Annotated in this window: 43 protein-coding genes; 23 read left to right on the top strand and 20 right to left on the bottom strand. The window is 68.2% G+C overall.

Annotated elements, in window-relative coordinates:
* Together ENSA7_RS32245 and ENSA7_RS44430 are read right to left on the bottom strand one after the other, a co-directional pair.
* Nucleotides 1-1,244: serine/threonine-protein kinase (locus ENSA7_RS32245; protein WP_146158383.1), on the bottom strand; the 1,244-nt coding region annotated here is incomplete at its 3' end.
* A gap of 64 nt (nucleotides 1,245-1,308) precedes the next feature.
* On the bottom strand, nucleotides 1,309-1,446 hold the full coding sequence (locus tag ENSA7_RS44430) for a hypothetical protein (protein ID WP_181234314.1): 138 nt from the start codon (nucleotides 1,444-1,446) through the stop codon (nucleotides 1,309-1,311).
* Nucleotides 1,447-1,493: 47 nt separating this feature from the next.
* On the opposite strand from ENSA7_RS44430, the gene ENSA7_RS32235 reads away from it, so the two are divergent.
* From ENSA7_RS32235 to ENSA7_RS32225, 3 genes are all read left to right on the top strand, one after another.
* Complete coding sequence (locus ENSA7_RS32235; RefSeq protein WP_106093245.1) at nucleotides 1,494-3,590, top strand: hypothetical protein; 2,097 nt, start codon at nucleotides 1,494-1,496, stop codon at nucleotides 3,588-3,590.
* Between the two features lie 68 nt (nucleotides 3,591-3,658).
* Nucleotides 3,659-5,869, top strand: coding sequence for a chitobiase/beta-hexosaminidase C-terminal domain-containing protein (locus tag ENSA7_RS32230; RefSeq protein WP_106093244.1), 2,211 nt, complete (start codon nucleotides 3,659-3,661; stop codon nucleotides 5,867-5,869).
* 139 nt (nucleotides 5,870-6,008) lie between these two features.
* Nucleotides 6,009-6,527 carry a phage tail protein gene (locus ENSA7_RS32225; RefSeq protein WP_106093243.1) on the top strand — a complete coding sequence of 173 codons (519 nt, stop codon included), beginning with the start codon at nucleotides 6,009-6,011 and terminating at the stop codon, nucleotides 6,525-6,527.
* A 43-nt stretch (nucleotides 6,528-6,570) separates the two neighbouring features.
* On the opposite strand, the gene ENSA7_RS32220 is transcribed toward ENSA7_RS32225, so the two are convergent.
* Nucleotides 6,571-12,969, bottom strand: a complete 6,399-nt coding sequence (locus tag ENSA7_RS32220) for an Ig-like domain-containing alpha-2-macroglobulin family protein (RefSeq protein ID WP_106093242.1) — start codon at nucleotides 12,967-12,969, stop codon at nucleotides 6,571-6,573.
* 92 nt (nucleotides 12,970-13,061) lie between these two features.
* On the bottom strand, nucleotides 13,062-14,297 hold the full coding sequence (locus ENSA7_RS32215) for an alpha/beta hydrolase family protein (RefSeq protein WP_181234313.1): 1,236 nt from the start codon (nucleotides 14,295-14,297) through the stop codon (nucleotides 13,062-13,064).
* Nucleotides 14,298-14,363: 66 nt separating this feature from the next.
* Between ENSA7_RS32215 and ENSA7_RS44425 the strand changes: the two genes are divergently transcribed.
* Nucleotides 14,364-15,176, top strand: coding sequence for a M23 family metallopeptidase (locus ENSA7_RS44425; protein ID WP_181234312.1), 813 nt, complete (start codon nucleotides 14,364-14,366; stop codon nucleotides 15,174-15,176).
* 373 nt (nucleotides 15,177-15,549) lie between these two features.
* On the opposite strand, the gene ENSA7_RS32205 is transcribed toward ENSA7_RS44425, so the two are convergent.
* Nucleotides 15,550-16,536, bottom strand: coding sequence for a hypothetical protein (locus tag ENSA7_RS32205; RefSeq protein ID WP_146158382.1), 987 nt, complete (start codon nucleotides 16,534-16,536; stop codon nucleotides 15,550-15,552).
* A 524-nt stretch (nucleotides 16,537-17,060) separates the two neighbouring features.
* Between ENSA7_RS32205 and ENSA7_RS32200 the strand changes: the two genes are divergently transcribed.
* Nucleotides 17,061-17,555, top strand: a complete 495-nt coding sequence (locus ENSA7_RS32200; RefSeq protein WP_146158381.1) for a hypothetical protein — start codon at nucleotides 17,061-17,063, stop codon at nucleotides 17,553-17,555.
* On the opposite strand, the gene ENSA7_RS32195 is transcribed toward ENSA7_RS32200, so the two are convergent.
* A complete protein-coding gene (locus tag ENSA7_RS32195; RefSeq protein WP_106093237.1) occupies nucleotides 17,527-18,996 on the bottom strand; it encodes a serine/threonine-protein kinase in 1,470 nt (489 codons plus the stop codon). The two genes, ENSA7_RS32200 and ENSA7_RS32195, sit on opposite strands and share 29 nt — an antisense overlap.
* A 109-nt stretch (nucleotides 18,997-19,105) precedes the next feature.
* Here ENSA7_RS32195 and ENSA7_RS32190 point away from each other — a divergent pair, with 109 nt between their 5' ends.
* Entirely contained in the window at nucleotides 19,106-19,612 is a 507-nt protein-coding gene (locus tag ENSA7_RS32190) for an RNA polymerase sigma factor (RefSeq protein ID WP_106093236.1), read from the top strand.
* Nucleotides 19,613-19,695: 83 nt separating this feature from the next.
* A complete protein-coding gene (locus ENSA7_RS32185) occupies nucleotides 19,696-20,163 on the top strand; it encodes a hypothetical protein (protein WP_106093235.1) in 468 nt (155 codons plus the stop codon).
* Between the two features lie 15 nt (nucleotides 20,164-20,178).
* Here ENSA7_RS32185 and ENSA7_RS32180 read toward each other — a convergent pair whose 3' ends face one another.
* A complete protein-coding gene (locus ENSA7_RS32180) occupies nucleotides 20,179-20,832 on the bottom strand; it encodes a Fic family protein (RefSeq protein WP_219908096.1) in 654 nt (217 codons plus the stop codon).
* A 308-nt stretch (nucleotides 20,833-21,140) separates the two neighbouring features.
* Nucleotides 21,141-21,341, bottom strand: a complete 201-nt coding sequence (locus tag ENSA7_RS44420) for a hypothetical protein (protein WP_181234311.1) — start codon at nucleotides 21,339-21,341, stop codon at nucleotides 21,141-21,143.
* Between ENSA7_RS44420 and ENSA7_RS32175 the strand changes: the two genes are divergently transcribed.
* Both ENSA7_RS32175 and ENSA7_RS32170 read left to right on the top strand, forming a co-directional pair.
* Nucleotides 21,340-22,206: an SDR family oxidoreductase gene (locus tag ENSA7_RS32175; protein WP_106093234.1), complete on the top strand. Its 867-nt coding sequence runs from the start codon at nucleotides 21,340-21,342 to the stop codon at nucleotides 22,204-22,206. The two genes, ENSA7_RS44420 and ENSA7_RS32175, sit on opposite strands and share 2 nt — an antisense overlap.
* A gap of 49 nt (nucleotides 22,207-22,255) precedes the next feature.
* The gene (locus ENSA7_RS32170) at nucleotides 22,256-23,332 is read left to right on the top strand and encodes a metallophosphoesterase family protein (protein WP_181234310.1); all 1,077 of its coding nucleotides are present in this window, start codon (nucleotides 22,256-22,258) and stop codon (nucleotides 23,330-23,332) included.
* A 15-nt stretch (nucleotides 23,333-23,347) separates the two neighbouring features.
* On the opposite strand, the gene ENSA7_RS32165 is transcribed toward ENSA7_RS32170, so the two are convergent.
* Nucleotides 23,348-23,902, bottom strand: a complete 555-nt coding sequence (locus ENSA7_RS32165) for a hypothetical protein (RefSeq protein WP_106093232.1) — start codon at nucleotides 23,900-23,902, stop codon at nucleotides 23,348-23,350.
* A gap of 128 nt (nucleotides 23,903-24,030) precedes the next feature.
* On the opposite strand from ENSA7_RS32165, the gene ENSA7_RS32160 reads away from it, so the two are divergent.
* From ENSA7_RS32160 to ENSA7_RS32145, 4 genes are read left to right on the top strand one after another with little or no spacing between them, the layout of a single operon-like run.
* Nucleotides 24,031-24,609, top strand: coding sequence for a hypothetical protein (locus ENSA7_RS32160; RefSeq protein ID WP_106093231.1), 579 nt, complete (start codon nucleotides 24,031-24,033; stop codon nucleotides 24,607-24,609).
* Nucleotides 24,606-25,430 carry a hypothetical protein gene (locus tag ENSA7_RS32155; RefSeq protein ID WP_106093230.1) on the top strand — a complete coding sequence of 275 codons (825 nt, stop codon included), beginning with the start codon at nucleotides 24,606-24,608 and terminating at the stop codon, nucleotides 25,428-25,430. Before ENSA7_RS32160 ends, ENSA7_RS32155 begins: the two co-directional genes overlap by 4 nt.
* The gene (locus ENSA7_RS32150) at nucleotides 25,427-26,131 is read left to right on the top strand and encodes a hypothetical protein (protein ID WP_106093229.1); all 705 of its coding nucleotides are present in this window, start codon (nucleotides 25,427-25,429) and stop codon (nucleotides 26,129-26,131) included. Before ENSA7_RS32155 ends, ENSA7_RS32150 begins: the two co-directional genes overlap by 4 nt.
* Entirely contained in the window at nucleotides 26,128-26,973 is an 846-nt protein-coding gene (locus ENSA7_RS32145) for a response regulator transcription factor (protein WP_244923980.1), read from the top strand. The genes ENSA7_RS32150 and ENSA7_RS32145 overlap by 4 nt, the downstream gene beginning before the upstream one ends.
* A gap of 83 nt (nucleotides 26,974-27,056) precedes the next feature.
* Here the strand turns inward: ENSA7_RS32145 and ENSA7_RS32140 are convergent, their stop codons facing one another.
* Nucleotides 27,057-27,404, bottom strand: coding sequence for a BP74-related protein (locus ENSA7_RS32140; protein ID WP_106093228.1), 348 nt, complete (start codon nucleotides 27,402-27,404; stop codon nucleotides 27,057-27,059).
* Nucleotides 27,405-27,681: 277 nt separating this feature from the next.
* On the opposite strand from ENSA7_RS32140, the gene ENSA7_RS32135 reads away from it, so the two are divergent.
* Both ENSA7_RS32135 and ENSA7_RS32130 read left to right on the top strand, forming a co-directional pair.
* Nucleotides 27,682-29,178 (top strand): sensor histidine kinase, encoded by a 1,497-nt coding sequence (locus ENSA7_RS32135; protein WP_106093227.1) that lies wholly within the window; start codon nucleotides 27,682-27,684, stop codon nucleotides 29,176-29,178.
* A 55-nt stretch (nucleotides 29,179-29,233) separates the two neighbouring features.
* Nucleotides 29,234-29,695, top strand: a complete 462-nt coding sequence (locus ENSA7_RS32130) for a peroxiredoxin (RefSeq protein ID WP_106093226.1) — start codon at nucleotides 29,234-29,236, stop codon at nucleotides 29,693-29,695.
* A gap of 19 nt (nucleotides 29,696-29,714) precedes the next feature.
* Here the strand turns inward: ENSA7_RS32130 and ENSA7_RS32125 are convergent, their stop codons facing one another.
* The 3 genes from ENSA7_RS32125 to ENSA7_RS32110 form a co-directional block, all read right to left on the bottom strand.
* Entirely contained in the window at nucleotides 29,715-30,494 is a 780-nt protein-coding gene (locus ENSA7_RS32125; RefSeq protein WP_106093225.1) for a crotonase/enoyl-CoA hydratase family protein, read from the bottom strand.
* A gap of 17 nt (nucleotides 30,495-30,511) precedes the next feature.
* The gene (locus tag ENSA7_RS32120) at nucleotides 30,512-32,509 is read right to left on the bottom strand and encodes a hypothetical protein (RefSeq protein ID WP_181234309.1); all 1,998 of its coding nucleotides are present in this window, start codon (nucleotides 32,507-32,509) and stop codon (nucleotides 30,512-30,514) included.
* A 342-nt stretch (nucleotides 32,510-32,851) separates the two neighbouring features.
* The gene (locus ENSA7_RS32110; RefSeq protein WP_106093223.1) at nucleotides 32,852-34,312 is read right to left on the bottom strand and encodes a gamma-glutamyltransferase; all 1,461 of its coding nucleotides are present in this window, start codon (nucleotides 34,310-34,312) and stop codon (nucleotides 32,852-32,854) included.
* Nucleotides 34,313-34,464: 152 nt separating this feature from the next.
* Here ENSA7_RS32110 and ENSA7_RS32105 point away from each other — a divergent pair, with 152 nt between their 5' ends.
* From ENSA7_RS32105 to ENSA7_RS32095, 3 genes are all read left to right on the top strand, one after another.
* Nucleotides 34,465-35,133: a sterol desaturase family protein gene (locus tag ENSA7_RS32105; protein WP_106093222.1), complete on the top strand. Its 669-nt coding sequence runs from the start codon at nucleotides 34,465-34,467 to the stop codon at nucleotides 35,131-35,133.
* A gap of 72 nt (nucleotides 35,134-35,205) precedes the next feature.
* A complete protein-coding gene (locus ENSA7_RS32100; RefSeq protein ID WP_106093221.1) occupies nucleotides 35,206-35,655 on the top strand; it encodes a hypothetical protein in 450 nt (149 codons plus the stop codon).
* A gap of 37 nt (nucleotides 35,656-35,692) precedes the next feature.
* Nucleotides 35,693-36,238, top strand: coding sequence for an Ig-like domain-containing protein (locus ENSA7_RS32095; RefSeq protein ID WP_146158380.1), 546 nt, complete (start codon nucleotides 35,693-35,695; stop codon nucleotides 36,236-36,238).
* Nucleotides 36,239-36,242: 4 nt separating this feature from the next.
* Here ENSA7_RS32095 and ENSA7_RS32090 read toward each other — a convergent pair whose 3' ends face one another.
* From ENSA7_RS32090 to ENSA7_RS32075, 4 genes are read right to left on the bottom strand one after another with little or no spacing between them, the layout of a single operon-like run.
* Nucleotides 36,243-36,872: a peptidoglycan-binding domain-containing protein gene (locus ENSA7_RS32090; RefSeq protein WP_106093219.1), complete on the bottom strand. Its 630-nt coding sequence runs from the start codon at nucleotides 36,870-36,872 to the stop codon at nucleotides 36,243-36,245.
* A 3-nt stretch (nucleotides 36,873-36,875) separates the two neighbouring features.
* Nucleotides 36,876-38,258, bottom strand: a complete 1,383-nt coding sequence (locus ENSA7_RS32085; protein WP_106093218.1) for an esterase/lipase family protein — start codon at nucleotides 38,256-38,258, stop codon at nucleotides 36,876-36,878.
* The gene (locus ENSA7_RS32080; RefSeq protein ID WP_146158379.1) at nucleotides 38,255-39,145 is read right to left on the bottom strand and encodes a hypothetical protein; all 891 of its coding nucleotides are present in this window, start codon (nucleotides 39,143-39,145) and stop codon (nucleotides 38,255-38,257) included. Before ENSA7_RS32080 ends, ENSA7_RS32085 begins: the two co-directional genes overlap by 4 nt.
* A gap of 58 nt (nucleotides 39,146-39,203) precedes the next feature.
* On the bottom strand, nucleotides 39,204-40,727 hold the full coding sequence (locus ENSA7_RS32075) for a pyridoxal phosphate-dependent decarboxylase family protein (RefSeq protein ID WP_280524054.1): 1,524 nt from the start codon (nucleotides 40,725-40,727) through the stop codon (nucleotides 39,204-39,206).
* A gap of 111 nt (nucleotides 40,728-40,838) precedes the next feature.
* Between ENSA7_RS32075 and ENSA7_RS32070 the strand changes: the two genes are divergently transcribed.
* From ENSA7_RS32070 to ENSA7_RS32055, 4 genes are all read left to right on the top strand, one after another.
* Nucleotides 40,839-41,483 (top strand): RNA polymerase sigma factor, encoded by a 645-nt coding sequence (locus ENSA7_RS32070; RefSeq protein ID WP_106093216.1) that lies wholly within the window; start codon nucleotides 40,839-40,841, stop codon nucleotides 41,481-41,483.
* A gap of 244 nt (nucleotides 41,484-41,727) precedes the next feature.
* Nucleotides 41,728-42,969, top strand: coding sequence for a hypothetical protein (locus ENSA7_RS32065; RefSeq protein WP_106093215.1), 1,242 nt, complete (start codon nucleotides 41,728-41,730; stop codon nucleotides 42,967-42,969).
* 609 nt (nucleotides 42,970-43,578) lie between these two features.
* A complete protein-coding gene (locus tag ENSA7_RS32060) occupies nucleotides 43,579-44,205 on the top strand; it encodes an RNA polymerase sigma factor (RefSeq protein WP_106093214.1) in 627 nt (208 codons plus the stop codon).
* Between the two features lie 164 nt (nucleotides 44,206-44,369).
* A complete protein-coding gene (locus ENSA7_RS32055; protein WP_181234308.1) occupies nucleotides 44,370-45,221 on the top strand; it encodes a DUF3592 domain-containing protein in 852 nt (283 codons plus the stop codon).
* 175 nt (nucleotides 45,222-45,396) lie between these two features.
* Here ENSA7_RS32055 and ENSA7_RS32050 read toward each other — a convergent pair whose 3' ends face one another.
* The 3 genes from ENSA7_RS32050 to ENSA7_RS45900 all read right to left on the bottom strand — a co-directional run bounded on the left by ENSA7_RS32050 (nucleotide 45,397) and on the right by ENSA7_RS45900 (nucleotide 48,100).
* Nucleotides 45,397-45,942: a PDZ domain-containing protein gene (locus tag ENSA7_RS32050; RefSeq protein ID WP_106093212.1), complete on the bottom strand. Its 546-nt coding sequence runs from the start codon at nucleotides 45,940-45,942 to the stop codon at nucleotides 45,397-45,399.
* Nucleotides 45,943-46,245: 303 nt separating this feature from the next.
* Nucleotides 46,246-46,647 (bottom strand): hypothetical protein, encoded by a 402-nt coding sequence (locus ENSA7_RS32045; protein ID WP_106093211.1) that lies wholly within the window; start codon nucleotides 46,645-46,647, stop codon nucleotides 46,246-46,248.
* Between the two features lie 259 nt (nucleotides 46,648-46,906).
* A complete protein-coding gene (locus ENSA7_RS45900) occupies nucleotides 46,907-48,100 on the bottom strand; it encodes a hypothetical protein (RefSeq protein WP_181234307.1) in 1,194 nt (397 codons plus the stop codon).
* A 105-nt stretch (nucleotides 48,101-48,205) separates the two neighbouring features.
* Here ENSA7_RS45900 and gcvT point away from each other — a divergent pair, with 105 nt between their 5' ends.
* Nucleotides 48,206-49,324: a glycine cleavage system aminomethyltransferase GcvT gene (gcvT, locus tag ENSA7_RS32035; RefSeq protein ID WP_106093210.1), complete on the top strand. Its 1,119-nt coding sequence runs from the start codon at nucleotides 48,206-48,208 to the stop codon at nucleotides 49,322-49,324.
* The last annotated feature ends 37 nt before the right edge of the window (nucleotides 49,325-49,361 follow it).

Raw genomic sequence — 49,361 nt, 5'->3', positions numbered from 1 at the left:
ATCACGCTCGTGATCGAAGCCGCCGCGTGTCCGATCGCCGTGCCCCCGCGCCCCGAGCCGCCCCCGCCCTTTGGTTCGAGCGCGTGTGCACCGACGGCGACCGAGGGAGGCGCCGTCGGCCGCTCCGAGATCGAGCAGCCCGCCCCGACGTCGGGCAACGCGTCGGACAACACGTGGGTGTCGGCTCCGGCCCCGGCCACCTGCTCGCGGGGACCGGTGCGGACAGCGGCCAGCGCCTGCGACTGCGCGCCAACCATGGCCCGCAGCTCCAGCGCGAGCGCGGCCGCGCTGGGGCGACGCGCGGGTTCCTTGGTCAGCAAGCGCATGCACAGCGCCGCGATCGCGTCGGGGATCAGCCGATCCGGGGCCGCCTGGCGTGGATCCAGCGGCTCACTGTGAACGTGCAGCGCGAGGATGCCGACGAAGCTCTGGGCCGTGAACGGCACGTTGCCCGTCAGCAGCTCGTAGAGGATCACGCCGACGCTGTAGATGTCGGCCGCCGGGGTCAGCTGAGCTCCCATCACCCGCTCGGGCGCCAGGTAATAAGGCGTGCCGAGCAGCGAGCCTTGCTGGGTCTGAAACCCCTGGCCGCCCTCGGTGATCTTCGCGATCCCAAAGTCGAGGATCTTGAGCTGGGGGCCCGGCGCGCAGCAAAACACATTGGCCGGCTTGATGTCGCGGTGGATGACGCCTGCAGCATGCGCGGCGGCCAGCCCCTCGCACAGCTGGGCGAGCAGCTCGAGCGCGTGGTCGAGCCGGCCTTCGTGCTCGAGCCAGGCCTCGAGGCTCTCGCCCGCGAGCAGCTCCATGACCATGTACGTCTGCTGACCGGCCGGCCCGACGTGGCTGGCGAAGTCCACGATCTCGACGATCTCCGGGGTCTGGATCCGGCTGGCCGCGAGCGCCTCTTGTTGGAAGCGCGCCAGGTTCTCGGACGACTCCTGCGCCTCACGCCGCAGCAGCTTGAGCGCGACCCGGCGCCGCAGCACGGTGTGCTCGGCCTCGTAGACCCGGCCCATGCCGCCCTCGCCCAGCAGCCGCACGATCCGGTAGCGCTCGCCCACCACCGCGCCCGGCTGCAGCGCGGGATCGGGGTCGGCTCGCTCTTCGCTGCCAAACCGAAACGGTCGAGTCGGTCGCGCCGTCTCGGCGCGCGCTTCGGCTGGGATCGCAGCACCAGCGTGCGACGCGAGCGGCTCCGCCGATCGCGTGGGTAACCATGCCGCCGTTCCCGTGCCCGACACCGCGCCCACGGTAGCACTGCTACAGCGTCAGCACCGCCTCGGGCTGGCTGGACACGGCCTTTCGTCACCGCGCGAGCTTCCCCTCCCCGTCGAGCAGCTGCTGGCGCTCGGAACGAGCCACGCCACCCGCGTCGAGACCCCAGCGAACCGCCAGCCACTCGCCAAGTGGGTCGCCCTGGCCCTGCAGCCGATCGGCGATCAACGCTCAGGGTAGCCCAGGCGCGGCGCGGATCGGCTAACATCGCGGCGGTGTTGATCGCTCTCGAGCCCCCGCAGGTGATCATGATGTTGCTGGGCTTCGCCGGCATGCTGGGCTTCGCCGGGCTCGCGCTGTGGCTGGGCTTGCTGCATCGCAGGGAGACGAAGCGGACCAGCGCGGCCGCGTCGACGTCGAGAACGACGCCGCCGGCGACCCGCGAGACCTCGCCCACGCCCGCCGCCGCGCCGCACCAGCCCGAGTACCACGACCCAACGGAGTTCGTCGCGCTGCCCGGACAGCGGGAGCTCGACGCGCCGCTCGGATCGGGGATCGGGACCGAGATCATGATGGCGATCCCCGACGACCCGTACGCCGACACCAGGATCGCGCCGGGATCCGCGACGCCGGGAGCCGCGACGCCGGGAGACAGGACCGAGGTCGTCGCGGCGCGACTCGGCGCTGAGCCTGAGCCCGCGCTCGAGCCGTCCGACCGCACCGCGATGATCCCGAGCGCCGAATTGCTCGCGCGCCAGCGAGGCGCCTCGCCGGCGAGCACCGAGCTCGAGCCTGACGACAAGCCCGACGACAAGACCGCCTTCGTCGCGCCACCGCCCCCGGACGATCGCACCGCTTTCATCGCGCCTCCGCCCGCAGCCAGTCAGACCGCTTTCATCGCGCCTCCGCCCGCGGATGGTCGCACCGCCTTCGTCGCGCCTCCGCCCGCAGACGACCGGCCGTCCTTGGTCGCGCCGTCACCCGCCGCCAGCCAGACCGCCTTCGTCGCGCCTCCGCGCGAACCCAGTCAGACCGCCTTGATCACGCCTCCGCCCGCAGTCAGTCGGACCGCCTTCGTCGCGCCTCCGCCCGCGGCTCCGACCCTGGCCCGACCCGCCGCACCGCCAGCCGTCGCGGCCCCAACGACCACCGCCCCCTCACCGACCTTCACCGAGAAATCGGTCATCCCTACCCCGGCGCCGCCGAGCGTGAGCACGTCGGCGCCCTCGGTCGACCTCGCCGAGCATTTCTCCCTGGCCGCCACCGCGTACGAGCAGCTCCAGAACGCGACCACCAGCGCCTCGCTCGAAGCCTGGCGCGGTCACCTCGAGGTGCTCGCCTCGGTCCCCAGCGAGCAGCTCGAAGCGCACCTGCGTCCCGAGCTGAGCTCGCTGCCCAACCACCGCTCGGCGGCCGCGCTGTTGGCCCTGCTCCACAGCAAGTCGTGGCCAGCCAAGCGGGCGTTCCCTCAGCTGGTCGCCGAGCTCGAGCCAGATCTCCGCGCCGGCGCGCTGCGGGTGCTGCGGTCGTGGGACGATCCCCGCGCGCAGTCGATCGCGGCCGCCGGGCTCGCGACCGCCCAGACCGATCAACTGCGCGCGACCTGGCTCGAGTGCTTCGCCGATCACGGCTGGGATCCAGGCGCCGCAGCGATCGACGCCGCGCTCGCCCACGCCGATCCCCAGGTCGTCCGGGCCGGCCTGCGCGCGCTCCCCCACTGCGAGGCCGCGCCCAGGCTCGAGCCCAAGCTGGCCAACCACCTGTTCGCCGGCGACCCCGGGGTCCGGGCTCAGGCGATCGAGACCGCGCTGCTGTTCGCCAACAACAGCGCGTGGCTGGTCTGCCATCAGCTCGCCCGCAACCCCAGCTTCCCGAGCGCCGCGGAGCTCGTTGGGCTGCTCGGCACCGAGGCCGAGGTCACCAAGCTGTGCGCGACCCTCGACGGCAGCCCCACGCCCGGGCTCCTGCGGGGGCTCGGGCTCTCGGGTCGGCCCGCCGTGCTGGAGATCTGCGCGCTCCGCTTCGAGGACGAGAACACGGAGCTGCGCGCGGCCGCCCGGGCGTCCCTGCAGATCGCGGCCGGACGCAGCTTCGACGCTGGCCCCGAGGCGAAGACCTGGCTCGCGGCCCAGTCGAGCGCGCGCTTGCTGGGCGGCGCGGCGCGATCGAACGCGCAGGTGTTGGCGACCCTCGCGAGCGCGGACGTCCCTGTGCGCCGCGCTCTCGCCCGCGAGCTGGTGGTTCGTAGTCGCGGTCGGCTGCACCTCGACGTCGACACCTCGCCCGCAGCGTGGCGGCGTCAGCTCGAGCAGCTCGACGGCGCCACAGGCTTGCCAGCCCTCGACCTCGAGCGCGGCTTTCCCTGGTCCTGATACCCCTCCCGCGATGCTCACCCAGCGTCGCACTGAGGTCGGGTGCCAAACTCTGGTAGCGTGCGCGAATGCGCTTCGCTGCCCTGACGCTCCTGCTCGCGCTGCTGCCCCTCACGGCCCTGGCGGTCGAGCCGGTCGACGTCAGCGTCGAGCGGGGCTTGTTCATGGACGCGGTCGCGTTTCCGGTCGTGCTGAGCTGCGCGACGCCGGGCGCGACGATCACCTACACGCTCGACGGCAGCGATCCACGCACGTCGATGACCGCGCACAGCGGCCCCTCGGGCACCCAGGTCCTGATCGATCCCAATGCATCCGCGGCCCCGGGGGTGGTGCTGCGGGCCTACGCCTCGCTCGATCCAGATCCGCCCAGCAAGATCGCGGCGCACACCTATATTTTCTTGCCAGACGTGCTCACCCAGCCAGCTGATCTCCCGGGCTGGCAGACCTACGACTACAACGGCGGCGGCGGCCCAGCCCATCACGACTATGAGATGGATCCCGCGATCGTCGAGGACATTGCCTATACGCAAGAGATGATCCCCGCGCTGACGGCGATCCCCACCATGAGCCTGTCCGCCGAGCAGGGCGCGCTGTGGTCGGCCTATCGCGGCGACGCCGAGATCATGGTCTCGATCGAGGTCATCTACCCCGAGGGCGACAGCGAAGACACGACCGGCGGGCTCGAGCGCCACAGCCATGATCGGGTCAAGAACTCGATGCGGCTGTCGTTCAAGTCGCAGTACGAGGATCCCAAGTGGAGCACCGATCTGCTCTCGCGGGGGCCCCTCAACGGCGAGACCGCCACGGGCAACTTCGACCGCCTGGTCCTGCGCGGCGGCAACAACCGCAGCTGGGCGCGCAATTGGAACCCCGACCGAACCACCTACACGACTGATCAATGGATGCGCGACACCTCGATCGAGCTGTCGGGCGTTGGGTCGCACGGCACCTTCGTGCACCTGTACCTCAACGGGGTTTATTTTGGCCTGTACAACCCCGTCGAGCGCCTCGACGAGTGGTTCACCAGCGCGTACATGGGCGGGCTCGAGACCGATTGGTTTGCGATCAGCCACGCGGGCCCCAAGGGCGGCGACCCGGCGCGGTGGGAGTACTTGTCGGGGCCGCTGAAGGACGCCGACATGGCCGAGCTCGGCAATTATCAGGAGCTCCGCGAGTACCTGAATGTCGACGTGTTCTCCGACTATCTATTGTTGCACTGGTACGCGGGGGTGCGAGACTGGCCGGGCAACAATTGGTGGGGCGGCAATCAAAATGTGCCAGCAGCTCCATTCATGTTCTTCACCTGGGACGGCGAGTGGTCGTTTGGGGTCGGCATGGGCTCCCCCACTCAACCACAAGTGCACCCCGACTTCTTGGCGGGGGTTGGCAAGGGCGCGGGTCCAAGCACCGCGCGGATCTTCAACTCGGCCAAGCACAGCCCCGAATTCATGCTCGCGTTCGCGGATCGGGCCTATCGCGCGCTCTACAACGACGGCGCGCTGCGTGACGACTACGCCCGCGCGCGCTGGCAGGCGCTCGCGGATCACCTGCGGACGCCGGTCGTCGCCGAGTCGGCGCGCTGGGGCGACGCGGTGATCGGCGGGCCAACCCGCACGCGCGACGAAGACTGGCAGGACGAGGTCGACTTTCAAGACGCGTACATGGACGGCGCCGCCGCCAACCTGATCACGGCGCTGCGAACCGAGGGCTACTACCCCTTGGTCGACCCGCCGCTGGTGTTCGAGGGCGCCGACTTAATCGAGTTCACGCAGCTCGAGCTCGCGCCCGACACCCCGCTTGCCGTCCGCCTCGAGCTCGATGGCGGCGCCGGTACGATCTACTACACCGTCGATGGGTCTGATCCGCGCGCCGTTGGTGGCGCACCGCAGGGGATCGACGGCGACGTCACGGTCGACGTCAACCTGGTCTCACCCGTGGTGCTTCGAGCCCGCACCCTCGACGGCAACGAGTGGAGCGCGCTGCACGTGCTCGACCTCCACGGTGTTTCCATGGGCGATGGCGACGGCGATCCGGGTGATGGCGACGGTGATCCAGGCGATGGGGACGGCGATGGGGATGGCAACGGCGACGGCGATGACGACGGGAGTGAGACCGGCACAGCCGGCGACGAGCCGAGCAGCGATAGCAACGGCGCTGGCTGTGGCTGCGCCGTAGGACCTGTTGGAGCGCCTCCTGTGCTGATCCTGTTCGGCCTCGGCGTGTGGCGACAGCGTCGCCGCGCGAACGAACTCGCGCGCGAAAACCCAGCGTCCGTGTGATCGCTCGCAGCCACCGCGCGACGCCCCAAAGCTTCGCGAGGTTTTCCCTGCCGACGCTCCAAGTGCGGTGATACGCTGGCGCGAATCCCTGCAGACGTCTCATGATGATTCGTCTCGCCCGGGACCCAGGAGACACACAATGGAACCAATCCTCGGTACGATCATTCAATTTGCCGGCAACTTCGCACCCCGCGGGTGGGCGTTATGCGATGGGCAACTACTCCCCATCTCCACGAATAGCGCGCTGTTCTCGATTATCGGTACCACCTACGGCGGCGACGGCCGCACGAGCTTCGCGCTGCCCGACCTGCGGGGCCGCAACGCCATCCACGCGGGCAACGGTCCCGGCTTGAGCCCCCGAAGGCTCGGTGAGAAGTCCGGTCACGAGACGGTCACGCTCACCGTCAACCAGATCCCAGCCCACAACCACCTGGTCCAGGCCGACAAGACCCTCGCTACCACCGGGGACCCCACGGGCAACGCATTTGCCCACACTGGCGCCGACGTCAAGGTCTACGAGGCCGGTCCGCCCAATCAGTCCATGGACGCCGGCACGATCTCGATGACGGGGGGTGGCCAGGCGGTGAATGTGATGCCGCCGTTCTTGACGCTGAACTTCATCATCGCGCTCGAGGGTGTATTTCCGTCTCGCGGGTGACATCCCCCGCCCACACGAGGCCGGCTCATGTAGGAGCCCGAGTTCAGTGGACGATCTTCACCATTGACGACGATCCGTGCCCGAACCGCTCGGGCTCGTACATGGCCTCGGCGTGGACCGGCGGCAGCACGAAGGTGCCCAGGTTGGTCGCTCGCGCGGTGTAGCTGTACGTGTAGACCCCCGCGCCGAGGTGGTCGGCGAACAGCAACATTCGGTCGTCACGCATTTGCGTGTGATCGAAGCTAAACCACGGATACCACCAACCGCGGCTGACCTCGGCGAAGCGATACCCCCCATAGTCGTAGTCGTGCCCGCGGTCGTAGGTGGTGCCGCCCTGCCCCGTCACCCCCACGCTGGTCAGGAATCGCGGGTTTTGCCCCTCGAACCCGGCCGGCAGCGGGTCATCCACGACCACGAAGTTGGCCCGATCCTGCACGGTCAGCGTCAGCGTGACCTTGACGTTGGTCCCCGCCTTCACGCTCCACGTGCCGTCGTCGAGCTGTCGCACCGCGTCGGGATCGGGCTTGTCGGCGCCGCCCTCGGGCAGCGCTTCATAGCGGCGCGAGACCGTGAACCCGCGATCGACTGGGTCCATGCGAAAGTCCGCCGGGGCGTAGCGCAGGCCCAGCCGGTAGTAGAGCTTGCCGGGCCCGTCCTTGCCCAGCGTCACGCTCTCGACCGACTGCCCCAGCAGCGCCCGCATCGGCACCTGCTGGTTGACCTTCGCCATGTCCCGCCCGACGAATTTGGCCTCGCCCGCGAACATCTCGTCCAGCCAGATCCTGGCCACGAATTCCGGGGTCTCGCTCTCGACCGCCGCGTAGTAGCGCGACGCAGCCATCAGCGCCCAGGCGTTGGCGTGGGTGGTGTTCCAGCGCCCGCCATTGCGGGGGTCGCGGTCCGACATCAGCCCCGCCATGATCTTGGGCGCCATCTCGTCGTCGCCCATCTCCCTGCCCAGCTCGATCAACGCCATCAAGGCGATCGCGTCGGTCTGCGTGTTCGAGTGCATGAGCACGGCCAGGCCGTCGCCCGCGGCCTCGGTCCGCGACTCGGCGAAGTGGATCACCCGCGCGTTCTCGACGACCAGATCATCGAGCTCGGCGAGCACCGCCTCGACCGGCCCGGTTCGCTTGAACCGATGCGCCGCGCTCATCAGCAAGATCCGCCCGTACAGCGGGATCTCCGAGCGCTTGGCCCAGACCTTGTCGAACAGCTCCGAGCCCCGATCCTCGCGCGACAGCAGCCACAGCGCGAACGCCCGCGTGGTCCAGTCGTAGTAGTTGCCCCACCGCGTGGTCACGCCATTGCGCACGTAGCTGTCCAGATAGGCCATCGCCCGATCCAGCTTGGCAGCGTCGACCTCGTAGCCGGCCTGCTTGCCCTCGAGCAGCGCGAGCGTGACCCAGGTCGAGACATACGGCCAGCTCTCGCGCCGCCGGTCGTCGCCCCAATAGGTGAAGCCGCCGTCCCAGTTCTGGCGCTGAAACAGGCGGTCGATGCCCGCGCGCGCGAGGCTGTCCCGCCGGGCCCGATCGTGGACGTCGGCGATCGGGAAGTCGTCGAGCACGTCGCCCAGCGCGAAGATCGGCAGCAGCCGGCTGGCGGTCTGCTCAGAGCACTCGTAGGGGTAGCTGACCAGGAACTCCACGGCGTCCTCGAGCCCGTTGAGGGCGGTCGACGACATCGACACCTCGAGCCCGCCAAACCCGGGCAGCGCGTCCTGGGGCAGCTGGACCTCGCGCTGGACCGACGCCGAGGTCATGCCGTAGTCGGCGAACGCCTGCTTGGTCGCGGGCACCAGCACGGGGATCTCCAGCTGGGTCGCGTCGCGGCCCTGATTGGACAGCGCGGCGAACTGCAGCCGCATGATCCCCACGCTCTCGACCGCCATGGGGAACCGGACCTCCCGGGACTCACCCGGCGGGATCTCGAGGGTGTCCTCGACCGAGCCGAGCATGGTCACGTTGACCCCGCGGGTCCCGACCATGATCGCCTGCGTCGTCTCGCTCTGGTTGTCGACCATGACCGACGCCTCGAACTGATCGCCCATGTTCAAGAACCGCGGCAGCGAGGGCCTGAGCATGATCGTCTTGCGGACCCGGACCGAGGCTTCACCGCTCCCAAAGCGATCGGGCCGGGTGGGATCCACGGCCACGGCCATGATCCGAAAGCTGGTCAGGTTCTCCGGCATCTCGATCTCGACGCTGGCCCGCCCCTCGGCGTCGGTCTTCAGCTCGGACTCGAAGTAGGCCGTGGTCGCAAACAAGGTCCGCAGCGACACCTCCTGGGCCATCGCGGCGTTGGCGTCGATCGTCGCCGTCATGGCCAGCGAGCTGCTCGAGCGCTTGGGTGAGGGGGCGGGTGGTGGCATCGCCCCGGGCGCCTTCTCGGACTCCTTGCGCTCCTCCTTGGGCTGATCGGCGTTGGCGGCATAGCCGTAGCCTGAGCCGCCGCCGCCCCCCTTGCCGATCGTGCCGACGTTGCCGAGCCCGATCGTGCCTTCACCGGTCCCGCCGCCGCCGCGACCGGTCCCGCGCAGGCCGAGCCCGCCGACACCGTACGCCTCGCCGATCTCCTCGTCCATGAGGCCGCCCCACGCGTCGCCGTCACCCGTGGCCGCCGACGACTCGTCGGGGCTCGGGCCGATCGCGCTGGGCTTTGGTTGTTGCTGGGCGTCGCGCGGCAACACGAGGCTGTGATCCGCGAACAACCCGACCTCACCCTCGCGCTTGTGGTGAAAGAACGAGAGCGGATCCGGGGTCTGGTAGCCCATCAAGCTGAGCACGCCCTCGTCGACCACGAACAGCGCGACCGCGGCCGGGATCGGCTCACCGTCGACCGCGTGGGTGCGCAGATCCACCCGAAGCTTCGCGCCCGGCTCGACCCGGTCATGCTCGGGCTGGACCTCGACGACCACCGCCTTGCTGGCCTTCGAGACCATCAGCTCGACCTGGCCGCTGGCCGCCGCGGGTGCGCCCAGGTCTTGATCGGCCGGGGCACCCGCGACTGGCGTGCGGGGCTTGCTGAGCACCGCCGACGCGGTCACGCCCGCGACCATCTCGGGCGTGATCGCGACCTCGACCACCGCCACCCCACCACGCACGTACAGCTGGTGGGTCTGCGCCAGACCCTCGCGCTCGATCACCAAGAACCCGCGGGCCTCGTCGAACGGCGAGCGGACCAGCAGCTTGGCGGTCTCGCCGGGCTCGTAGCTGTCTTTGTCGGCGACCAGATCGACGCGCTTGTCCTCGTCGTCCCAGACCACCGCGTCGTCGCCGTGCACATACAGCTCGAGCACGGCCCGGTTGCTGCGGCCGCTCGCGTCGGTGATCTCGGCGACGACCTCGTGGGTCCCCGGCTCGCCAACGCTGACCTCACACGCGACCGGCGTCGCCCCCGACGTCAGCGCGCACGCGCTGGTCTGGGTCTCCTCGGTCGAATACGCGAACGTCCACACGCCCTGCTTTTGCACGGGGGTCCGGGTGGTGTCCTTGCGAATGACCTTCAGCGCCACGCCAACGTCGTGCACCCGCTTGCCGTCGACATCGACGACGACCGCCTCGACGCGGGTCCGCTCGCCCTCGCGCAGCACGCTACGCTCGGATCGGAGCCCGACGTAATAGGCCGCCGGGTGGACCACGAAGCTGCCGTTTCCGGCGATCGCCTGGCGGTTCTCGTCGGTCACCGTCGCCGCGATCGAGAAGGTCGCCGCTGTCGGCGGAGGCTCGACCGCAGGCTCGTCCTCGGGATCCGGTGGGGGCGGCGGCGCCTGGCCGGGCACCGGAGGCTCGACCTGCGTGAGCGCGTGCGTGACCTTCAAGATCCCCTGCGCGTCGAGCTGCTTGGTCTTCGACTCGAGCTGCTGGGTCGGGTTCCAGTTGCCGCCCCAGTAGTCGCCCCAGTGCCCACGCCGACCGGGCGACGCGGAGAAGTGAAACGCCGACAGCCCCTCGGCCGGCGGGCGGAAGTCCGTGGACTGGCGCGTGAGCGTGTAGTGCACGTCGGCGCCGATCATCGGCGCACCAAACAGATAGCGACCGCGGATCTCGACCGCGAGCTCGTCGCCAAAGTACAGCGGCGACGACTCGGCGCGCGCGACCTCGACCTCGAACTCGGGGGTGCGGAACGCCTCGACCGCGAAGTTGTGATAGAAGGTCTGGCTCGATCCAAACAGCCCGTTGTGCTCGAGCCTGAATGAGTAGTTGCCAGTGTCGCCGTTCTCGTCGGTCTGAATGTCGACCGCGAAGGTCCCAAACGCGCTGATCTTCAGCTTGCCCTTTTGGACCTCGACGCCGCGCTCGGTGTTGACCTCGTACTCGGCCTCGAGCCCGTTGCCCCACGGGATCACGGCGCCAGCGGGCCCACGCGTCTGCTTGCGCACCACCCCCACGAGGTGGACCATCTCGCCGGGCTTGTAGGGCTGGCGCTCGGTGAAGATGAAGGCCCGGACCTGATCCTCGGCCTTGTCGCCGTATAGATGCGAGACCCAGCGGCCCTCGAGATCGCTCTGATCCAGGGGCAGGAACGCCTCGTCGTTGCCGTGCTTGACCGCGAGCATCAGGCTCCACGTGCGGGCGTTGCCGAGCTTGGGCCGCGCGACGCCGTTGGTGTCGGACTTGCCCTTCCAGATCTCCCGCTTGCCCTGATCCGCGAGCAGCCGCACCTCGGCCCCGGCGACCGGCTCACCCGTATCGAGCGTGGTCACCAGCGCGACCGCGTCGTGGCGATCGATCGCCACGCTCACGCCGACGTTGGTCAGCTGCACGATCTGCCCCAGGGTGCTGCGCTCGGTCCAGCCCCAGCGCTTGTACTCTTCGGAGCGCAGCATCAAGTACACGAAGGTGTCGCTGCCCTCGATGTAGTCGTCGATATCGAGCGTGATCGTCTGCTCTTGCTGGCGAGACTTCGAGACGTCGATCTCGTGGGTATGCCGAGGGCTGCGCAGATCCTCGGGCCACTTGTAGTCATAGCCCGTCGAGCCATTGTGCCGGTAGTAATCGGCCAGCTCGGTGCTGTTGAACGACGAGGCCATGACCTCGAGCTTGCGCAGCCCCGCGACCTTGATCTGCACGGTGTGGCCGGCCTTGGCCTCGATGATCCCGGGGTGCTTGGCCTGCGGCCAGACCCGCAAGTTGGGCTCGAGCGGGCCGAGCTTGACCTTGGCCGTGTAGGGCTTGGCCAGCTTCTGCCCGTAGATGTCCTCGAGCCCCGCGTCGACGCTGACCTCGTAGGTGGTGTCGCCGATGAAGTCGCCGCTGAGCTGCACGCCGTTCCAGCCGGCGTCGATCCGCAGGTTCTCGACGGCCGGGCTCACGTGGACCTTGTCGATCACCCGCGCGTCGCGGATCTGGTTGCTGGCGTCGACGACGATCCCGTAGCTGGCCGAGCACGGCGAGGGATCGCAGCGATGCGGCGACAGCTTCAGGGGCGGGTAGGTCTCGAACGTGAACGCCAGCTTGTCGCTGCGCAGCGGACCCTCGCCGTAGACCCCCGGCGGTAGCTCGACGGTGTACTTGGTGTTGGGCGTGAGCTCGGCGACCGGGCGCAGCACGACCACCCGCGAGCGCTCCCACGCCTGCTCGCTGCCGGCCACCCACGGGTCGATGAACTTGGCCAGGTCCTCGTCCTGCCAGCGCGACTCCGGGATCAGCTCGAGCGCCACCCGCTTGGATCCGGCCTTCAAGCTCAGCGCGGCCGCAACCGCGTTCGCGTCGACGCCCTGGTTGAAGCGCAGCAAGATCGGCTGATCCAGGTGCACGTGGCTGGCCCCGTGTTGGTGCGGGACGCTGCGATCGAGCGCGAGCGTGGGCGTGGTGATCGACCACTCGACCGCCTTGGCGAGCTCGGTCCCGTGGGTCGACTGGGTCCCGGCCGGGATCGTGATCGCGTAGCTGGTCGAGAACGGCAGGCGCCCGGTCGGGTGGAACGCCAGGGCCCGCGTGCCCATCCAGCGAAACTCGCCCTCGATCGCAGGCTCGATCTGCATGGGGGCCGTGTGTGCGCGCAGATCCTCGATCGAGGCCAGCGGGACCATGGGGTGGTTGAACGACACCCGGATCGCGTCGACCAGCCCCTGCTCGCCGTCGGGGCCCGTGCGCAGGACCTCGAGCGGGCCGGTGGGTGGCTCGGACACGCCGACCGCGTCGCCTGGTGGGGCCGGCGGAGGAAACGGTAGCTCGATCTCCTCGCCGACCTGCGCCGGCTTTTGCGGGCCCGGCTTGGGCACGAGCTCGCCGTGTAGATCGGCCGCGGCGGGATCGAGCGGCGGGACGCCAGCCCAGAGATCGAGCTTCACGATCGGTTCGGGCTCCGGCTCGGGTTCGGGCTGCTTCTTCGTGCACGCCGCGATCACCAGCACCAGCGCCACGAACATCAGCGCGGCTGCGCGCCAGGTGGAGGTGCTCTTCAACGGATCGGCGACGCCAGGGTTCCCGCGCATGGCCGGCATGATAGCGCGGCCCACATCGGAGGCACGGCCAGTTTCAAGCCAGCCGACATACTGGAGCATTAGCCAGTAGCGGCGTCGCGCGGTCAGGGCAGGCGATCTTCAGGCAGCTCGAGCCCGCCCGCAAAGTGCCGGGGCTGGTCCTTGTGATAGACCTTCGTGGGTACCAGCGTGACTTGATCCAGCCCCTGCATCCCACCTTCGTAGGCGGCACACCAGTCTCGATAATCATCCCGCCACTCCTCGGCCACCAGCTCGAGCTCCGCGCAGGTCCAGCTGCTGCCGGGGACCGTCTCGCTGGCTCGCGTCGCGCACCACGACTTTTTCTCGGCCCACAGCGAGGCGTCGGCCTTCATGGTCACGCACCAGGGATCGCGGCCCGTGAACGGATCGGCGATGCCCTTGTCGGTCACCACCAACGTCAGCTTGGCCGCGGCGCCCGTGTCCTTGACCGCGGCGTAGCAACCGTCGGCCCAGCTCTGAAAGCTGGCGTCCAAGAACAGGAACTCGCGCACGTGCGCCGAGCCCTCGCGGGCAATGTTGAGCAGCGCGATCCCGCCGGCGCTGTGGCCCTCCGCGATCACGGCGTCGGGCAGCTTGCTCGGGTGGACGCCCAGCTCGTTCGTCAGCAGCGCGACCACCTCGGCGTGGAGCGTGGCGAAGTCGTCGCGGTAGTCCGGCGGCGCGGCCGGGTCCATCCACATGCGATCATAGGCGACGTTGCTCCACCCGCGGTGACCCGGCTCGAGCCGCTTGCCCGCGCTGAACGGATAGATCAGCGCGACATTGTGGTGAGGCCGGGTCGCCTGTAATTCCGTGATCGCGCCCAGGGTCTGCTCGAGCCGCTCCCAGCCGACCCACTGGTTCTTCTTCAGGCCCTCGCGCTGCCGCTCGACGTGCTCGCTGTAGGTGCCATGAAAATGAAACACCAGCTCGAAGGGCTGGGCGTTGTCGGCGTCGGGCGGGATGTAGATCAACACGTCGCGGCCGCCGTTGCCCTCGAGCTTGCCGATCCACAGCGTGCCCACCTGCGCGAGCTCGCTCGCAAACTCGACCAGGCCCGGCTGCGCGGCTGGATCGACCGTGAACCCCGTCTCGATGGTGGAGTCGGCGATCACGGGGGCCACGACCTCAGGCTGGGGTTGTGGCGGCGCGGGTGCGGTCTCGACCGTTGCGGGCGGTTCTGCGGCGTCCGTTGGCGAGACAACCGCGGGGCCGACCGCGGTACCCTCACCGCTCGGCTCGGCCGCGTTGCCGGGCGCGCATCCGCTCAGCGCGAACACGAGCGCGAGCGAGCGGCCTGCGTGCGTGGGCGAGAGCATCGCAGCCATTGTGCCCGAGCGCCGCGCGCCCTTCCAGCTCAAACCCGGATCCCCTACCCTCCGCGCATGCGCTTGGCTCGACTCACGACCCTCACCCTCGCGCTCGGCTCGACCACGTGCGGCGGCGCTGGCGGAGACATCGTCTGGCCGATCTCTGGCAAGGCCAGGCTCGACGCCGACAGGATCGGCGCCCCGTTCGGGCCCCGCGACCAGAGCGGCAAGTATGACTTCCACGCGGGCACCGACTTCCCCGTGCCTGAGGGGACCAAGATCCGCGCGATCAAGGCCGGTGAGATCGAGAAGGTCGTCGAGTGGGATGGCACGACTGGCCCTGGGAACTGGGTGCTGATCGACCACGGCGGCGGCGAGAAGTCAGCGTATCTGCACATGAGCAAGACTTCGGTCAAGGCTGGTCAATTTGTGGAAGCCGGCGCGACCTTGGGTCGCAGCGGTAGCGCCGGGTCGAGCTCGCCGCACCTGCACCTCAACTATATGGTTGGCGTTCAAGGGAACGGGGCCGACGAGTCGCTGGCCCGCAACGTGCTCGAGCTGCTGCCGCACGCGGAGATGCCTCCGCTCGAGGTCGAGTTTGGGGACGCCGCGGTCGCGCTGGTGGTGCCGATTCAGGTGATGACAATCCAGACGATTACGGTGGAGGGGGAGGGCGAGTCGCGGACGCTCGACTACGCGGAGGTGGTGGGGAAGGGAAACCCGGCTCGGGACTATCGGAGCCAGTCAGGGCTGACGATTGGGGTCGACGACGGCGATGACGGTCGGTTCAGGCTCGAGCTGGAGATCGACGCGCCGAGCTTTACGCCGACGCAGGTGATCGTGGTTGACATCGATGGTGAGACGTCGGTGTTCGAGCGCTCGTCCTGAGCGCTCGCCTCGTCGACTCTGCTGCAGCAGCCTCCCTACCCGGATCCCAACGGGACCGCGCGGCACGAAGAAGCCCAACGATAACGGCGGGATGCGGGCCAAGGCCGCACCACCATAACATAGGGGGAAGCGGACGGGCTATAGGGGGCGATCCGGACGGGGAGTCTTCTGTGATCGCCGGGCGCATCGGCGCTCCGGTTAGTCCTCCGCACCTCTGAATTGTCCACTCTCTCCCCCCGTCGGCACTAAATCTACTCACAGAACCCCAACATTCGCCACGATTTACCTTTCGACCCATCATCCATCGCCGCCGAACCAATACACGACGGCAGGATGGCTCGCGCGACCCCGCCACTACCCCATTTCCCGCTCACTACGGCGCCTGCGCGGCCACTTCAACGCCGACAAAGCGACGCATCCAATACGTCCCCGCAGGAAACACGGCCGGTTTACCCGCCAGCAGCAACTCCCGCGCCGCCGCGTACTCCCGTTCCCACTCGCGGTTCCGCGCCAACTCTCTCAACAGCTGGCCCTCACTCGAGGCCGCATGCTTGGGCTTGATCTTGAACCGCTCCTCGAAGCTCTTCGCCGCACGACTCCAGTGCTGTTTCGCTAGCTTGGGCAGCCCCATGAACCGCCGGCTGTGGCGGCGCATGCTCCGCTGAATCTCGAGCTCGCGCTCGCGCACCGCGTCCATCAATTTGTCGTACAGTTCGTCGTCATCGAGCTGCGAGAAAATTCCCGGCCGGACCAGCGTCAGCGAGACCTCCTCGGGCATATCACCGTCTTCGTCGAAGAACGCCGGTCGCTTGAAGGTCCGGGTCTCGCCGTAACGCCAACCGATCGTCGTGAACCCGGGCCACACCCTCGACCACCTAACAAGCCCATCCTTCACCGGATTGGTCAGCGTGTAGACCATGTCCATCAGCGACTCGTCGTCGGTCGGCCGCTGCGTATCGCAGGGACCCTGGCCGCTCCAAACGGTGTCGTCTCGGCCCAACTGCCGGTTGCGGCCCCTGGCGATGAGGCTGTGCAGAAGTTGCTTGAAGGGTACGAGATTGGCTTCGGGATCAGTGAGGTCGGTGTGGTGATGGTTGGACATCCACAGGCTCGAGTGGATCTGGATTCCGTAGCGCGCGGCGGCGTGGGCGAGGCAGTAGCCGATGAAGTTGACGACCTGCTTGGCATCACGTCCCGACGCGAACAGCATCAGTCGACCGATGCAGCGCCTGGTGATCTTGTAGCGGGCGCCACGGTAGAACGGCCGAGCACGGACGCGCGGGTAGTCGCGGGACTCTCCCCGGGCTCGGTTCTTCGCCCGACGGGCGGCGCTTGCTTGTTTCTGCGCGGGGGTGGCCACGCAGATGTTCTCGGCCCGCAGACGGGGGTGTTGCAGAATTTTGACAAGTTTGTCGGGCGGGGCCGTCGGGCTCTCCGGTGCGCTCGCTCGCGTCGGGCTTCTATCCCTCGGAGTGCTGCAACGATCAAGTGGGAGTGATCCAACGATCAAACTAGAGACTCCCAGTCCGGTGCGCCAGGTGCGCCCGGATCAAGTCCGGTGCGCCCGGATCAAGTCCGGTGCGCCCGGATCAGTCCGGTGCGCCCGGATCAGGTGGGCTCGCTCGCGTCGGGCTTCTATCCCTCGGAGTGCTGTAACGATCAAATGGGAGTGATCCAACGATCAAACTAGAGACTCCCAGTCCGGTGCGCCCGGATCATGCTCGGAGTGCTGTAACGATCAAATGGGAGTGATCCAACGATCAAACTAGAGACTCCCAGTCCGGTGCGCCCGGATCAAGGCGAACACGCGTCAACCGTCGCGAACCAACCTCGAGTGAGCACACATTCACAACGCATACACATCAGTTGGGTAGGCTGCCGATCATGCAACGTAACCACCTCACCCTCATGTTGCTCGTCGCCAGCGTCGCCTCGCTACCGTCGAGCGCCAGCGCAAGCACACATCGCAACCTGTGCATGTCCGCGCCGACTCACTGCACACCCACGGGGACCCAGGTGCCCCGGCTGGACGCGAGCGTCTGCCTGTCACGCAGCGGCGAGCTCACGATCAGGGGCACTGCCCCCTGTCCTGCGGACGCGTGGCCGTACTACCTCGAACACGGCGAGGTCGTCGACCCGACCACGGGCCAAGTGAACGCCTATCTCCCGCTCGACGACGCCTGCAGCCAGGCAGGCATGTGCGAGAAGGGCCCGCCACCGGATGGGACGCTAGAATTCCCGATGTGCTGCTACGTCAACCAAGGCGGCGAGCAGGTCTGCGTCAATGGCTTCAGTTGCGCCGGTACGATCTGGTATTGCTACGATGGCGTGTCGAACGATGATGGCACCGTCACCTGTTTTGCCTCAGAGCAGGCGTGATAGGAATGACATCACTTACTTCCTGAAAGCTCCTGAGCGCGTCGTCTCGCTCGCCTAACTGGCCGACTCGTCCATGAAGCAAGATCGCAACGCTCCAAGCCAACTGCGCGTGCTCGAGCTGCTCCGCCAGCTCGAGCCGCCTGGCGATCTCGCTCGCTGAGTTCGCCAGCCTGACCTGATCGCGTGAGGACAGCGTCTCAAACTGCTCCCACGCGTCGCCCAACGCATCAACCGCGGCCGCACCATCGCCCACACGCGCGGCGACCTCCGCTCGCAGTCGCGGGTTGCTCGACGCCAGCTCACCGAGCAAATCCTCAAACCCCAGCGAAGCACCACCACCCGTGCGGGCAGGCTCAGCCCGCGCGGCGAGATACGCCGTCACGCCCCCAAACGTGACAAACAGCGCCCCCACAAACGCGAGCGCCCGCCGACTCGACCACCCCCGCGCCCAGGGCATCCGCGCACGCAACCTCGCCCGCCGTGTCCCCCACGCATGCAGCACCTCGAGCCGCCCCAGCCACAGCTCCAAGCTCGGGCGATGCCCCGGGTCCCAGCGTAGACCACACTCGAGCTCATCTACGACCAGCTGTGGCATCGTCGGGTGCTGGCGTCGCGGCTGCGCGAACGCCCGGCTACGCGCACGGTTCACCGTCAGCTCGATCACCTCCGCGAGCTCGCCCGTCGACGGCAGCGGCCCATACGGCAGCTCCGCGAACAGACACGCCCAGGCCGTGGCCGCGAGCGCGAACACGTCCCCACTCCGGGTGCGCAGCCCCGCCGCCACCTCCGGCGCGATGAACCCCGGCGTGCCCACGATCCGCGTCGAATGACCGGGGACCGACGCCATGCCAAAGTCCGCGAGCCTGGCCACGCCGTTCAGAATCAGAATGTTCGCCGGCTTGACGTCGCCATGAATGACCCCCGCCGCGTGCAGCCGCGCGAGCCCTTCGCCGGCTTCGATGATCCGCGCGAGGATCTCGAGCCACCCATGCCGCTGACACCACGCGCTCAGGTCCTCGTCGCACAGCTCGGAGACGGAGAACAGCCAGCCGTCGTGCTCCCCGACGTCGTAGATCCGGACGACGTTGGGATGGTTCAGCTGCGACGCCGCCCGAGCCTCCGCGAGCACGAGCTCGTCGGCGTCGTCACCATCCGCGCGATGGATCTTGATCGCAACGTAGCGAGCCAGCAGGGCATCGACGGCCGCGTACACGGCCGAGTGCCGAGTGGCGCCCAAGCACTCCACGATCACATAGCGGTGCTCGGCCGCGAGCGCGCCCAGCTCCTCGAGGCTGACCGCGAGCGTCACGTCGAAGCGCGACGCGATCAGCTCGGCCAGCTTGTCGACAGGCGAGCGCGCGTCGCTGTCGATCCGCGCGCCCCAAGCCGCGAGCCGTCGGCTGCTCGCCAGCAGCGAACCTGGCGTGGGGGGCACCGCCATCGGCGAAGACTACCGGGTCTCGCGGTCCGCTGACCTGGCCTTTGGGTCAGTCGGACCGAATCTCTGGCCGCGCGGATCCGGGCGGGTAGCAAGTGATAACCTGCCGCCGATGTCCTGGCAGATATCCGCGAGCACAGCGACCGTCCAGCGCCTCAACACCGAGCTGCTCAAATTCTTCTATGCGCGAGTCAAGCAGACTCAGGACGCCGAGGATCTCGCGTCCACGACGTGGCTCGGCGCGGGGCGAAACTTCAAGCACCTGAGCTCCTTGCGGCACTTCTTGTTCTCGGTCGCGTACATTGTCCTCGCGGATCACCGGCGCAAGGCCGGCCGGCGACCAATTACGGAGCCCGCCGACTTCAACGCGCTGCCGGCGGTGTTCGTGGAACTCGACAGCCTCCTGGACCGCCTCACGACCCGAGCTGATCAAAAGGCGCACGCCGAGCGAGCCGCCGCGTTGCTGCCGGAGGCCTACAGAGACGTCGTGTTGCTGGCCCTCGACGGTCGCAAGAACGGTGAGATCGCCCTGACCCTGCAATTGAACGGCAACACCGTCCGCTCGCGCCTGTCTCGCGGACTGGCGTTGCTGCGTCCATTGCTCGATGTCGACGGTTGAATCGAGTTGGCGAGCCCGTCTGCACGAGGTCGAGAAGTCGGTGCTTTGGCGGTGAATCGCAGGATTACCTAGGCTGAGCCACGATGGCCCCACGGGGAAGCATTCACGTCGATCTCGATCCCGATGCGGCGATCGAGCTCGTCGCGACGAGCTTCGCCAATGCGCGCGGCTGGGCGATCGAGCGGCGCGGCCGAGCGCTCAGCATCCACCGCAAGCACTCGTTCGACTATTATTTTGGATCGGAGCCAGGCCCGAGCGCGAACATCCTGCAAGGCGGCGTCGGGCTCGAGATCGAGGCGCGACCGCTGCGTGATGGCGGCGCCCATGTCCGCGCCGGAATCACCCGCCACAACTGGCCCTCTGTGTTCGGGTTCGTCGTAGCGGATCTCGTGAGCACCCTCGGGTTCGGGACGCTGTGGGCTGCAATGGCGGCGCTGGAGCAGCGTCGAGCCCACCGAGGCGGCATGCAACGGCTGATCGGGCTGGCGATCGAGCCGCTGATGCCACACCAGCGCACTGTGGATCCTGGCCCGTTTCGCCGTCGGCGCTGATGGATGCCTGCGGCCCTACGTCGGGCCCCCCGCCGCCGCGTAAATACCGACGAGCTGCTTGGCGAGGAGGTCGGCCAACAGACTCTCCATCTCCGAGACGTCGAGCTGCTGCGTCTGCCACGCCTCGTCGGCAGCGTCGAGCGCAGCGTAATAGGGGTGTTTGTTCCCAGCGATCATTTCCGGGATCGTCGTTGTACCGGGCAGCACAAAGCCCGTTTTTGCACACAGCACGAGGTAAGAAACAACCCGAGAGGTCCGGCCATTGCCATCCTTCCAAGGATGAATCCAGTTGAGCCTCCACATGACGTAGGCCGACAAATGGAGCGCTGTCCGGCTCTCCCAGCTGTCGTTCACGTAGTCACACATTTCCTCGAGCAGACCGGGCACATCCGATGCTGGCGGAGGCTGGTGATCGGTGTTGGAGATCCGTATCGGGACGCTCCGCAGACTCCCAGGGTCAACCTCGAGTCCCTCGACAGCGAGGCGGTTGAGCTCGATCAAAGCCGATACGCGTAGGCGAAAGCGTGCGGCAGCAAGGGCCCCTTCAACCAGCGCCACCATCCGGTCGTACTGCCGGATACCATTCTCGGCCTCGAGAAGCGCCTTCTCGTCGTCAGTGAGAGAAGGGAGCGGCTCAGCGCCTTCGGGGGCACTCTCGCGCTCAGTCACGGGACGTCGAGATCTTGTCCGCAGCACGATCGATGTGCTCACGAGTGATGCGGTCGTTCTCGATGTGTGTGTTCCCGAACGCGAAGCTCCGGCGTTGCGTCTCTCGCTCCACACTCGTCATCGTGACGTTGCGCGCCTTGTCGATCAGCTTCTGAAGGTCCGAGGTCATATGGTTAGTTACATCCGCTGAGACCCGAGCGCAACCCAGCTCCGCTCGAACGCGCCCGTGACGCCTGGAGTTCGACCGGCCCGCACCCATTTTACGAACGCCTCGACCTCGCGCAGGCCAACGTCGACCGCGTCCCGCATCATTCTCGCAGCCCCACCCCGCCGCCGGCCCCGATCTGTTCGAGCAGCTCGTACTTGCCGGCGAGCACCTCGCCGGGGCGCCAAGCGTGGACGCGATCGCGCTCGGAGGTCACTGGATCACCGGCCTCGCAGGCTCGCGCAGAGTCCGTCGCGGAGACCAGCACCCGACAGCGTGAATGCCCGGTTAGTATCCCGCCCATGTTCGAGCGCGGGCTCCTCTCGTCACACACCATCCTCGTCACCGGCGGCGGCACGGGCCTCGGCCGCGCCATGGCCCTGCGCTACGCCGATCTCGGCGCGAGCGTGGCAGTGCTCGGCCGTCGCACCCAACCACTCGAGGAGGTCGTCGCCGCGATCACGCAAGCCGGCGGCAAGGCAGCATGGGCGAGCGCGGACGTGCGCGACCGAGCCAGCGTCGACGCGGCGCTCGATCAGCTCGAGACCGAGCTCGGACCCCTGACCGACGTGGTCAACAACGCGGCCGGCAACTTCTTGTGCCCGAGCGAGGATCTGTCCCCAGGTGGGTTCGATGCCGTGGTCAAGATCGTGCTGTACGGCAGCTTCAACGTGACCCAGTCGATCGGCCAGCGCTGGATCGAGCGCGGCAAACGAGACGACCCCCGCGGCTACAGCGTGCTGTCGATCGTCACCACCTACGCGTGGATGGGCTCGGCCTTCGTGCTGCCCTCGGCCTGCGCCAAGGCGGGGGTGTTGGCGCTGACCCGCTCGCTGGCGACCGAGTGGGCGACCTACGGGATCCGGCTCAACGCGATCGCGCCCGGCCCGTTCCCGACCGACGGCGCGTTCTCGCGGCTCTTGATGCCGGGGTCCGAGACGCTCGGCAAGCACCGCGTGCCGCTGGGTCGCTACGGCGAGCCGCCGGAGCTCGCGGATCTCGCGGTGTACCTGACCGCGGCGCCGTTTGTGACTGGTGAGTGCGTGACGATCGACGGCGGCGAGTGGCTCAACGTCGGGCAGGAGTTCGCGTCGATCACGGCCCAGCCCCGCGAGCAGGTCAAGCAGGTGTTCGCGAGCATGCGCGCGGCTACCCAAAAGTCGGGGTGACTGGGGGACACTCGCTCAGTCCCGAGTTGTGGCACCATCGTTGCCCGCCGTGCGCAGCCTCGTTCTCCCCGCCTTGGTCCTCACCGCCGCGCTCTCGCAGCTCGGCTGCATCGCCGTCGTCATCGAAGCCAGCGACGACGAGAGCGGCGAGACCAGCGGCGACGGCGACGGCGACGGCGATGGGGATGGCGACACGGGCGACGGTGACGGTGATGGGGACCCAGACACCGGACCCGGCGACGGCGATGGCGACACCGGTGACGGCGACCCAGACCGGTTCCGCGTGGTGGTGATCGCCGATCCCCACATTCCGGCCCCCGACTACGATGGCCAGGACAAGTCTCTGGAAGAAGCCCGCGCCAGCTTGCTCGAGACCCGCGACAAGATCGCGGCGATCGTTCCGCCGCCGAGCTTCGTGGTCGTGCTCGGCGACCTCGTCGACGACGCCTACCAGACCGGCGACGCAGTCTGGTACCAGGCCAACCCCAACGCGTTCGCCGACGTCGCCGACATCTTCGCGGGCTTCAGCGTCCCGGTCTACCCGCTGTTCGGCGACAGCGACTACGCCGTCCCGACCTATCCCAAGACCTTCTCGCACCAGCTGTTCGGCCAGTTCTACGCCAAGGACCCCTACTACGCCGTCGATCATCTGGGCTGGCGGTTCGTGTTCACCAACAGCGAGTACGGCCAGACCTTCGACGAAGGCACGCTGATCTACGATCCCACGCGGGGCTCCTACGGCGGCACGCAGCTCAACTGGATCGCGGATCAACTCGGCGCCGGCATGCCAACCGTGATGTTCAGCCACTTCCCGCTGTTCCAGGTGGCCGTCAACGAGGCGCCCAACAACGGCCAGCACACCGACATGGAGACGGTGCTGACGCTGCAAGGTGAGAGCGTGAAATTGCTGATGGCCGGTCACGAGCAAAAGTGGCTGGACATGCCGGCGTCCTACCCGGCCCCGCTCGTGGTGTTTGGCGCGACGCGCTACGACACCGACAATTTCTTGTTGATCGAGTTCATGGCCAACAGGTCGCAGTACGAGATCCTGGACCGCGACAAGGTCGTGTGGGATCAGGCCGAGGCCGACACCTGGATCTACGACGGGACCCCGTCCCCCGAGTAACCCAGCTGACGCTCGCTATAGGTACCCAAACAGCGCGACGCGCAGGCGCTTGAGCTCGTCGACCAGCTCCGGGTCGCCCTTGCGCATCGCCAGGCCGGTCGCGCGGGCCTCGGCGATCAACACATTGACCAGCTTGTCGGCCAGTTTCAGGCGCTGGCCCAGCTCGCGCGCCGAGGCCTCCTCTTCGGCCGACAGCCCGTCGGCCGCGGCCACGGTCGTGGCGCCCGACAGCAAGTAGCAGCCCTTCTGGCTGCCGGCCGCGAACAGCTCGCTGGCGTGCTCCACCGTCACGCCCTCGGTCTCGAACGCGACGACATGCTGCTGAATGTCGTAGGGCAGCGCCGACATGATCATGAGGAACTTGAGCCCTGTCAGCTCCTCGCGGCTGAGCCCATCGACGCCCGCGATCACCTTGACCGCCTTGGCCAGGTTGACCTCCTCGCCCAGCGAGAGCTTGAACCCAGCCGCCCGCACGGAGTTGACCGCGACCTCGCGCTCGGCGTGAGCGCGGGCTTCTGGGTCCATGTCATCGAGCAAGCGCTGGGTGCTGTCGGAGATCGGGTTGGCCATGGGTGCACACGACCTTGCCAAGTTCGATCGCCACCGTCCACTTGCGCCAAATCTGCACAAAATCGACGGGCCAAGGACGCACGTAGGCCGAAGCCATTGCACGGACGCTTGCTAATGCTGGCTCGACGATGCACGCCTCCACGACCTTCCCCCTTCACGCGCCCCCGAGCACCCTGGCTCCCCCCTCGATACGCGGGCGTGATCTCTCGCTCGCGCTGCTCGGCCTGCTCGCGCTCGGTGGCGCGGCGGCGCTCGGATCCCCGGCCGGACCGACGGCGGTGCGCCTGGCCCCGAGCGTGCTGCTGGTCGATCTGGCGGCGCTGGCCCTGACCGCGCCGGCTCTGATCGCGGTCCACCAGTTCCTGCGGCTGTCCGCCAAGCCCGAGGATCTGGCCGCGGGGCTGGGTCGGGCGCTGGTCCACGGCGGTCGCGTGGCCGCCGGGCTGAGCGTGATCGTGCTGTTCTTCTCGGCGACCACCAACCTGGCGATCCCGCTGCTGTTGGCGTCGCTGGTCGGTGTGGGGGTGTTCTCGACCGCGACCGCCTGCGTGGAGCTGACCCGGGCCGAGCGCCAGGGCGGCGCGGTCGCTGGCTACTTTCCGCTGTTGTTGCTCGGGTGGGTCGCGCTGAGCTGGGTGATCGCGCTGCGGGTCGGCGTGGACGTGGGCGCGTGGGTGCTCGGCCTCGAAGGGGGTGTGTGGTCATGAGCGCCGCACGACAGACCTCGAGCCTGGCGCTGGTCGGCGTGCTGCTGCGCGAGCCCGCGCTGCTGCTTGGCGACGCTTCGGCGGGCGCCCACGACGACGATCCGCTGCGCGATCGACTGGCCGTGTTGGCCCCGCGGCTGCTCGGGATCACGGTGTTCGGCGCGGCGATCTTCGGCCTGGTGCTGGGCTCGTACCGCGGCGACCTGCAGTATGCCTACGCCGCGATCAAGACGCCGATGTTGCTGCTGATCCCGGTCTTGATCGGGCTGCCGGCGATCCGGGCGTTTCACGACGCCTGCGAGATCAGCGTGTCGTGGTCCCACCTGGCGCTCGCGAGCTTGGTCTCGATCGCGCGCACGGCCGTGCTCGCGGCGGCGTGTGGTCCGATCTTGTGGCTGTACCTGTCGATGCACCCCGACTATCACCGCGCGGTCCTGGCCATGGCCGCGTGCCTGTGCCTGGTCGGGCTCCCGGGGTTGATGACGCTGCTCGACAGCCTGCCCCGCGGCGGCCGCAACCGCCCGCTGGCGAGCTTCGCCTCGGTCGCGGTGCTCGGGGTCTTGCTCGCGCAGTCGGGCTGGTTGCTGCGGCCGTTCGTGGTCCGGCCACGCGCCGAGATCTCGTTCTTGCGCGACGTCGAGGCCGACGTGTTCTCGAGCCTCGCCAGCACCGGGAGCTCCGCGCGCGGGCACTACCGCGGCTGGGATGCGCGCGGTGCTGGCTTGCTCGGGCGTGAGCGCCAGCCGAGTCACGACGCGACCTCGGTCGAGCCGCCGATGGTTCAACCGGCCGAGCCCGCGGTCGAGGAGTCACCCCGATGATCGCGCTCGCGCTGGCGCTCGATTTGCTCGGCGAGCCGCGCGTGCTGGCTGAGCTCACCAGCGGCCGCGTGCCCTCGCTGTGGGCCACGCTCTCGCTCGGCTACCTCGGGATCGGGGCGGCCATGGCCTGGCACCTCGGCCGCCGCGGACACGGGCTCGGCACGGCCACCAGCGCGCTGGCCTGCTGGCCGCTCCTGCTCGGGCTCGTCGGTCGTCCACCACCGCCAACGTCGGAGCTGAGCCTGGCTCGCCCGACCTTCGCGGGCCCCAACCACGCCCGGATCGACGGCTGCATGGCCACGCTGCGACAGGGCCTGCAGGAAGACTTCGACGGACCCGCGGGCGCCCGCCTGATCGACGCCGCGCAGCTGGCCAAGCTCGCGCACTCGCTGCACCGCGCCGATCATCGGATCGCCCGGGTCGATCGCCTGCTGCACGAGACCCAGGCCCAGGGCTCCGGCCGCGTCGAGCTCGACCCCACGCTGCTGGCCGCGCTCGGCAACCTGCGAGGCGCTCGGGATCACGCCCACGCCGAGCTCGAGGCGGTGCTGTCAGGTCTGCTCTCGCTGCGGGTTCAGCTCGGGTTGTTCGCGCTCGCGGGTGAGTCGGAGCCGGTCCGCGAGCGGCTCGCCGAGCTCGAGGCTCGCGTGGCCGCGCTCGCGGAGCTATCCTCGGTCGAGCTCGCGCAGGTGCAGTCATGAGCGCCCTGCTGCGCCTCGGAGCCCAGCCCATGGCCGCGCCTGCCCGCCCTCCCACCGCCGCCTCGGCGAACTCGCCCGGCATCCTGGTCGTCGACGATGATCCGAAGCTGCGCGAGGTCGTGGGCTACGCGCTGCGCCGCGAGGGCTACGAGGTCTGCGAGGCCCGCCACGGCGGCGACGCGCTGGCGCTGCTCGACGAGCGCGGCTTCGATCTGTTGGTCGTCGACGTCTCGATGCCCGAGGTCGACGGGTTCGAGTTCGTCCGCCGCCTGCGAAGGCGCGACGACGTCACGCCGGTCCTGTTCCTCTCGGCCCGCAGCGACGAGATCGATCGGATCTTGGGCCTCGAGCTCGGCGGCGACGACTACGTGACCAAGCCCTTTTCCACCCGTGAGCTGGTGACCCGGGTCAAGGTGATCCTGCGTCGGATCACCCGCGGTCGGGCCGACACCCAGGACAGCGGCAGCCGCGACGACGTAGACGAGGCCCACGTCGACGAGTCGCAGCTGGTCGTGGGCCAGCTGCGGCTGAGCCCCGAGACCCACCGCAGCTGGTGGGGCGAGCACGAGGTCGTGCTGACCGCCACGGAGTTTCGCTTGCTCGAGGTGCTGATGGGCCGACCGGGTCGGGTGTACTCGCGCGACGAGCTCGGCGAGCTCGCCTACCCCGACACGCGGCATGTCTCGGGCCGCACCCTCGACTCGCACGTGCGACGGATCCGGGCCAAGTTCAGGGCCAAGCTCCGCGCCGAGTCAGGCAGCCCCACGCTGGGCAACGTCGATCCCGTCGAGACCGTGCACGGCGTGGGCTACCGGCTGCGCAATCATGAACCCAAAGTTTAGTGAGGCTGACGCCTCAGACCAACGAGTGCAGCCGGGTTCTCGAGCTCGAGGTTTTAGGGACGCCGACTTGCCCCCGCGCGAGGTCAGAGGGTGACTTCCCGCACCAGCTTCGAGTTCCACGGGCACCAGTGGCAGCCCGGGAGAAATGCACCGCCGGCCTCGTCCAGATGATCTTCGACATACCCCATGTCGGCGTCACACACTTCAATGGCCATCGAGAAGAAGCTGATGGTTGCGGGGTCGAGATGATAGCTCCACGCAGGGTTGTAGGGTGCCTTGCTCTTCTGAACCCTGCCCATGACGTGCACCCTCTCCCTCTCCTTTCCCGCGAGGATGTCGCGGGCCTCCTGGATCTTCTTTGGATCAGTCAACTGGAAGATAAACTCCTGATCCGGACGTTGCATAAATGTGAAGTAAGCAGTTTCTGACATGGGTATCTCCTGTGTAAAGTAGCTATATCAATAGCGGGGCGTTGGTCAGTTTGTCAACTCATTTGGTAGAGGACCCGGCTCATGGATCCTCCAGCCGGGCCAAGCGCCAGAGCGGCGATCAGTTTGAATTCACGCCGCCAGCGAGCTCCGGGGCTCGCGCGACCGCGCTGGCGGAGCTATTCTCCGTGGAGCTTGCGAAGCGCAGTCAGGAGCGTCCTGATCGAAAGCATCGATCCCTTCGCTACCGCGCACGACGTTGCCTATCGGCTGCGCAATCATGAACCACAAGTCCAAAGCCGAGGGCTCGGAGCCGCGCAGGCGAAACCTGCTCCCGGAGCTGTCGCTGCGCACGTGGCTGCTGGGTTCGCACCTCCTGGTGTTGCTGCTGCCGCTGGCGGCGTTGATTGGGACCGGGGCGCTGGCCATGGATCTGCGCCGCCAGACCCGGGTGGATCTCGAGCACCAGGCCGACGTGCTCACGGTGCTGGTCGCCGACATGCTGGCCAACCCCGGCGATGAACAGCGGCCCTTGCAGCTGCGCTTTGATCCGCTGCTGGTTGCGATCCGCGACCGCACCCTGGCGAGCGTGCGGATCGTCGACGCCGACGCCCAGGTCCTGGCGTCGAGCTCCGGGGATCAGCTCGATGTGATCGACATGTCGAGCGACGCCGTGGTGATGACCGCGCTCGCCGGCCGCACCGGGATGGAGACCCGCAATCGAGATCGGCCCCGACACGGCGAGCCGCTGTCGAGCCCCAGCCGCCGCGCGCGGGTCCGGCTGTTCATCGCCAAGCCGATCTACTCGGCGCAGGCCGATCACGAGCACGAGATCATCGGCGCCGTGCTGCTGTCCCGCACCCCCCGCGAGGAGCTGCAGGCGCTGTATCACATGTCCCCTCGCCTGGTCTGGGGCCTGCTCGCGGCGCTGCTGCTGACGATCGTGCTGGCGGTGTTCTCGGGGCGCCTGGCTACCCGCTCGCTCGAGTCGCTGGCCGACGCCGCCCGCCGGATCACCCACGGCAGCGGCAGCGAGGGCGCCAAGCTGATGCGCAGCGCCGGCTCCCACGTCGATGAGGTCCGCGCGCTGGCCACGGCCACGGCCGCCATGGCCGAGCAGCTACAGTCGCGGGTCGAGTACATCAATGAGTTCGCGGGCAACGTCGCGCATGAATTCCGCACGCCGATCGCCACGCTGCGCGGCACCGCCGAGCTGATCCGCGACGACGAGGACATGGCGACCGAGCAGCGCAGGCGGTTCCTGGACAACGCGCTAGAAGAGCTCGAGCGGCTCGAGCGGCTGGTCGACGGCCTGCTCGCGCTCGCCCGCGCCGAGCAGCCCCACGGCGGCGCTCGCTGCTCGCTCGCCGAGCTGCTCACCAGCTTGCCGAGCCGCTGGCCCGAGGTCAGCGTGAGCGAGGCCGAGCAAGCCGGGTTGGTCGAGGGCAGCGCGGCGCAGCTGGCGAGCGTGCTCGACAACCTGATCGACAACGCCTACGCCCACGCCGGGACCGAAGTTCGCGTGCAGGCCCGCGGGCTGGTCGCCCGCGACGGGCGGACCGGGTTCGAGATCATCGACGATGGGCCCGGGATCTCGGCCGCCAATCAGGCCCAGATCTTCGACCGCTTCTTCACGACCAACCGCGAGCACGGGGGCACCGGGTTGGGGCTCGCGCTAGTCCACCGGATCGTCGAGACCCACGGCGGCGCGATCGAGCTCGACAGCGCCCCCGGGCGAACCTGCATGCGGGTCTGGCTGCCGCTCGCCAACGAATGATCTCGGGAGCCCTCATGATAGACTCCGGCGCCGACGAGGCACCGCACGAGGATCCATGACCCTGCGCATTGGCCAGCAAGCACCCGACTTCCACAGGACCACGCACGAAGGCGAGTCGATCAATCTCGCGAGCTTCCAAGGGGAGAAGGCCGTGGTCTTGTATTTCTATCCCAAGGACGAGACCCCCGGGTGCACCGCCGAGGCCTGCAGCTTCCGCGACGCCTACGAAGACTTCACCGACGCGGGCGCGATCGTGATCGGCGTGAGCCCCGACAGCGCCGACAGCCACGAGAAATTCGCCGCCCATCACCGACTCCCGTTCAAGCTGATCAGCGACGAGTCTGGCGAGCTGCGCCGCAGCTACGACGTGCCCAAGGCCATGCTCGGCATGCTCCCGGGGCGCGTGACCTATGTGATCGACAAGCAAGGCAAGGTTCAGCACGTGTTCAACTCGATGCTGAAGGCCAAGCGCCACGTCACCGAGGCGCTCTCGGTGGTCAAGCGCCTCGCCGGCTGACGGGCCGGCGCACAGCCGCTCAGCGACCGCTGTAGCGACCCGCGCGGCGCTCTTTGAACGAGCGCACGCCCTCGGCGAAGTCCTCGCTCGCGGCCAGCGAGGCCAGCTGCTCGGGCAGCGCCGCGATCGCTGCGGCCGGCCCCTGCTCGACCGCCAGCTGAGCCGAGCGCCGGCTGGCCCGCACGGCCAGCGGAGCCTGGGCGGCGATCCGCTCGGCGATCTCGATCGCCTTGGCCCGCCCCTGCCCTTCGTCGACCAGCTCTTGCACGAACCCCAGCCGCAGCGCCGTCGCGCCGTCGAACTCGTCGCCGGTCAGCAGGTAGCGCATGGCGTTGCCCCACCCGGCCCGCTCGACCATGCGCAGCGTGGCGCCACCATAAGCCATCAGCCCGCGCTGGACCTCGAGCTGGGCGAAGCGAACGCCGCGCTCGGCGACCACGACGTCGGCGGCGAGCATCAGCTCGATCCCGATCGTGAAGCAGATCCCATGCACCGCAGCGACCACCGGCTTGGTCCGGCGCACGCCCTGCAGATCGAGCGGGTCGACCTGCCCGGGCTCGATCAGCGGGTCGGTGATATCGAACTTCGACAGCTCGAGCCCGGCCGTGAAGTGCTTGCCCTCCGCCAGCAGCACCGCGCACCACAGCTCGTCCTCGCGCTCGAGCAGGGTGTAGGCGGCCGCGAGCTCGCGCAGCATCGTGGGCGTGAGGCCGTTGTACTTGGCCGGGCGGTCGATCGTGATCTTCAGCAGGTGACCGTGCGCGGCGGTCGTGACTCGGCCCTCGGGGTTGTCGCTCATGCCTACGTTATAGGGCACTAATGTGCGCCGCGAGGGCGCCCACCCAGGGTGGTCGGGGACGAGCTCGCGCGCAGCCGCTGCTGGGCCTCGAGCAGCTGCGCGAGCTCCCCTCGGTCAATTGGCATCGCGGGAAGCCCCTGGGTCGCCGGGCCGTCGAACAGCACCTGAGCGGCGCCTAGGGCGTCGCCGGATGTGCCTGGCCGATCGGAGCCGCAGCTGAGCTCACAGGTCTGTTGCAGCAGATCCTCGAACGCGAGCATCCGCGCGGGCAAGAACTCATCGCGCAGCGCGGGTGAGATCCGAAAGCAGGATCCACCATCGCACGACTCGGGGAACACCTCGTCGACGTGCACGAACGCGCTCGAGGCTGGCGCGGTCAGTCCGTGGCCAAGGTCGAAGAAGGTCGCGGTCTGGTGGCAACCCATGCAGTTGCTGGCGAAGGTCGCCCGGTTGGCGAGCTGCTCGGGGCTGAGGTCACTGCCCAGATCGCTGAGCCGCTGGGCGAGCGCGGCCTCGAACTCGCCGCTGCCCGAGCCGAGGTGCCCGGCATAGTCGACCAGCGCGTCGTCTCGACTCTCGGCCGCGAAGCAGCGCGGCTCGACGCTCAGCCCCATGCTCGCGATCTCGTCGACGAGCAGGGTCTCGAGCCCAGCGAGGATGCTCTCACGACACAGCTCGCCAAACGGCTCGTCGCTCAGGTCGTCCCACAGCGGGCCAAACGCGTTGTCGCTGACGGGCACCTGGGCGACCGAGAGCCGGCCGTCTTCATCGACGAAGCGGAATTCCCGAAGCGTCCACGGGTCATCGTCGAAGCTGTTGGTCCGCACCTGTCCGCTGCCAAAGCTCATGTTGACGCCGGCCATGAACGGCTCGAACCCAGCGTCGCTGAGCTGCGGGTGGCCGTCGAGGAACGCCAGGCGCAGCTGCTCACCGCGCTCGACCGGATCTTCGACGAAGCTCAGGCCCGACCACAGCTCGGCGATCGGGGCGCAGGCGAGCAGGCCACAGCTGGGATCGGGGTTTGGGATCCGCGCCTCGAAGATCACCAACATTCGCCCGTTCGCGTTGTTGGCCATGATCAGGCGCTGCTCGCCGCAGTCGCTGCCGTCGAGCGGCGCGAGGTCGAGGCGGTTGACGTAGGCGATCGGAAACCACGCGTCGAGGTTGGCGACCTGCGCCGCCTCGATGCGCGGACACTGCAAGGGGTACCCGTTGAGGCTCGGGATGTCGTCTTCGAGCAGATCGTCGCAGTGGGACCCACCCTCGAGCGTCGCCTCTTCGTTGATCGTGAAGCTGTCGACCAGGCGGGTGTGGGTGAATTCTGGATCGCCGATTAGATCGGCGGAGATCGCCGCGCGATCCAGCAGCTCGGCCATCGAGACCCCCGCGAGCGCGTCGATATTGGTCTCGATCAGGGAGCGACGCGGATCGTGCTCGAGCAGCTCGCAGCCCTCACCCCCCGTGTCCTCGCTGCCGGACTCGCCGCTCTCCTCGCCGGACTCGGACTCGGACTCGCCGCTCTCCTCGCCGGACTCGGACTCGGACTCGCCGCTCTCGGACTCAGACTCGGACTCGGACTCGGACTCGCCGCTCTCAGACTCAGACTCGGACTCGGACTCGGACTCGGACTCGCCGCTCTCAGACTCGGACTCAGACTCGCCGGACTCGGACTCGGACTCTCCAGACTCGGACTCTCCAGACTCGGACTCTCCAGACTCGGACTCTCCAGACTCCGATTCACTAGATTCGGATTCTCCAGACTCGGACTCTCCGGACTCAGATTCACCTGATTCGGACTCTCCAGATTCCGACTCCCCTGATTCCGACTCCCCCTCCTCGGACTCAGACTCAGACTCCGACTCGGACTCAGACTCAGACTCCGACTCGGACTCGGACTCGGACTCCGAATCGCCATCACTCTCGTCGTCCGTCCCCGACTCCCAGCCGCTCGTCTCCTCGAACGGCGGATCCAGCTTGATCACGCAGCCCGCGTTCGCGACACAGAGCCCAAGCACGAGGGCAACAACTTCCGGTCCAGAGACAGTTCTGCGCATCATTTCACGCTCTCCCGATCAAGTCTCGATGACCTCGATTCACGTTGCCTTCAAAAAATAAACCCGGAACCGGACCGACCCCTGCTGGGTCCTCCCCCGAAGCCCCCTGACGTGCCGACACGAGAGCAAAACGAGCCAAAACTGAACGTCGACTCATGCACGGCGAGACCGGTCCGGTACCGGGTCGGCGCCCCCTCGGGGCCACCAGCTTGATAGTCGCGCGAGCACGATGAATCGATCAACGCGATCGCAAAAAAATGCTGCCGGCTTCGCCAACGTCCGGCGCAAGCACGCGCGCGCTGATCAGTCCACGTGCTCGACCGCTCCACACCTGCGCGCGTCGCCGTGGCCCTCGAGCGCCCCCTGCTCGTCGAGCGCGGCGACGTGAACCCCGCCAAAGAAGAAGTCGCGACGATCGAAGCCGTGCACCTGCGCAAAGCTGGCACTGAGGCGCGAATGTATCGCGGCCGAGTCACGGCGCGAGTCGAGCTCGACCCACGCGGCGCCGTCCTCACCGTGCACGCGCGGGGCCTCGACGGCCGCGGGCAGCGACAGCCCACGGCGCGCAAACCCGTGCAAGACGGTCGCCACCGCGCTGCGGATCCGATTCGAGCCCCCGCTGCCGAGCGCGACCACCCGACCTGAGGGGTGAGTCGCGATCGTCGGCGCGATCATGGTGGGCAGCGCGTTTGTCGGCCGATGCAGATGGAAGCCCGCGGGGTTCAGGTCTTCCTCGCCCAAGAAATTATTAATGTGCACCCCAGTGCCAGTAACGACGTGGCCGCAGCCCTCACCCGCGGTCAGCGTGACCGAGGCTGCCCCACCCTCACCGTCAACGACGGAGATGTGCGTGGTGCTGCCACGCGGCTCCGGGGACGGCAACGCCAGCCGAGCGCGATGCCCCGCGAGCGAGGCGTTGGCCTGGCGCAGGACCTCTTTGGCCTCGTCGTCGACCTCGATCGCGCCCGCCGACAGCTGCTCGGAGATCATCCCGACCAGGCGCCCGCCGAGCCGCGGCGAGCTCACGACCGTCCACTCGCCGACCCGAAACTGATGCGGGCGCGTGACCGTGGCCTGCGCCGCGTCGAGATCGGCGGCGGTGATCAGCCCGCCCCGCGCCGGACCGAACTCCTCGATCAATCCTGCGCGCAGCGGCTCGGGTGAGCGCCCGGTGGCCGCGAAGGCCTCGAGGGTCGCCGCCAACTTGGTGTTGCGAACCAGCTCGCCGACCTGCAGGGGCCGATCGGAGCGCTGGCCTTCGACGATCTCGGCCAGACACGCGAGGTCGCGGCGAAGGATCGGCCACAGCAGCGCGAAGGTGCGAGCCGTCAGCGCGTCGGCGACCACGCCCTCACGCGCGAGCGCGATCCCGGGCGCGGCCAGGCGCGAGAGCGGCAGCGATCCGAACCGCTCGGCGGCCAGGGCCAAGCCATCGAACATCAGGGGGACGGCGGCCGAGCCCCGCCCGACGTGGAACGACTGGGTGGCCGAGCCAAAGTCGACCTCGATCTGGTGAAAGTCGAGCTGCTCGGGCCGCCCGCCCGCGCCCGGAAACGGCGAGAAAAAATCAACCGAGACCGGGTCCGCGCCCGGCAGCCGGATCACCATGATCCCGGCCCCGCCCGCGGAGGTCAGCAGCGGCTCGGCCGTGAAGCTCGCCAGCGCCGACGCGACCGCGGCATCGACCGCGTTGCCGCCATCGCGCAGCACCTGTGCCCCAGCCCGCGCCGTCGCAACACTGCCCGCAGCAACAACCCCTCGCATCGGCGCGAGTCTACGCAAAAAGCCCAATTCCGACGAGCAGATCGGATCGCGGCCAACGCTCCTTCGCAGCCGGCTGGAGCCACCCGCGAGGCAGCGCACGAGCCCCAACCCTTGCGTCTCGCGCGGTTCAATGTTGTGCTCGCCGGGCACCAATGCCACCTGAAACCGCCACGAGCGAAGACGTCCAGGACTACCCCGGCGGCTACCAGATCACTCGCAAGGGGGCCGGTCGGCAGTTCGAGAGCAACTTCTTCGAGTTCTTCTCGCGCTGCCACGGCAGCGTGCCGTTGATCATCTACGGCCCGCTGGTGGTCTGGATCTTCTGGCTCACGGCCACACGGACCGAGCTGAGCCTCGGGTCGGCGATCGGCCTGACCGCCGCGGGCTTGTTCGTGTGGACCTTCGCGGAGTACTGGCTGCACCGCATGGTGTTCCACTTCGAGCGCTCGCCGAAGCTGCACTACTTCCTGCACGGCATCCACCACGTGTACCCCAACGACAAGTACCGCCTGGTGATGCCGCCCGGCGCCAGCGCGATCCCGGGGCTGTTGTTCTGGCTGCTCGCGTGGTCGCTGGTTGGCTTCGAGATGGCGCTGCCGGCCTACGCTGGGTTCGCGATCGGCTACCTCTGGTACGACATGACCCACTGGTGGACCCACGCTGGCAAGGCGCGGACCCGGTACGGCAAGTTCTTGCGCAAGCATCACATGCTGCACCACTTCAAGGACCACGACATGTACTTTGGAGTCTCCACGCCGATCTGGGACTACGTGTTCGGGACGATCCCCAAGGCCGGCGACAAGCCTGCCAAGCAGGGCTAGCCCGCACGCCACCACCAGCTGGCCCGCGGCGGCTGGCGAGCCACCGCCGCCAGGTGCTGATACACTGGCGGCGTGGCGGAGCCGACCAAAGCCGGTGAGATCCTCGACGACGAGGCGCTCCCTGCCCCCATGAGCGCGCGAGCCGAGCGGGCGATCATGAGCCTGGGCTGGCCTTATGTAGCCGTGCCGGGGACGCTGCTGGGTCGGTCGCACGAGGCCGTCCCGGACGCGGACGCCAGCTCGCAGGCGCTGGCCAAGTCGTGGCCCCGGCTGTCGGCGGTGGTCACCGGCGGCGCGAGCGGCCACCCGCTGGCGCGACGGATCATCGGCGGGTTTGGGCTGATGCTCGGCGGCAGCGCCGGGCTGTTCGTGGGCGGGCTCGGGGCCGCGCTGCTCGTCGCCCTCCTGCACCCCTTCGTGCCCCACATCGCCAACCTGCTGCTGCTGAGCATCACCTTGTTCAGCGTGGCCTTCGGCGCGATCATTGGACGGCGCGTGCTCGAGCGCGAGACCTTCGAGTAACCCAATCGTGACACCCATTCTGGTAGCGTAGGTGCCGGTGACGACCAGCATCCGCATCAGGGTTGGGCTGCAGGAGTACCAGTTCGAGGCCGCCAGCGGCGTCCACGTGGGCGCTGGCGATCTCCTGGATCCCGACACCGCCACGCGGGTGATTCGCCAGCTCAGCAACCCGCGCGAGCTCAGCCAGCTGCGCAGCCTGGTGATCGGTGGTGGGCGACGCAGCTTCGAGTGGGACGCCGAGCTCCCGCGCGTGCTCGCCACGCTGATCCGCAGCGGTCGCCTGCGGGTCCGGCGGATCCAGGCCGACAGCTACCGGGTGCTCGGGAGCACGCCCCTGCTCGAAGCGGTCGCCGACGCCGTCGAGAACCAGATCGTCGAGACCCACAGCGTCATGATCGAGCTGCTCGACGCCGACGGAAACCCCGTCCCTGGCGAGCCGTTTCGCATCAAGCTGCCCGACGGCACGGTCAAGACCAGCTCACTCGATGATCAGGGCAAGGCCCACATCACCGGTATCGAGACGCCCGGGACCTGCCAGGTGTGCTTCTACAAGCGCGACGCGGCGATCTGGGCGGCAGCCTGAGACCTCAGCTACCGTAGCTGTCGCGCAGCGCAGTGGTGGTGGCGTCGTCGGCTGCGCCGCTGGGGTCGAGCGCCTTGGCGGCCTGAAACCGACGCAGCGCGGCCTTGGTCTTGGGCCCGATCTCCCCGTCGATCGCACCAAAATAAAAGCCCAGTCCGCGCAGCCGCGACTGCACCCCGGTGGGCTCGTCGTGGGGATCGAGGTGGCCGAGCTTCAGCTCGTGCTGCTCCTCGCCGTCGCGCAGCGACAGGGTGCCGGTCTTCGCGGTGATCGAGATCGGCTGGTCGACCCAGCCGTCGTCGTCGGTCTCGCCCTCGAGCGTGACGCCGTCGTCGAGCTCGAGCACGTAGGGCTCGGCCGGGCGGGGCTCGCCGCGACGGGTCAGGCGCACGCGCAGGCGGATCGGACCGACGCTGAGCCTGAAGGTGGTGAGCGTGTCGGTCGGCGCGGGCTCCTGCTTTTGTTCGAGCTCGGGCACGAACAAGCGGTCGCCGGGCAGCAGCGTGTTGGGATCCGTTCGACGCTCGCGCAGCGCCGCGTTGTCGCCGTGGTCCCACACCGTCTCGGGATCGAACCCCCGCGAGAGCGCGATGGTGCTGAGGCAATCACCTTGTTTCAGCTCGACGTGTGGCATGTGTCAGGTTCCGACCAGGTGGGTGATCAGCTCGTCGACGAACGCGAGGCAGACTGTGTCTTTGCAGATCTGGTCGTGTTGCTCGCCGCCAGATGTGAAGAATTGCCGCTGGGTCGTCAGGTCGTACTCGGTGCCCTCGCGGTAGTCGTAGGCCTGGGTGGGGAACAGCGCCTTGCCGCTCGACAGCGGCACGGTCCCGTCGCTGTCGTTGGTCCGCCGCACCGCGCAGCCGCGATCGGCCGGGTCGACCTCGCTGGCGCCAATGCTGACCTCGCTGCCGTCGGCCCGCTTGGCCTTGTAGCGAACATCTTCGCTGAATGGGTTGAGCGAGTGCAGCGCGGTCGACAGCAGCGAGAGCTCGGCCTCGACGGGCGGCAGCTCGAAGTACAGCGAGGTGTCGCACTCGTTGCCGGTCCCGTAGAAGCTCCAGGTCTCGGCGTGCTTCCACAGGCCCAGCGCGAGGTGAAACGCGCGAGCTTCGTTGACCCGGCGGCTGAACTCGCGCCGCGGGACCGGGGCGATCGCGTAGCGCGAGTCGGCGGCCGCCAGCAAGCCCGGAGGCGACTGCGGGCGGGCGTAGAGCTCCCAGCACTGGCCGGCAAAGTCGCGCTCGATGCCCGGCCGCTCGAAGGTCTCGTAGCTGTACCACCAGCCGCCGTCGGTGTCGGTGAAGTCCTGCGTGGCCAGCAGCTGCATGGGGCCCGGCATCGCGCTGCAGATCGTCTGATATTTTTTGCGGTTGTTGCCGAGCAGCAGCATCATCGCGACGCCGTCGGACCCATAGGTCGCGCCCGTGAACATCCGGCGCACGGCGATCGCCGCGCCCGTGACGGGCTGCGCGATGTGGCAGACGCCCGCGAGCTTGGCCGCGACCGCCGGGTTGCGATGCAGGCCGGCCCGCGAGGCCAGCCCGCCCATGCTGTGGGTCAGCAAGATGAAGCGCTCGGCCTGCTCGGCCGCCAGGATCTCTTCTAGGCGCCTGCAGATCGCGTCGCCGCTGTCGTTGTTGCTCTGCCGCCAGTCGTAGCCGATCGCGTAGACCGGGGTGTGGTAGCCGCCGTAGCGCTGCTCGCTCAGGTGCTCGAGCAGCGAGCCATAGAAGTCCCACGCGACCCCAGCCCAGCCGCGCTCGCGCTGCTGAGCGTCGAGATCGTCACCCACGGTCATGACCACCGCCGGGTTGCTCAGCGCGAACTCCCGACGCACCCGCTCGGCGCTGCTGGTCAGCCAGTGGGTCATGCGCGTGATCGTGTGATCGGGATCCCAGTAGCAGTTGATGCTGGGAAAATGCAGGCGCGAGCCCATGACCCCGGGCACGAACACGATCGGGATCGTGTCGCTGTCGATCGTGTTGCCGCCCCGGCGAGCGACCGGCTGAACCGTCACGCAATGACCTCGCCCTCGGCGCGAATGCTGGCGAGCAAGGTGTCGATGATCGCCGTGAGCCGGGCCCCCTCGGTGCTCGGCGCCGAGGCCGAGAGCACCACCCACCGGTACAGCCGCGGGGCGCTCGGCAGCTGGGTCAGCTCGACCTTGCGCTTGGCGAGGATCAGCGTGGACTCGCCGTTGGGGTCGTTGTCGCTGCGCACGCGGAAGTCGAAGCGCGCGCCACCGTCGATCGTCCGCTCGAGCCGCGCGACTTCTTCGCCACCCGCGACCGCGGCCCCCGGCTCGAGCACCGGCTCGGGCTCGCCGTCCTCGAGCACCGTCAGCTCGATCCGCAGCTCGGCCTCGATGTCCTCCCAGATGAAGGTGCGAGGGCCGCGAAGCTGCGCGGGCACGTCGAGCACCCACGGGCCCGCGCTGTGGCGCTGGTGGCCGGGGAGCACCGTCGGCGTTGCGTCAGCCTGGGTCGTAAAGCTGGCGAAGATCGGATCGAGATAGGCGTCGAGCGAGCTCGGGTCGCGGTCGCCCTCCCACGCGAGCTTGACCCAGTCGCCTGGGTTCGGACCTGCGGACAGGTTGGCGATCACGATCTTGCCGTCGATGTGCTCCTGACCGTCGAGCCTGTAGGTGAAGAACTCGGCAGGCTCGCCCGCCAGCGTGGTCTGCCCCTCCGCGACCAGGGTGAACGACGAGCCAAAGAACTCGCTAAGCGAGTCGCGGATCTCTGCGATGACCTCCGCGGCCGGCGTCGCGCCGCCAGCCGGCAGCTCGAACTCCACGCTGAGCCGCTCGGGCGTCCCCGCGGATGAAGATGAAGATGAAAAAGTATGGTGGGTCCCATCCTCCAGCCCGAGCGGGCTGTCGAACGCTATACCGTCGACTCGCATGCGGCCGCGATCCTACACCGACGGGCCGCGTGACGGGAGGCCAGCCCCGACTGAGCGGTCAAACCTCGTACAGCGCGTCCATGTACATCCCCAAGATGTCGCTCACCGCCCCGCGAGCTGGCAGCGTCGCCGCAATTCCATACACGGGCGCCATCCCCCCGCTGCCGGCCGGTGTCCGCTTCACCTCCTCGATCGAGGCTCGAAGATCTTCCAAGAAGCGCTCGACCACGCCCGCCTGCGTGTGCCGCAACGTCACGGCAATGTGAACACACGACGGCCGGTGCAGCCCGTTTAGGTTCCAGCGTCGCTTGGTCATCGCGTCGCCGACTCGGTACACATCGAGAGATTTTGGATCTGCCGCGGCGAAGCTGATCACCCACAGCGGATCCCCGAGCACCTGAAGATCAGGCATCGCGGCGATCCCTTCGCGCAGCTGCTTGGCCGTCTGCAAGATCGCCTCGGTCGCGTCCAGGTAGCCCTGCCGCCCGATCGCCTGCATCGCCGCCCAGCAGGCCGCGCTGATCCCTCCGGCGCGGCTGCCCGCGAACGTTGGCGAGAAATAGATGCCGCCTGGCCAGTTGGTGAGCGTGAACCACTGGTGCTTGCGCAGGGCCTTGTCGCGATACAGCAGCACAGATGTGCCCTTGGCCGCGTAGCCGTACTTGTGGGTGTCGGCCGAGATCGAGGTCACCCCTTCCACGCGAAAGTCGAACTCCGTGATCGGGAAGCCGAGCTCGCGCGCCCACGGCAGCACGAACCCACCCAGGCACGCGTCGGTGTGGAACCCGATGTTGCGCGCGAACGCGATGGCCGCGAGCTCCGGGATCGGATCGATCACGCCGTGGGGAAAGCACGGCGCCGATCCGACCAGGCAGATCGTGTGGCGATCGACGGCCTTCTTCATGGCCTTCACGTCGGCGCGGAAGTCATCGCCCACGGGGATCTTGCGCAGCTCGATCCCGAAGTACTGACTGGCCTTGTCGAACGCCGCGTGCGCGCTGGTGGCCGCGACGATGTTGGGCTTGTCGTTGCCCTGCTCGGCGCGGGCCCGATCGCGGTAGGTCTTCATCGCCATCAAGATCGACTCGGTCCCGCCCGAGCTCACGGTCCCGCACACCTCGGCGGTCGGCCCGGCCTGCTTGGCGCCCAGCATGTCCGCCGTCATCGCGACGATCTCGGCCTCGTACTTGGTCACGCTCGGCCACAGATCCGAGTGCAGCGGGTTGGTCTGGGAGTGGATCGCGTAGGCCTGCTCGAGGAACCGCCGATGCTCGGGATCGCCGTGGTAGACGGCGCCCGAGACGAACCCTTCTTGCCAGCGCGACGCCTCGCGGTCGCTCATCGCCTGCATCTGCGCGAGCACCTGCTCGCGGCTGCGCCCCTGCTCGGGCAGCGACTCACAGCGGGGGTACTCGTCGGCGTAGGGCTTGGCCGCTCGGCGCAGCTCCGCCATCATCTTGTCGTACTCGGCGGCGATCCGGTCCTTGACGAACGGCAGCTTCTTGGCCTGCTCGAACAACACCGAAGCGACGCTCTCGCTGGCGTCCCGCAGCTGTTGCTTGGCTCGATCTTTGAGGTCCACCGGGTGGTTTTAGCCGAGCCGCGCCCCGCTTTCACCCGCCTGATGTCCCGGAATTGTCTTGTTGCCGACCGGCGCTTGGGTATTCTCCGGGTGTGACGCTTCAGGACCAAGATGACGGGGCCTGTCTCGAGGCTGGCGGGCTGGCGTGCTGGTGATCGCGCGGCCGGCCAGCGCTTGTTCGCTCGCTACTACGAGCCGGTCGCCCGGTTCTTCATCAACAAGGTCGGTGACAAGAGCCCCGATCTCATCCAGCGGACCTTCCTCGCCTGCGTCGAAGGGATGCCGCGGTTCCGGGGAGAGGGCAGCTTTCGCAGCTACCTGTTCGCCGTGGCCTACCGGCGGCTGTGCCGTCACTACCGCGACCAGGAGGGCAATCGCCTCGACCTCGACAGCGTCTCGGCCGTCGCGCTCGATCCCTCGCTCTCGGGGCTCGTGGTCGAGCGCGAGGAGCTGCGGCTGTTCCTCGCTGGCCTCCGCGACATCCCGCTCGACCTGCAGGTCGTGCTCGAGCTGCACTACTGGGAGGACTGCTCGGTCGCGGAGATCGCAGTGGCCCTGGACATCCCCCAGGGCACCGTCAAGTCGAGACTGCGACGCGGTCGCGAGCAGCTGTGCGCGACCGTCGAGCGGCTGGCCGCGCTCCCCGATGGCGACAATTGGTGCGAGTGCTACAACCCGATCGACTGCATCAAGCTGGTGCTGCTCGGGCCGTGTAGTGAGGAGCTGTGCGACGGCGGCGCTTGCTACTGCGACTGACCGCATCGCCGCGAGCCGCCCGACCCCTCGAGGTCCGGGCGGCCAGCTTCAAGCAGAAGTTTTACGCGCGGTACTCGGTCGCGACGTCGAGGGGATCGTGGCCGACCTGCGCACACTGTAGGGCCCGATCCCGAGCCTCGGCGGCACCGCGGGTTTTCTCCACCCCGATCCGGGCGCAGCTGCCACTGGCTCGGGGATGACGATAAACGACGTGGGAACTCGAAGTGGGTCGCAGCTTGCCCTCATGCTACTGCTCGTCGGAACCGCCTGTGGTCCGGGCGATGTGGCTGGCGACGGGTCAACGGGCACCACTGAGGCCGAGAGCGAGACCGGACCAGGCCCTGGCGAGAGCGAGACCGAGGGCGAGAGTGGGTCCGAGACCGAGACCGAAACCGAGACCGAGACCGAGACCGGATCACCACCCGACCTGCCGACGAACGACTGCGCCGCGTTCTCCGAGGCGGGTTCATTCGATGAACTTTGCTACGCCGATCCGCTCGTGATCGACCCGGATCCGGTCAATTTCATCGACAGGTTCGGCACCAACTCGGGCCCTCGATACTATGTCGCCGGCCCCAACAATCATCGCGCGTACAGCTACGATGACGCCGGCCCCCTGCCCGACCCCGAGCAGCTGGCGATCGACGGCACCGTCGTCGATGCGACGCACCCGATCTTGTTCGAAAATCCGCCCGCGCCTGTGTACGTGATCGCTACCAAGGACCCCAACGCGTTGGTCGTCCTGACGCTCGGCGATCCGATCGAGGTCGCGGCAGTGATCCCGCTGGCCGCCGAGCCGACCGCGCTCGCGTCGATCTATCATGGCCAGCCCTACCGCGACGCGGTGGTCTCGGCCGACGCGACCGGGCGTTTGTCGCTGTTCACCGCGGCCGACGTCGGCATGCTCGAGCTCGACAGTTGGCGGGATCTCGACGAGCCGGTCGAGGAGCTGCAGTACGCCTACAGCTGGATCGACGAATTTCGCGATCTCGCGCTGGTCGGGCTCTCGCGCGCGTCGTCGAGCTTTCAGGTCCTCGAGCTCCCGGGTGTCGCCAACGGTCCGCTCAGCTCGTGGTCGCCAGCTCTGGACGTCTCCGGGTACCTCATTCACTCCTTCGCCGACGAGGTCGCCGACGATCTGCTGGTGCTCTCGCGCGAGCCAGCCGCCATGGCGCTCCACAGCCAGCCTGGCGTCGATCCGGCTTGGACGATGCCGTTGCCCCACCCGGTCGAGCGCACCAGCCGGCAACCCGAGGATTGGGTCGGCGGTGGTCAGACGCCAGAGGTCGAGTTCTACGGGCTCTCGATCGAGCACGCTCGGATCGGCTCGCTGGGGACCACCACCGGAGACGGGACCACGATGATGCCCTCGCAGTCATGGGTGGAGGTCCCGAGTGACACCGTGGCGTTCTTGCCGATCGGCAAGGCCCGGTTCTTGTGTGCGAGCGAGACCGAAGGCCTGAGCTTGCTCGCGCCGCTGCCGTGAGCGCTGAGGGCGAGGATCAGCGCGGCCCCGATCGCGTAGGTCTTCATCGCCATCAAGATCGACTCGGTCCCGCCCGAGCTCACGGTCCCGCACACCTCGGCGGTCGACCCGGCCTGCTCGGCGCCCAGCATGTCCGCCGTCATCGCGACGATCTCGGCCTCGTACTTGGTCACGCTCGGCCACAGATCCGAGTGCAGCGGGTTGGTCTGCGAGTGGATCGCGTAGGCCTGCTCGAGGAACCGCCGATGCTCGAGATCGCCGTGGTAGACCGCGCCCGAGACGAACCCTTCTTGCCAACGCGACGCCTCGCGGTCGCTCATCGCCTGCATCTGCGCGAGCACCTGTTCGCGGCTGCGCCCCTGCTCGGGCAGCGACTCACAGCGAGGATACTCGTCGGCGTAGGGCTTGGCTGCTCGGCGCGGCTCCGCCATCATTTTGTCGTACTCGGCGGCGATCCGGTCCTTGACGAACGTCAGCTTCTTGGCCTGCTCGAATTGTCTCGTTGCCAACCCGCGCTCCGGTATCCAGAGCCATTCGCAAGCGGGCCAGAAGCTCGGCCCGAGCTGACATTTGCCTTGTTGCCTACCGGCGCTTGGGTATTCTCCGGGTGTGACGACTCAGGACCAAGATGACGGGGTCTGTCTCGAGGCCTGGCGGGCTGGCGATCGCGCGGCCGGCCAGCGCTTGTTCGCTCGCTACTACGAGCCGGTCGCCCGGTTCTTCATCAACAAGGTCGGCGACAAGAGCCCCGATCTGATCCAGCGAACCTTCCTCGCCTGCGTCGAAGGGATGCCGCGGTTCCGGGGAGAGGGCAGCTTTCGCAGCTACCTGTTCGCCGTCGCCTATCGGCAGCTGTGCCGTCACTACCGCGATCAGAAGGGCAATCGCGTCGACCTCGACAGCGTCTCGGCCGTCGCGCTCGATCCCTCGCTCTCGGGGATCGTGGTCGAGCGCGAGGAGATGCGGCTGTTCCTCGCTGGCCTCCGCGACATCCCGCTCGAACTGCAGGTCGTGCTCGAGCTGCACTACTGGGAGGACTGCTCGGTCACGGAGATCGCAGTGGCGCTGGACATCCCCCAGGGCACCGTCAAGTCGCGACTGCGACGCGGTCGTGAGCAGCTGCGCGCGACCGTCGAGCGGCTGGCCGCGCGCCCCGAGCTGGCCATGAGCACGCTCGACGGGCTGGAGACCTGGGCGCAGCAAGTCCGCGCTCGGAGCCTGCGCGACGACGCCTGAGCGTTGGGCGTGGGGCTCGGTCGAGGGCGCGTGAAGTTTTCCATGATCCAGCCGTGGGCGGCTGGATCGCCGCTCCGCCCTCGAGGTCCGGGCGGCCAGCTCGCGCGGTCTACAGCCCTCGACAATCCGTGCGCAACGCGATCGCTACCGGCTATGGTGCGTGGGTGGGACGACGAACGGATCTGCTGGTGGGGACCCTGGCCACCCTCGTGTTTGTCGGGCTCGGCCTCACGATCCTCGGCTTCAGTGGGCGGTCGATCAGCTACGCGATCGCGTCCGCCAACTGGCCAACGGTGTCCGGTCAGGTCCAGGACAGCGGCACCCGTGAAGACGAGCTGTTCGTCCGCTACACCTACGAGGTCGAGGGGGAGTCGCACGAGTCGACCCGCATCGGGTTCGACGTGTTCGACAACCCTGGTGGTCGCGGGCGGCGGGCGACGGTGTTGGCCCGCTACCCAGTCGGCGCCATGGTTCGCGTGCATGTTCGCCCGGGCGCGGCGGACCAGGCCGTGCTCGAGACCGGGGACGTGGCGCCGTTTCTCACGCCGTCGTTGTTTGGCCTGATGTTCCTGGGGTTTGGGCTGCACTTCGGGCGCATCACGGCGCGGCGTGGCGTGGGTGCACCGACGGCCATGCCGGTCGACCGCGCGAGGCGGGTCGTGTGGGTCGTCATTTCGGTCGTCCTCACGCTGATCCTGGGCGGGCTCGTGTTCGACGGGACCACGCAAGAGGTCGTGCAAGCGGCGTTTGGTCCGTGGATCCCGGCGGCCGTGCCCGCGTGGTTGGCCACGTTGATGTTCGTGCTGGGCTTCACGGTGTGGCTCCCGGTGCTGCTGTGGCACGGCGTCATCCTGGTTGGGGACGGTGTGCGGCCGAAGCCGCTGGCGCTCGTTGTCGCTGCGATCTCCGGTCCGCCCGAGGTCCGGCGGACCGCACGCTGGGCTGTCGGTGCCCTGCTCTACTTTGTCGTGATCTGCGGCGCGTGGATCGCCTTCGCCAGCTGGCGCGGGGTCTGAGCGGCGCCGCGGCCTGTGGCTTCCGGCCCGGATCGTGCGTCGCGGCCATGCCGGCCGCGATGTCCGATCCAGGCGCAGGAAGCCGAGCCCTAGGCTGAGCCGAGCGCTCACCAACGGATCGCCACATTCTCTACCTCATCCAATGTCGACGGTCGAGCCGCCGCGATTCATTACACTAGCGACGCACGTAGCTGCGCGTATGGACCACATTGTCCCGCACCAACACGAGCTCGACACGCTGGGCGTGTAGCGCTTCGTTGGCCACATCGACCACCGCGGCCCAGCTGTCGACGGGCTCGCCCGCGACCTCGGTGATCACGTCGCCGTTCTCGAAGCCGAGCGCGTGACCGAGGTTGCCTGACACCACGCCAGCAACCTCCCAGCCGTCTTGCTGATCGGAGGTGGCCGTGTGCGGGATCAAGTAGGTGCCGTCGGCCGCGAAGGTCGAGCTGTCGGCGGTGAGAACCTGATCGATGAGCGCCTGCCGAATCTCGCAGGTGTCGCCGATGCACGCGACCAGGTCGGCCGGGGCGACGAACGGCGAGTCATCGCCGGTGGTCTCGTCCCCGGTATCACCGGTGGCGTCGCCATCCGTATCGCCGGTACCACCGGACTCGCCAGTCCCGTCTCCCCCGTCACAGTGGTCTTTGCCGATCAGGCAACTGCCAAGATACCGCGGCTCGCTCAGGCTTTCCTCGCAGTTGTGGGACACGAGATCCAATGCGGCCGCCTGTTCTTCACACGCGTGCAGTGCGAGAGTCCGAAGCGCATCATACGGAGTGCTCTCGGGATCCGAGAGCTGGGAGACCGCGCTCGGGCTGAGGCACAGCTCGCCCCTCATCCAGTAGTGGGGCGTCTTGATGTCTCGGACCTTGCGTCCGCGGTTTCGCCCTGGGCGTTCTCGGCCACGATTTCCCAGGACTCGCCACATTCGGCGAGCAGCGGGTTCGTGCCGAGGCATCCGGTCATCAGGAGAACAGGCAAGATTCCGAAGTATCGATTGTTTTTTGTGGTCATGTTGTCTCTACTCTGGTTCTTCGAAGGGTTGATCGGGGTCGCAGTTGGTGAAGGCAACGTCCTGCTCAAAGCAAATGTAGTCAGTCGGAGGCGGGCCGGGGTCGTTGTCGCCGAGGGACATTAGGTAGACGTCGTACTCCTCACAGGTCAGGCCGCCGACACAGAACGACAGCTCGATATTTCGAGAGTCGCACTGGTTCAGTACGTCCCAGGTTTCGGAGACCGTGCACTTGGAGATGCACTCCTCGACTGAGGCGTAGAAAGGATCCGGCGTGCAAGTCGTCGTGACTGGGCACGCGCTCATGCACGCGTCCGCGACCAACTCGCTGTAGTCCGGCTCGACCTGCCGCTCGGAGCAGCCAGCGAGGAGCAGCAGGATTGGATAGATTCGTCGTCGAAGGTTGGGCATCGGGTCGTCTCTCGGTCTCGAGCTCGCCTTGCGGCCGAGCACATGTGCACAGGCTGTGCCGTCGCCAGTGTGCCCCAGAGCGCCTGCTCACCGCGATCGAGCAGCGCAGGATTCGCCTGTTGACGAGAAATTCGTCAGCGCCGACGAAAATTTCGTCAACTGGCCTCTCTGTGTCCGAATTCCGCCCGGTACGGCGACGAAAAAATCGTCACCCGCCCCGCAGGCTCGCGGAGTCGTCGTCAGCGAACGAGCGCGCGGCTCAGTTGCGACGCCGAGGCGAGAGATCGAGCTTGGTCCCGGGTTTGCTGGGATCCGCGTTGGGATCCGGCTTCGGCTTCGGCTTCGGCTTTGCGTCCGGCGCGGGCTTCGGCTGCTCCGGCTCCGGCTCCGGCTCCGGCCCCTCGAGCTCCGGCCCAGGCAGCACCGTCAAGGGCAGCGGCGGCTCCCCCTCATCGACGAACGCGTCGTCCTCGACCGTCTCATCGACGCCGATCGGCTGCTCGAGCAGCTCGCTCTTGCGCTTGTCTCGGGCCGCCCGCTCCTCGAGCTCGATCAGCTCGAGCCAGCGCTCGTCCGCCACGCCCACGCTGCCATCGGCCGCGACCGTGAACACCACATCGGGCGCCGCGGGGCGAATGAACGCGTCCGCCTCGGCGTGAATCCGGATCTGCTTGAACGCCGCCGCGACGCAGGTCGAGACCTCCTCCGGGAGCTCGCCCCGCTCGACCCGATTGATGACGCTGCGCCCGTCGCGATCGAACAGGTTCAGGCCCTGGACCCGGTACTCGCCCGGACCCACGCGGCCGGTCAGGCACGCCTTGGCCCGGACCGCGGCCGCGGTCTGCTGCCGACGCATGAGCTCCGCGAACTCGTCGCTGCCGGCCTCGGCGAAGAACCCGAGGCTGACCCAGTAATACACGTCGATGTAGTACGCGAAGGTGTCGCGGCTCTCGACGAAGCGCTGCTTGGAGATCACCTCGGTCAGGCAAGCGTCCATGTGCTTGTCGTCGAAGCCCGACTCGAGCACGTCGGCGGTCAGCACCGCGCCGTCCACGGCCACCCGCGCGCGAAACTTGGCCTGGCCCTCGGGCACGCCCAGCCAGGTCTGCTCACCGTCGACCTGGCCCGGCTCCATGGTGACGATCGCCCGATCCAAAAAGCAGATCGCCGCGGGCCCGCGCAGGTCCTGGGCGATCTCGGCCAGCCGGACCCGCTCGATCTGATCGAGCCCTTTTTGCGAGGGCTCGAGCACCACGCCCTCGCTCGACTGCCGCACGGCGTTGCGCACGTACTGGTCGGCCTGGGCCTGGGACACCCGCCCGTCCCGGGCGAGCTTGTCGCGCGAGCAACCCGTGGCCCCCGCGATCGCGACGCTGGCGAGGCCAACCACCAGCGCGAACGCAGATGCACGGGTCGACCGGCGGCTGGCCGGGGGTGCTGGTGCGCGCTGCATGCCCGTGAACATCGGTGTCGAGCGGGATTTCTAACACTGGGTTCGGTCGGGGCAAAGCTTGGCGGGTTGCACCATCGCCGCCGGTCCCGGATAGTGGCGTCGCCCATGGCAGCGCTCCTCTCGACTCCCCTCCACGCGGCGCACGTCGCCGCCGGCGCCAAGATGGTCGACTTCACGGGCTGGCACATGCCGGTCCAGTACGCGGGGATCCTCGCCGAACACAAGGCGGTGCGCGAGGACGTGGGGCTGTTCGACGTCTCGCACATGGGCGAGATCGACTTCGAGGGGCCCCAAGCGCTGGCCGCGGTTCAGAAGCTGATCACCAACGACGTCACCAAGCTCGTCGACGGTCAGGCGCTCTACACCGCCGTGTGCCTGCAAAGCGGCGGGATCGTCGATGACTGCATCGTGTATCGGCAAGCGCCCGAGCGCGTGCGGATCGTGGTCAACGCGTCGAACATCGCGAAGGACGAGGCTCACTTCCGCGAGCACGCGGGCGGCATGTGCGAGATCATCAACCGCTCGGACGAGACCGCGCTGATCGCCGTGCAGGGTCCACGCGCGATCGAGCTCTCGGCCCAGCTCTCGGCCCAACACTCTGCCAAGTCGGGTGGCGCCAGCCTGGCCGACATCAAGAGCTTTCACTTCGGCCCCGGCGAGATCGCGGGCAAGCCAGTGGTCGCGGCCCGCACCGGCTACACGGGCGAGGACGGGTTCGAGCTGTTCGTCGCGGCCGACCACGCGCACGCGGTCTGGGACGCGCTGATCGCCGGCGGCGCGGCACCGTGTGGGCTCGGGGCCCGCGACACGCTGCGCCTCGAGGCCAAGCTGTGCCTGTACGGCAACGACATCGACGCGACCACCTCACCGCTCGAGGCCGGGCTCGGCTGGGTCGTCAAGCTGGCAGCGGGCGAGTTCGTCGGCAGCGAGGCCCTCGCGGCCCAGAAGCGCGACGGCGTCGCGCGTCAGCTGATCGGGTTTCGCGTGCAGGGCAAGGGCACCCCCCGCCACGACTGGGAGCTGGTCGCCAGCACCGACGACGGCGCCGAGGTGATCGGCCACGTGACCAGCGGCGGGCCAGCCCCGACCGTGGGCGGCTCGGTCGGCATCGGCTACGTCCGCACGGGCTACCACAAGCCAGGCACGCTGATCGCCGCCCGCAGCAAGCACAAGCTGCTCCCCGTCGAGATCGTCAAGGGCCCGTTTTATCGACGCGCAACCTGACCCCCACCACACTCCCTCCTGATTCACCGCCTGCGAG

The sequence above is a fragment of the Enhygromyxa salina genome, from assembly GCF_002994635.1.
Classification (GTDB): Bacteria; Myxococcota_A; Polyangia; order Nannocystales; family Nannocystaceae; genus Plesiocystis; species Plesiocystis salina_B.
The sequence above is the reverse complement of the archived record's forward strand: the minus strand, read 5'-3'. Positions and strand labels throughout refer to the sequence as shown.

What these genes read in the sequence shown, in the direction of transcription:
- ENSA7_RS32150 (WP_106093229.1), top strand. Translation starts at nt 25,427, where the DNA reads ATGATCGCGCTCGCGCTGGCGCTCGATTTGCTCGGCGAGCCGCGCGTG.
- ENSA7_RS32130 (WP_106093226.1), top strand. Translation starts at nt 29,234, where the DNA reads ATGACCCTGCGCATTGGCCAGCAAGCACCCGACTTCCACAGGACCACG.
- ENSA7_RS32215 (WP_181234313.1), bottom strand. Translation starts at nt 14,297, where the DNA reads ATGCTCTCGCCCACGCACGCAGGCCGCTCGCTCGCGCTCGTGTTCGCG.
- ENSA7_RS32220 (WP_106093242.1), bottom strand. Translation starts at nt 12,969, where the DNA reads ATGCGCGGGAACCCTGGCGTCGCCGATCCGTTGAAGAGCACCTCCACC.
- ENSA7_RS32090 (WP_106093219.1), bottom strand. Translation starts at nt 36,872, where the DNA reads ATGCCACACGTCGAGCTGAAACAAGGTGATTGCCTCAGCACCATCGCG.
- ENSA7_RS32185 (WP_106093235.1), top strand. Translation starts at nt 19,696, where the DNA reads ATGGCCCCACGGGGAAGCATTCACGTCGATCTCGATCCCGATGCGGCG.
- ENSA7_RS32110 (WP_106093223.1), bottom strand. Translation starts at nt 34,312, where the DNA reads ATGCGAGGGGTTGTTGCTGCGGGCAGTGTTGCGACGGCGCGGGCTGGG.
- ENSA7_RS32135 (WP_106093227.1), top strand. Translation starts at nt 27,682, where the DNA reads ATGAACCACAAGTCCAAAGCCGAGGGCTCGGAGCCGCGCAGGCGAAAC.
- ENSA7_RS32155 (WP_106093230.1), top strand. Translation starts at nt 24,606, where the DNA reads ATGAGCGCCGCACGACAGACCTCGAGCCTGGCGCTGGTCGGCGTGCTG.
- ENSA7_RS32105 (WP_106093222.1), top strand. Translation starts at nt 34,465, where the DNA reads ATGCCACCTGAAACCGCCACGAGCGAAGACGTCCAGGACTACCCCGGC.
- ENSA7_RS32065 (WP_106093215.1), top strand. Translation starts at nt 41,728, where the DNA reads ATGCTACTGCTCGTCGGAACCGCCTGTGGTCCGGGCGATGTGGCTGGC.
- ENSA7_RS32070 (WP_106093216.1), top strand. Translation starts at nt 40,839, where the DNA reads ATGACGGGGCCTGTCTCGAGGCTGGCGGGCTGGCGTGCTGGTGATCGC.
- ENSA7_RS32200 (WP_146158381.1), top strand. Translation starts at nt 17,061, where the DNA reads ATGCAACGTAACCACCTCACCCTCATGTTGCTCGTCGCCAGCGTCGCC.
- gcvT (WP_106093210.1), top strand. Translation starts at nt 48,206, where the DNA reads ATGGCAGCGCTCCTCTCGACTCCCCTCCACGCGGCGCACGTCGCCGCC.
- ENSA7_RS32045 (WP_106093211.1), bottom strand. Translation starts at nt 46,647, where the DNA reads ATGCCCAACCTTCGACGACGAATCTATCCAATCCTGCTGCTCCTCGCT.
- ENSA7_RS44420 (WP_181234311.1), bottom strand. Translation starts at nt 21,341, where the DNA reads ATGGGCGGGATACTAACCGGGCATTCACGCTGTCGGGTGCTGGTCTCC.
- ENSA7_RS32195 (WP_106093237.1), bottom strand. Translation starts at nt 18,996, where the DNA reads ATGGCGGTGCCCCCCACGCCAGGTTCGCTGCTGGCGAGCAGCCGACGG.
- ENSA7_RS32160 (WP_106093231.1), top strand. Translation starts at nt 24,031, where the DNA reads ATGCACGCCTCCACGACCTTCCCCCTTCACGCGCCCCCGAGCACCCTG.
- ENSA7_RS32080 (WP_146158379.1), bottom strand. Translation starts at nt 39,145, where the DNA reads ATGCGAGTCGACGGTATAGCGTTCGACAGCCCGCTCGGGCTGGAGGAT.
- ENSA7_RS32230 (WP_106093244.1), top strand. Translation starts at nt 3,659, where the DNA reads ATGCGCTTCGCTGCCCTGACGCTCCTGCTCGCGCTGCTGCCCCTCACG.
- ENSA7_RS32190 (WP_106093236.1), top strand. Translation starts at nt 19,106, where the DNA reads ATGTCCTGGCAGATATCCGCGAGCACAGCGACCGTCCAGCGCCTCAAC.
- ENSA7_RS32175 (WP_106093234.1), top strand. Translation starts at nt 21,340, where the DNA reads ATGTTCGAGCGCGGGCTCCTCTCGTCACACACCATCCTCGTCACCGGC.
- ENSA7_RS32225 (WP_106093243.1), top strand. Translation starts at nt 6,009, where the DNA reads ATGGAACCAATCCTCGGTACGATCATTCAATTTGCCGGCAACTTCGCA.
- ENSA7_RS32165 (WP_106093232.1), bottom strand. Translation starts at nt 23,902, where the DNA reads ATGGCCAACCCGATCTCCGACAGCACCCAGCGCTTGCTCGATGACATG.
- ENSA7_RS32140 (WP_106093228.1), bottom strand. Translation starts at nt 27,404, where the DNA reads ATGTCAGAAACTGCTTACTTCACATTTATGCAACGTCCGGATCAGGAG.
- ENSA7_RS32145 (WP_244923980.1), top strand. Translation starts at nt 26,128, where the DNA reads ATGAGCGCCCTGCTGCGCCTCGGAGCCCAGCCCATGGCCGCGCCTGCC.
- ENSA7_RS45900 (WP_181234307.1), bottom strand. Translation starts at nt 48,100, where the DNA reads ATGCAGCGCGCACCAGCACCCCCGGCCAGCCGCCGGTCGACCCGTGCA.
- ENSA7_RS44425 (WP_181234312.1), top strand. Translation starts at nt 14,364, where the DNA reads ATGCGCTTGGCTCGACTCACGACCCTCACCCTCGCGCTCGGCTCGACC.
- ENSA7_RS32125 (WP_106093225.1), bottom strand. Translation starts at nt 30,494, where the DNA reads ATGAGCGACAACCCCGAGGGCCGAGTCACGACCGCCGCGCACGGTCAC.